Below are 57,671 nucleotides of genomic sequence, written 5' to 3'. Positions count from 1 at the left end.
CTATAAGTAACCGAGTGGAGTCGAAAATGACCAATTTAAACAAATCATTGCCATTACACAGCGTACTGTTTGTGGGACTAACCCTATTCGGCTTTGGCGGTGCTCAGGCGGAAAACGCCAATATTCAATTGAACTCGCAGCAGTGGCAAGCGATGGGTATTCAAACCGCGCAAGCGCAAGCGGTTTCGCAAGTGCCGAGTATGCCGATGCAGGCGATTGCGATGATGCCGATTCATAGCATGCAGAATTTCAATAGCCCGATTGACGGCCAAGTGGTCGAGTTACGCCGTGTGCACGGTGAAGTGGCCGAAGGTGAAGTGATTGCGGTATTGGACAGTGCGCAATTGGTGGTAATGCAGACCGAACTATTGGGCGTTGTGACCGAATTGCAAGTTGCCAATAAATCTTTGCAACGTAGCAAACAGCTGAATGCCAGTGGGGTGACATCAACCAAGCAGCTACAAGCGGCGCAAGCATTGGTGACGCAATTACGTTCGCAGCTGGCCGAGAAAAAAGAGACTTTGCGTCTGGCCGGTTTTGACCAAGCGCGGATGGATAAACTGCTGAAAACCAATAAAACTCAGGGCAGTAAGCTGAATATCAGCGCACCGGTTGCTGGGCAGTTGGATGAAATGCAGATTCGTCTAGGGCAGCGTCTTATCGCTAATCAGGCGTTATTCAGCATGGGCACCATTGACCCGATTGTGTTGGATGTTCGAGTGCCAGTCAGTATGCGCGCCCAACTTGAAGAAGGTATGACGGTTGCGGTCGATGGATTTAGCGAACAGGGCGAAATCCGTCATTTGGAAAACCAAATCGATGAGCTGACTCAGACCTTTGAAGTGCATGTGATTTTCTCGAATCCGCAGCGCAAGATTCTGCCGGGTCAGTCGGTCAGCGTACGTTTTTTGACTAAGCAAGCGCAGGCGTATCGTGCGCCGATTAATTCGGTGGCGCAGTTTGAGGGTGAGACGGTCGTGTTTACTCAGCCGAGTGCACAAAAAGTGGCAACCCAAGCCGTGCAAATTTTGCAAATGGATGCTGAAAATATGTATTTCACCGCTGACAAATTTGATGCGGCAACGCCTTTGATTACCGAAGGAACGACAGCAATTAAATTGGCGTTAAGCGCTTCAGAGGAAGAATAGGCCAGCTATGTTAAGTCGTTTTCTACAATTCTTTCTCGTTCAGCGCACTTTGGTGTTGCTGATTGTTCTCGTGCTGGTCGGCGCAGGCTGGCAAGCGTTCCAAAAAATTCCAATTGATGCTTTTCCGGATGTTTCGCCGACGCAGGTAAAGATGATTTTCAAAGCGCCAGGGATGACTCCGTCCGAAGTTGAACAGCGCGTGATTGCGCCGCTTGAACAGGAACTGCTCGGTTTGCCGAATCAAGAGGTTTTGCGTTCTTTGGCTAAGTACGCCTTGGCGGATATTACCATCGATTTCAAAGAAGGCACTGATATCTACTGGGCGCGTCAACAGGTTGCCGAGCGTCTCGGTAATGCAGATTTACCACCGGGAATCACCGGCGGTATGGCACCGTTATCAACGCCGTTAAGTGATGTGTTTATGTTCACCATTGAGGGCGATGCGCTCAATAATATGGAAAAACGCGACTTGTTGGACTGGGTGATTCGTCCTGCGCTCCGTTCGGTGCCGGGTGTTGCCGATGTCAACGTGCTTGGCGGTTTAGCACGCGTCTATGCGGTGAAACCGGATTACCAAAAACTGGCGACTTACCAAGTCGGTGTCGAGCAGTTGATTGAAGTGCTACAGCAAAACAACCGTAACGATGGTGCCGGTCGTTTGAACCAAGGTGAAGAAGTGCTGTTGGTTCGAACTCAAGGCAGTTTGGAATCGATTGAGCAGATTGAACAGTTGATTATCGCTTACCGTAATAGTGCGCCGATTTACCTGAAAGACGTTGCGAAGGTTGAAGTTGATTCGATTTATCGCAACGGTGCGGTCACGCAAAACGGCGAAGCGGAAGCGGTGCAAGGTTTGGTAATGGCGTTGCGAGGTGCCAATGCGCGTGAAGTGGTGACGGGCATTCGTGACCGTTTGGCGGAACTGGAACCGGCCTTTCCGAAAGGCATTGAAATCAGCGTCTTCTACGACCGTGGCGACTTGGTCAATACGGCGATTTTCGGGGTTTCCAAAGCACTGGCGGAAGCAGTGGTTTTGGTACTGCTGGTTCTATTGGTTTTTCTAGGAAATGTCCGCGCGGCTCTGGCGGTCGCCTTGATTCTACCGCTAGCGGCGTTAAGTACCTTTATCCTGATGCGTTGGTTCGGTCTGTCGGCTAACTTGATGTCGTTGGGTGGTTTGGCAATCGCTATCGGTATGTTGGTCGATGCCGCCGTGGTGGTGGTCGAGAATATCGTCTCGCATCAAGAAAAAGCCTTACAACAAGGGCAACGCCTGCCTAAGATGCACATTATTTTCCGTGCCTTGAAAGAGGTCTCGGTGCCGGTTATTTCCGGGATTCTGATTATTATGACGGTATTCTTGCCGCTGCTGACTCTGTCTGGGCTGGAAGGAAAACTGTTTGTGCCGGTGGCGATTACTATTATCTTCGCGCTGGGTGCGTCGTTGCTACTGTCGCTGACGGTGATTCCGACCTTGTCGTCGTTTATTCTAGGTAAGCCGCAGCACCAAGAGCCGTGGCTGATTCGTAAGATTTCTGCCGTTTATCAACCGATTCTAAAATGGGCCTTGGCGCATGATAAAACCGTGGTGTTGGCGGCGCTGTTTGGCTTGGCGGTAGCGGTGCTCGGGTTCACGCAGGTCGGTAAAACCTTTATTCCGCAAATGGATGAAGGCTATGTTATTTTGCAGATTGAAAAGAATCCGTCGGTCAGTTTGGATGCATCAACCAATCTGGATCGTCTTATCCAGAAGACCTTGATGCAAGAGGTGCCGGAAATTCAACGCATTGTGGCGCGTGTCGGCTCGGATGAAATCGGTATGGATCCGATGAGTTTGAATGATACCGACTCTTTCTTGGTTCTGAAGCCGAAACAAGAGTGGCGCATGGAAACCAAAGACGAATTGATTGAAGCGATTCGTCAGTCGTTGGAAGCTAATTTTCCGGGGGTGAATTACGCCTTTACTCAGCCGATTCAGATGCGTGTTGATGAGATGTTGACCGGTGCGCGTGGTGACGTGGCGATTAAGATTTTTGGAGATAATCCGCAAGAGCTGAACGAAGTCGCGAAGGAAATGGTAAAAATGGTGGAAGGCATCGACGGTGCGCAAGACGTCTTTACCCCGACCAACGATGGCCTGCGCTATCTACAACTGAATGTTGACCCGATTATGGCCGGTAAATTGGGCATGAGCGTCACGCAGGTTGAAGAGCTGTTGCGTGTGCAAATCAACGGTATGGAAGTTGGTTATCTATACCAAGGCGTGCGTCGTATTCCATTGATTGTGCGTGCTGGCGAAGCACAGAAGAGTTCGATTTTGGCGATGCTGCAACAGCCGATGACGATCAATAGCCCACTGGGTATGCATACGGTAATGTTGAATCAGCTAGTCAAAGCCGAAGAAGTTGAAGGTCCGGTCTCGATTCAACGTGAGCAGAGCAAACGTTTTGCGGTTGTGGTCTCGAATGTCTCCGGTCGCGACTTGGTTGGTTTTGTTGAAGAAGCCAAAGCTAAGGCGCGTGAACTGTCGATTCCGGCCGGTTACTACTTCGAGTGGGGCGGTCAGTTCGAGAATCAGCAACGTGCCGCACAGACATTAAGTATTGTGGTGCCGATTGCGCTGGGCTTAATCTTCTTGATTCTATTTAGTACCTTTAGCTCAATTCCGCAAGCGGTGATGGTGATGGCCAACGTACCGTTCGCGCTTATCGGTGGCGTCATGGCGCTGTGGATAACCGGTGAATATCTTTCGGTTCCAGCCTCGGTCGGCTTTATCGCCCTGCTCGGTATCGCGGTCTTGAACGGGGTGGTGATGATTAGTTACTTTAACCAATTGTTGTCACAAGGTATGGCCTTAGCGGATGTTGTGGTGCAAGGCGCTATGCGTCGTCTGCGTCCGGTATTGATGACGGCATCGATTGCCGCTTTAGGCTTGGTACCATTGGTGTTTGCCGAAGGTCCAGGCTCGGAAATCCAGCGCCCACTGGCGATTGTGGTAATTGGTGGCTTGATTAGTTCGACCTTACTGACGCTATTGATTTTGCCGATTATCTATCGTCGTTTTAATAAGGTGGCAACACCGCAAGCTGAATTAGCGGGGGAGAAATAAGATGAGTCTGCCACAACACTTTGAACAATGCATCTTCCGCTTGCAGTTCGACAGCGACATTTACGACGGGGTAACCGACGCCTTGTTAAGTTATGCACACCGTGAGTTGACGTTTGTCGCATTGCCGGTGCAGGCGCATACTTATCCACTGGAAAACATTACCGAGCAGGTGTCTGGTTATAAAGACAAGACGCTTTTGGAGGTGACTATTCAGTGTGACGAAGCGCAGGCAATCTATCAGCACCTGCGTTCTGAACTGCCAAGCGCAAACTTACAGTTGCAGTTAATGCCGTTGCTAACACCGCAATGGCTTTAAAGCTATTGCGAGAAGCAAATCCATTGTTAAAAATTTACTTCTTTCATAACGCTTTAAAAAACTGTTTATAAAAGCAAAAAAGGCGCTCAATGAGCGCCTTTCTTCGTTTGGGCTGAAGTACGATTATTTCAGCGCTGCACGGATAGCGGTTTCAACGTCATCAATAGCTTGAGTACCATCAATCGTGATGTATTTCAGGGTATCGATTTTGTCCGCTGCGTCTTTGTAGTAACCCACTAGCGGTGCTGTTTGGTCATGGTAAACGCGTAGACGGTCTAGAACCACTTCCGGTTTGTCGTCGTCACGTTGAACTAGGTCTTCGCCGGTAATGTCGTCTTTACCTTCAACCTTAGGTGGGTTGTATACCAAGTGATAAGTACGACCAGAAGCCAAGTGCGCACGACGACCAGACATACGTTCAACAATCACTTCGTCCGGTACGTCGATTTCGATAACTGCATCGATAGCAACGCCTGCATCTGCCAGAGCATCCGCTTGTGGAACGGTACGTGGGAAACCGTCTAGTAGGAAACCGTTTGCACAGTCGTCCAGCGCGATACGTTCTTTCACCATACCGATGATGATTTCGTCGGTTACCAGTTCACCAGCATCAATTGCTGCTTTCGCTTGCATACCTAGCTCAGTACCGGCTTTGATTGCCGCACGCAGCATGTCGCCAGTTGAGATTTGCGGAATTGAGAACTCTTTGGTTAGAAACTGAGCTTGCGTACCTTTACCGGCACCTGGAGCGCCTAATAGAATGCATTTCATGGTTGTTATCCTAAAAATTATGTAGTTTGAATTCGGAAATTGTCGCTATTATACGGAAGCTATTTGGCTTGCGCCAATAGTGTCTGAATCATATTGTCGGCTTGCTGCTGGTAATGGCCGCCAAACAGATTGAAATGATTAAGGAGGTGATACAGGTTATAGAGGTTTTTGCGTTTAGCGTAGCCTTTATCTAAGGGGAATACTTCTTTATAACCGTCATAGAAAGCATTGCTGAAACCGCCGAAAAGTTCGGTCATGGCGATATCGGTTTCGTGGTCGCCGTAGTAGCTGGCCGGATCGAAAATCATCGCATCGCCGTCGCTATTGAAAGCGCTATTTCCGCCCCATAGGTCACCATGTAGTAAGGACGCTTTTGGTTGATAATCCTGAAACCAGAAATCCAGTTTGTCGATCAGTTGATAACCTCGGTCAGCCGTTGACGATGATATGCCGCGTTCGCGTGCCATTTGAATTTGCGGCTTAAGACGCATTTGCCCGTAGAACTCAATCCAGTTACTGCACCAGTCATTGCGTTGCGGAGTCAGACCGATAAAGTTGTCTTCTTGCCAACCGAATGGCTTCGCGGAATCGTTTAGGTGATGATGCATTAACGCTAAATCGCGACCGCGTTGGAAATCATCGCCACGGCTGCTCATCTCGACAAAATCCAATAGCAACCATGCATGGTTCTTAAAAGTGCCGCTGGCAATCGCTTTAGGCACCAGAATACTGTTGCTATCGGCAATGGTTTGCAGGCCCAGCATTTCGCTACGGAACATATCGTAATGACTAACCAGATTGGTTTTCAGGAAAAAATTTCCCTGATTGGTATGTAACTTAAACGCCTGACTGATATCGCCACCGGCAATGTTTTTGGCAGTATAAATCTCTAGCTCTTGTTCGAGCTGGGCTGAGATTTTTACCGCCAGTTCAGTCCAGTTCATTAGTCAAATAATTCATCAGTTAAGGTTTCAATCTGACGGGTAGAAACTTTCGGAATTTCCGGCGCGCGTTCTTCGCGGAAAATTTCATACAGTGCGTCCGGATTATCTGGTGTGACAGCTAATCCGGTTTCTTTACTGACTGGAATTTGCACAATACCCGATGGCATTTGCAGCGGTTGGTTTGGTTGATTTTGCAATGCGAGTTGCATGTAATCCATCCAAATCGGTAGTGCAGCTCGACCGCCAACTTCATAACGACCTAGCGTCGATGGTTTATCGAAACCGAACCAAACGGTGGTAGTGATATTCGGGTTAAAGCCGGAGAACCATGCATCTTTCTGGTCGTTGGTGGTACCCGTCTTACCGGCGATGTCTTCACGTTTTAGCGCACGAGCACGTTTACCGGAACCGTAAGCAATAACGTCCTGCATAATGCTACTCATAATATATGCATTACGTTCTTCGATAACGCGCGGTGCATTGTTTTGACCTTGGCAACTGGCGCTCTTACAAACCTTTTTCGGATCGGCTTTATATAGCAAATCGCCGTTAAAATCGCGAACTTCATCAATTAAATACGGTTCAATTAGGTAACCGCCGTTAGAGAAGGTTGCATAACCGCGTGCCACTTGTTCAGGTGTTAATTCCACTGCACCAAGCGATAACGATAAATTTTTGTGCGCATTCAGTTCGCTTGCGGGGAAGCCGAAGTTTTTAAAGTAATCGACCGCGGTATTGATACTGATTCGTTGCATTAGGCGAATCGAAACTAAGTTACGTGACAGCGCCAAAGCCTTACGCAAACGCGTCGGGCCATAGTATTGGCCGGAGTAGTTTTCCGGGCGCCAGTAATCTTCTAAATTGCGGTCATGGAAAACCACTGGTGCATCATTGATGGTTGTCGCTGCCGTCATGCCTTCGTTTAGAGCAGCTGAATATAGGAATGGTTTGATATTCGAGCCGACTTGACGCTTTCCTTGAGTGGCGCGGTTGAACTTACTGCGGAAGTAATCATAACCGCCGACCAGTGCAAGGATGCGGCCGCTATTGCTGTCCATCGAGATTAATGCTGATTCCGCTAGCGGATCTTGTGCTAATTGCCAGCGTTTATCGAGTTTTTGTACATAGATAAGGTCACCGACTTTTAAGATGTCTTTGGCTGATTTTGGAGCATATTTTTTGCGGTTGACGCTGATGTATTCCGCCGCCCATTTCATGTCAGTAAATTGCAGTTGTGCAGTATCGCCGTTTTCGATCAGAATCTTTGGTTCGCCTTTATTGAAACCGGTTACTGCGGCCACCAATAAGTCACCATAATTAGTGGTGTCCTGCATTAATTGCAGAAGCATTTCGGTGTCATTTAACAATGCGGAATCGACATTTTGAATCGCACCGCGATAACCGTGGCGGCGTTCATAATCTTGCAAGCCTTCGCGTATGGAAGATGTAGCGCGTTTCTGTAAAGCACTATCCAAAGTGGTGACAATGGTTAGGCCATTTTGCAATGCTTCTTCTCCGAAACGTTCCAATACGAATGCACGCGCCTGTTCGGCAACATAGTCGGCTTCGACTTCGATAATCGGGCCATGCAACTCGGCATGAACGTCAACCGCCAGACCTTTTTGCATCTCTTCGTCAGTAATGAAATTCAATTCATTCATACGGCGTAGTACATAGTCACGACGCAGTTTGGCACGTGCGGCATTGCGAATCGGATTATAGGCCGACGGCGCTTTCGGTAGGCCGGCAATCATCGCGTATTCGTTGATATCCAATTCGCTTAGCTCTTTACCGTAGTAAGTTTGCGCGGCGGCAGCAACACCGTAGGAACGGTAGCCAAGGAAAATCTTGTTCAGATAGAGCGCCATGATTTCCTGCTTCGACAGCTCGTTCTCGATTTTGTAGGAAAGTACGATTTCATTTAGCTTGCGTAGATAGGTCTTCTCTTTAGTTAGGAAGAAGTTACGTGCCACCTGCATAGTGATGGTCGAACCACCGGATTTTTTCTCACCAGTGGTGACTAGATGGTAAACCGCACGCGCCAGACCTTTAAAATCAACGCCGCCATGCTCGAAGAAGTTCTCGTCTTCGGCGGCAATAATTGCTTGTGTCATGCGCTCCGGAATTTCGTGATATTCAAGTGGTACACGTTTCTTGGTACCGATTTCGGTAATCAACTTGTCGTCTTGGGTAACGATGCGTAACGGAACTTGGTAAGTCACTTCTTTTAGCTCGCTGACTTCCGGTAAGCTCGGATAAACAGTCAAATAATAAAAACTCGCGGCCGCTAAGGGTAAGGCGACAAAGAAACTGACGAAATTAAACCAGAAAAAGTATTTAAAGACGCGTTTGAAAAACGGCGGCTTTTGGGGCTTTTTCGATGGGCGGCCACGACGAGCTACAGGTTTTTTGGTAGCGGTACGTTTTTTAGATGCAGGTGCTTTTGCCGGTGCGCGTTTACGAGTGGTTTTGCTGGCAGTGGATTTGCGTGGTGTGTCGCCCATGATGTCCTTTGCTGAGCCAATTGACGGCATGTCGTTATCGTTAACAGATGGCTTATCGTTACTCATTGTCTACTCAGTTTAATCAATCGCTAAATGTCTGCTTTTCAAGCCCAAAGTACCTGAATATTGCGAAATATGACGAGAAGCCTCGACACTTTTTGAAAGCCGCGAGTAATATTGTCAAAGCATTTTAAGTGCTGATAATTATAGCGGTTTCTGCGTTTCGCTTGCGAGCTTTTGTTGTTGGATTTTCAACTTATCGATAAAGCGGCGTTTTCCAGATAAAGCGCTGTTTAGCGTCTCGTTGTGTAGAAAACAAAAAACCCGGCAGAGCCGGGTTTTAGGTAGTAAAACTTAAGTGTTGCTTAAGATTTCTTAGAGTAACGACCTGTTTTAATGTCGCTCCACATAAGTAAAAGGTTACCACCAACAATGTAAGCGATTGTCAAAACAACGCCTGCAAGACCGATCGCTACTTGTAGAGATTGCGGCAAAATATCTGCCCAAATACCAAGTAGTACGGCTAATGGAATTACTACTGTAATGACCAAAACCAGTAGCATTTTTGTTAAGTTACTCATAGTTCCTGCGCCTCAGTAAACAATTAGGATGTTTGTAACAGGCAAACTATACTGCGGTTATTGGCAAAATTCAATCTTCGCCCTTGATTTTGGGTAAGTTTGTCAGTAAGTGAGAAGTTTGCCCAAAGTGTATTGGTAAAGGCTTATAAAGCCAGTTTATTACTCACTCGATATTCTGCACCTGTTCTCTCATTTGTTCGATTAGGACTTTTAAATCGACGCTGGCTTGGCTGGTTCGTGAATCAACCGATTTAGAGCCTAGTGTATTGGCTTCGCGATTCAGTTCTTGCATTAGAAAATCCAATCTACGACCAATCGGTTCGCCACTCTGCAAAACATGACGTACTTCTTTCACTTGTACGGCTAAACGATCCAATTCTTCGGCGACGTCGATTTTTTGCGCCAATAATGCAATTTCTTGATGCAGACGCTGTTCTTCAACATTGGCTTGTAGATGTTCTAAACGTTGGCGAATCTTCATGACTTGGTTCTGCTGAATGTCGCTTAGAATCGGTTGTAGATTGGCCAGAATTTTTTCAATCGCCTCGCAACGCTGTTCAATCATCGTTTTCAATGCGTCACCTTCACGAGCGCGATGTGCTTTTAAATCGGCGATGGTTTGTTCTAATCCAGCCAATAAAGCGTGTTGCAAATCCTTCTCTTGTTCGGCGAAAGAGTCATCTTGCTCTTGCAAGACACCCGGCCATTGCAAAAGTTCCAACGGATTTAAAGCGGTCGCTTCTGGGAGTTGCTGCTGCACTTCGCAAATCGCCTCATTCAGCGCTTGCAAGGTGGCGGAATTGAGCTGTAAAGAGGCAGCATTACTCTGTTTAATGCTTAAGCTGACGTCAATCTTACCGCGTGCAAAATTGGCTTTCAGTTGCTCGCGAATCGGCATTTCCAGATAACGAAGATTATCGTTAATGCGGAAATTGATTTCCAAGTAGCGCTGATTGACCGAACGTAATTCCCAGCTGAATTGGGTCTGTGAATTTTCGTCTTGTAGTTGATGTTGACTGCGGGCGAAAGCGGTCATGCTGTATACAGGTTGCTTTGAATCCATTTTGTTTCCATTTAGGCAGCGACTATGGCTAAACCGAATCGTTTATAATGCCGTCATTCTATATGTTTCGAAGGATTAATAATGAGTAATAGCGAGAGTCTGCGCCCAAGTGGTCGAGCGGCAAACCAACTGCGCCAAGTCAAAATCACCAAGGATTTTACCAAGCACGCCGAAGGTTCGGTATTGATTGAGTTTGGTGATACGCAAGTAATTTGCAATGCCAGTGTCGAAGAGCGTGTACCGCCTTGGTTGCGTGGTCAAGGTCAAGGTTGGGTCACTTCTGAGTATGGCATGTTGCCGCGCTCGACAGGTTCGCGTATGCGTCGTGAAGCCACCGCTGGTAAACAGAGCGGTCGTACTCAGGAAATCCAGCGCCTGATTGGCCGTTCATTACGCGCGGCAGTGGATTTGAAAAAACTGGGCGAACGCACCATTCATGTCGATTGCGATGTGATTCAGGCCGACGGCGGAACTCGCACAGCATCGATCACCGGCGGTTATGTGGCCTTGTCGATGGCGATTGAAAAACTGTTGGCGGACGGTTTGTTGAGCGAATCGCCAATGGTACAGCAGGTGGCGTCAATTTCGGTTGGTGTTTATCAAGGTACGCCGGTTTTGGATTTGGATTACGCTGAAGACTCGACTGCTGAGACTGATATGAACCTAGTGATGACCGACAGCGGCCACTTTATTGAAGTTCAGGGTACGGCAGAAGGCGCGCCTTATTCGATGGATGAGTTGCAAGCAATGTTGGCGCTGGGTCAGAAAGGCATTGGTGAATTGACACAGATGCAACGTGACGCTTTGGGAGCTTGAAATGCAAAAGGTGGTTTTAGCCAGCGGCAATAAAGGAAAACTCAAAGAGATGAGCGAAATCCTTGCGCCATATGGCTTTGATATTGTGCCGCAGAGCGAGTTTTTTAGCGACGAAGCTGACGAAACCGGTTTAAGTTTTATCGAGAATGCGATTTTGAAAGCGCGTTTTGCTGCGGAAAAAAGCGGCCTGCCGGCGATTGCCGATGATTCGGGCATTGAGGTCAGCGCATTGAACGGCAAACCGGGCATCTATTCGGCGCGCTACTCGGAAGGTGAAGTGCAACAGGTTTCTGATGAAAGCAATTTGCAGAAACTGTTGACGGATATGCAAGATGTTGCTGATGATAAACGCCAAGCCAGCTATTACTGTGCGATGGTATATGTTGCGCATGCTGAAGATCCGACGCCGATTATTGGCCTAGGTCGTTGGTACGGTGAAATTTTGCGCGAAAAACGTGGTGACGGCGGTTTTGGCTATGATCCGGTTTTTTGGGTTGATGAGTTCGGCAAAGCGTCAGCAGAATTGAGCAAAGAACAGAAAAACCAAGTCAGTCATCGTGCTCAAGCGTTGAACGCTTTGCTAATGCAGCTTCACAGAGGAGCTTAACATGAGTATCCAGAAAACGGCTATTTCGCCATTATGGTTGATTACTGTAGTTGCGGTGGTCAGTATGTTGGCGCCGTTTTCAATTGATACTTATCTGCCGTCTTTTCCGGCAATTGAAGCTGAACTGGATGTTAGCCGTCATGTTTTAACTCAAAGTTTGGCGGTGTATCTAGGTTGCTTTGCTTTGGCGACCTTGATCTGGGGACCTTTAGCTGATCGTTTTGGACGGCGTAAAATCGTGCTGATTAGCTTACTCGGTTATCTCGGTGCTGCACTATTGTGCGCTTTGGCTCAAGATTACCAGCATCTGTTAATCGGACGTGCCCTTCAAGGTATTATGGCCGCAGGATCCTTGGTTGCCAGTCGCGCCATGATTCGCGATTATTTTTCGGGTGCTCGGGCGCAGAGCGCATTAGCTGTAGTGATGATGTTGTTTACGGTGGCACCGGCAATCGCTCCGATTATTGGTGGCTATTTAGAGGTACATTTCGGTTGGCGTTCGGTGTTTTATTTCTTAGCGTTTTATGCGTTGGTGTTGTGGCTGATGTTTGCCTGGCAGATTGCTGAAACTCAAGACCCAGAGCACGTGCAGTCGATTCATCCGAAACAGCTGCTGCGTTCTTACACTGATACCTTAAAACATCCATTGTTTCTGCGTTTAGCGCTATTGCAAGGTTTGTTGATTGGTGGCTTTTTTATCTATGTCGCCTCTTCGGCCAGCCTTATTTATGAGCATTTAGGCTGGCAGGAGCAAGATTTTTGGCGATTGTTTATCCCGATGGTCGGCGGAATTTTGCTGGGCTCGATGCTATCGCACCGTCTTGCTGAAAAAACGTTACCGATTAAATTGGTCTCGCAAGCTTTACTGATAGCATTTGTAGCGATTGCCATCAATAGCAGTATCCATTTAATTGGTGATACCAGTGCGTTTTGGGCAATTGCGCCGTTGAGTGTTTATGCGCTCGGTTTTGCACTGGCCAATCCCGGTTTAAGTGTGCTCGGTTTGGATTGTTTGCCGAACAAGCGCGGTATGGCGGCGTCGTTGCAAAGTTTGATGCAGATGGGTACTGCGGCTTTGGTTACCGCACTTGTCGTGCCTTGGGTAGAACACAGCTTATTGGCAATGGCTTTAGCACAAGCAGCCATGTTGGTGATTGCCGTACTCTTGTGGTGGAGTTTGCACCGCCGACCATCTTTTCAGCATTTAACTCATTCGCATTAACTATTTGGGAGCTCGAGTGCAATTTTCTCAACCTCTACCGCTCAGTCTATATGTGCACTATCCATGGTGCATTCAGAAGTGTCCCTATTGCGATTTTAATTCGCACACTCTGAAACAAGAATTGGACGAAAGCGCCTATATTGATGCCATGCTCAAGCAGTTGGAGCAGACCTTACCCCAGATTTGGGGGCGGCCAATTAAGAGCATTTTCTTTGGTGGCGGTACGCCCAGCTTGTTTTCCGAAGAGGGCATTAATCGTTTTCTATCGCAAGCACGTGCGCTACTCGGTTTTAATCCGCAAATTGAGATTACTTTGGAAGCCAATCCCGGTACGGTGGATTTTGAAAAATTCGCGATGTTCCGCAAAGCGGGTATTAACCGTTTGTCGATGGGAATTCAAAGCTTCGATGGCGAGAAACTCAAAGCGTTAGGACGGATTCACTCTTCTGGTGAAGCCAAACGCGCGATTCAAGCGGCGAAGGATGCCGGATTTGATAATTTCAACTTAGATCTGATGTTTGCTTTGCCGAACCAGTCGCTAGAAGAGGCCATTGCCGATGTCGAGCAAGCGCTTGAATTTTCACCGCCGCACCTATCGCATTATCAACTAACGTTAGAGCCGAACACGCCGTTCTTTAAGCAGCCGCCGCCTCTGCCGGATGACGATGCGGCTTGGGAAATGCAAGAAGCATGTCAGAAGGTTATCGCCGATGCAGGTTATCAGCATTATGAAGTTTCTGCCTATGCGCAAGAGAGCAAGCAGTGCCGTCATAACTTGAATTATTGGCAGTTTGGCGATTACATCGGTTTGGGTGCAGGCGCGCACGGCAAAATTACCATGGCTCCGGAAGGCCGAGTGCTGCGTACGCAAATGCCGGCCTCGCCGGGCGGTTATGTCAGCGGTATTCAAAACGGTCAGTTCGGGCGCACCACCGAAGTCGATGACAAAGAAATTTTGTTTGAATTTATGCTCAATGCATTGCGTCTGCAAGACGGTTTTGAGCTCTCATTATTTAAACAGCATACCGGTTTGGATATGGAGATGTTGGAGCCTTATCTGCATAAACTGTCACAACAAAACTGGATTTGTTTAGAGGAAGAGCATTTGTCGCTTACTAAACGCGGTAAAGTCTATTTAAATAACGTGGTCAGCGCTTTTTTGTAATGATATTGCTGTTAAAATTGCCGGCAGTTTCATAGCCATTGATAGGATAAAAATATGCACCCGACAAAGAAATGGATTAAACGCTTGGTTTTGGTTTTAGCGATTATTCCGCTACTGATTTTTTTGGCGTTTGTTGGGGCTGTCAGTTTTATCGATTTTAATGGCTATAAGCCGCAAATCGAGAAGGAGGTCACTGACTACACCGGTCGCGATTTTAAAATCGAAGGCAGTATTGATGTCTCGGTTCTGCCGTTTACCTTTTCGGTCGGCAAGTCGATCCTCTCACAGCCAAAAGGCTATGAAAATGAACCTCCGCAGCTGACTATTAAACAGGTTGAAATTGAACTGTCGATTTGGGAATTACTGCTGAATAAGCGCTTGCAGGTGAAAACCGTTGAGCTGGTTGAACCGCAATTGCAATTGGTAAAGAATGCTCAAGGGCAGGATAACTGGTCGGATTTGCCGCATATCAGTAAATTGCTGCCGATGTTGCCGCGTGCACAGCATGCCAATGGTTTATCGGTAAATATGCCTTTTGTTGCACAAGCACAAGCTAATCAAATTGAGTTGCCTTGGAGTTTACAGAGTTTAGTGGTGACTAATGCAAGTTTACAGCTTGATGACCAGCAGGAACATTATCAGGTTGAACTGCAAAAACTGAATCTGTTTGCTTTGGATATTCAACCGGATCAGGCTTTTGAACTACGTGGTGACTTTGCCTATCACCATAGTTTGTCGCCGCGTACCATTGTTTTTCGGATGACTACAGCGCTAGAAATAGACCCGAGCTTGCAGAATTTCCAATTTAATAATTGGCAGGGCTTGGTTAAAGTTGAATTGAAAGAAGAATATGCTACACCGGAAGTGCATTTGACCACCAAAGGGTCGGTGATGAAATTAAACTTGCGCAATAAGCGTATTCAGGTGGAACAGTTGCAGCTTTCCGGCTTGAATGGCGATGTGCAGACCAATTTCACCGGATATTTTGGTGCTGAGTTAAATCTGCAAGGTGAGATGACTGCCAGTAAGCTTGACTTGCCAAACTGGTCAAAACATTTGGCCTTACCAATGTTGCAGAAAGATGACCCTAAGTGGCAAATGGTAAATGGCGAATATCGTTGGCAATGGCAAAATGGTGCGATTGAAATCAAACCTTATAGCGCCGAAGAGTTATTAAAGCAAGACGGACAGTAGAAACTAACCGGCAAAGAAAAACCGCTTGGAAGTGACTTCTCAGGCGGTTTTACGAGTGTGAACGCTTAAACGCGTTCGAAAATTAAATCCCAAACGCCGTGTCCTAAGCGATGGCCACGCGCTTCGAACTTGGTTAGCGGGCGATAATCCGGGCGTGGGGTAAACTGTTGGTCGCCACTGATGTTTCGGTAGTTCGGCGCTGCGCTCATCACTTCCATCATATGCTCGGCGTAGTTTTCCCAGTCGGTCGCCATATGAAATTGGCCGCCGATTTTAAGATGTTGCGCGATGGTCGCGGCAAAAGCCGGTTGCAGAATACGACGTTTGTGGTGGCGCTTTTTATGCCAAGGGTCAGGGAAAAATAGATAAACCCCAGACAGTTCATTTTTAGGGATGCAGTCTTCTAAGACTTCAATCGCATCGTGATTAAAGACGCGCACATTGCTGAGGTTTTTCTCTTCAACTAACTTCAGTAGCGCACCGACACCCGGCTTGTGAACTTCAATGCCGATATAGTTGTTTTGCGGATTTGCTTCCGCCATTTCCGCCAAACTTTTCCCCATTCCGAAACCGATTTCAACAATGGTTGGTGCTTCACGTCCAAAGACCTCGGTTAAATTGAGCATTCCATTGTTTATTTCTAGCCCAAACGCATTCCAGTGATCTTCAAGAGCTTGCTCTTGAGCGTTGGTCAAACGTCCTTGACGACGGGCAAAGCTACGAATACGCTCGTTATACTTTTCTGGCTTGGCTTGTTCTTCCGTCGCAGCATTTTCTGTATTGACGGCTTCTAAATCGGTTGGCTTGTCGTGGCTGTGATCGCTCATGCTCAATTCCTAAGTAACGCTTTTGGGTACAATATCGATTTTTTAATTGGCGCATTATAGCCGAAATTGGAAATAGAGGATTGTCTGTGAGTTTGCAGCCAGAACAGTTTTATCAGCGTTTATTAGCGTGGTTTGATGATTACGGCCGTCATGACCTGCCGTGGCAGCAGGATATTAATCCTTACCGCGTATGGATTTCCGAGATTATGTTGCAGCAGACGCAGGTGACCACGGTGATTCCGTATTATCAAAAATTTATGCAATCGTTTCCGACCGTGCAGGATTTGGCCGCAGCCACACAAGAACAAGTTTTGGCGCATTGGGCGGGATTAGGCTATTACGCGCGCGGCCGTAATTTGCATAAAGCGGCGCAATTGATTGTTGAGCAATATGACGGAGAGTTTCCCGATACCTTAGATGAAGTGGTCGCCTTACCCGGAATTGGTCGCTCCACTGCCGGAGCGATTCTGTCGATTGCTTGTGGCAAGCGCCATCCGATTTTAGATGGTAATGTAAAGCGGGTGCTTGGGCGTTTTTATGCATTGGAAAAGTGGCCGGGCGAGAAGGCGGCAGAAAATTGGTTATGGGAAAGAGCGGCTCAACTGACGCCACCGCAACGTTATGCCGACTATACGCAAGCGATTATGGATTTGGGGGCGACTTTCTGTACACGCTCTAAACCGCAATGCGCTGATTGTCCGATCTCGGCCGGTTGCCAGGCCTTTGCGCAAGATCGAGTGGCCGATTTTCCATTTAAGAAACCGAAAAAAGACAAGCCGGTGCGCCAAGCTTATCTGTTGATTCTGCAACAAGCCGACGGCAGTTTATGGCTGGAAGAGCGTCCGCAAAAAGGCATTTGGGGGGGGCTTTGGTCGTTTCCGCAACTGGAAACTTGGCAAGCGTGTGAAGACAAAGTGCAAAGCCGGTTTAGTCCTTCGGTAAGTTTGTTAAAATGGCAGGAATTCAGACATACGTTTTCGCACTATCATCTGGATATTACGCCGGTCTTTTCTCAGCAATCTCAACTTATTGCCGAGCCAAGCGCAAATTATGCAGCTGACGAGAATGAGTCTGGTCGCTGGGTAAGCATGCAAGACTTGTTAGATGAAAAGCTGGGGATTCCGGCTCCAGTGCAAAAATTGGTTAAACAATTACAAGATTATTAATAGGAGGGCATTTGAATGTCTCGTAAAGTAATGTGTGCCAAATTAGGCGAAGAATTAGACGGTTTAGATTTTGCTCCATTCCCGGGTGAATTGGGCGAGAAAGTCTTTAATTCAATTTCTAAAGAAGCGTGGAAACAGTGGTTAGGTCAACAAACGATTCTAATCAATGAATACCGCCTATCAAGCCTTGACCCGAAAGCGCGTAGCTTTTTATTAGAAGAGATGCAGAAGTTCTTGTTTAATGATGAGGACATTGATATGCCGGAAGAATTCAAAGCTTTATAGCCAGGACGAGCTACTGCAAACCCCAAATACGGTGTTAAAAATTGACTCGCGCTTATAGTAAAACGGCCAGTAGAAACCAATCCATTGGGCGTTTTTTTATTTATGGCTTGTGTCTTTGTAATTGCCTTCAATGATCAGTGCTTGGCAGGTTTCCGGATTATAGGCAATTCGTTTCCAAGAAAGACGTTCTCCCGGTTTTAGTCGGATTTTGTTTTTGAATTCACAGTCGTTGTGATCCGTTTTTATCCCTTGATGAATAAAGCGTTTTGTTTCAATAAAGTTATTTGGATATTTAAGCTGAATAACTGCTTTGCCTTCAAGCGTTACAGGCTCAGCATAAACCGGAATATTCCATAATAACGGGATTGTCAGTAAGGCAATTTTGTTCATCTTTTGCGTCGTCGAAATATCAATCTAATCTTTTGATAGTAACAAAAAACGCCCAGTAGAAATCAATCTACTGGGCGTTTTTTCGTACATATCTTTTTAAGACAAACTGAAGTTGTTCCTATCAAGGCGGGTTAGGGCGAAGTTTAGTATCACTAAATGAGCCCTAGCCCCAACATAGAGAGGGGCAATTTCAGGCGTCTTAATCTTTAAGAGTGGTATTGGCCTGATAGCTCAGTCACCGCATTTATAAATGCCCCTGCATTTTCCGGTTTCACTTCTGGGTGAATGCCGTGGCCCAGGTTAAATACATGGCCTGAACCCTTGCCGTATTTCGCTAGAATTTGTGCTACTTCTTCGCGGATACGTTCTGGTGAAGCGTATAGCATTGAGGGATCCATATTGCCTTGTAGTGCAACTTTATCGCCAACGCGCGCACGAGCAACGTCGATATCAGTCGTCCAATCTAGGCCAAGCGCATCACAGCCTGTCGCCGCCATGTCTTCTAGCCATTGACCGCCGCCTTTGGTGAATAGAATCACCGGCACTTTACGACCATCGTTTTCACGTTTTAGACCGTCAACGATTTTGTGCATGTAGTTTAGCGAGAACTCTTTGTAGTCACGTGGAGTCAGTACGCCGCCCCAAGTGTCGAAAATCTGTACCGCTTGAGCACCGGCTTCGATTTGTGCATTTAGATATTGGATAACCGATTCCGCTAGTACATCTAGGATGTGGTGCAGGGTTTTTGGCTCATCGTACATCATCGCTTTGACTTTCGAGAAAGTCTTTGAAGAACCGCCTTCTACCATGTAAGTTGCGAGTGTCCACGGGCTACCAGAGAAGCCGATTAGCGGGACACGACCGTTTAGGTTTTTACGAATGGTGCTCACCGCATTCATCACGTACTGAAGGTCTGAGCCCATGTCTGGCACATACAGTTTTTTGGCATCTTCCATGGTGCGCACCGGCTTATCAAACACAGGCCCTTCGCCGGTTTCAAATCGCAGCCCTAGACCCATTGCATCTGGGATAGTCAGAATGTCTGAGAACAGGATTGCCGCATCCAGAGGGAAACGCTCTAGTGGCTGAAGAGTCACTTCACAAGCTAATTCCGCATTGCGGCAAAGATCCATAAAAGAACCGGCTTGCGCACGGGTTGCACGATATTCAGGCAGATAACGACCTGCTTGACGCATCATCCATACTGGCGTGCGGTCAACTGGTTCTCTTAATAGTGCGCGTAAGAAACGATCGTTTTGTAGTTCTGCCATGTTCAGGCCCTTCTTAGTATCGGTAAATTTTTAAACCGAGGTATTTTAGCCGATAGCAGAGTGTTTACAAAACTTTCGCCATGAAGGGAGGATTGAGATTATTTATCGTGTGCTTACTGTAGCTAATTGGTCACGCTTTAATTACTGTTATTGAGTGGATTAAAGACATTAAAGGCGTATGGATGTTCGACCACCATAAACATATTACCTTTGTAGAGATAGTTGTAACCACGCACTTCGATGATCTTGCCTTGCAGTGCTTGCAGTTTGGCGTAATCAAATTTATCCCAAGCTTTTTTCGGGATGCGAATGCCGGTGGTATCGAAGTTAATCAAATAGTAGGTACTGCTTTTCAGCACTTCTTTAACCTCGCCTTGCACAATGCGAAACCCTTGGTCTTCGGCGTAGACTTCGCTACTTTTTACTAGCGGGAAATGGCTCTGTGGATTTTTTTTCAGTTGATCCCATAGCTGATAGTTGTTATCGCGAGCTTCTTTTTCGGCAGCAAAGTAGCATTTGGAATAACGCACATTGTCGTTTTGCACGCGATTGATAGCAAAGCCGGAACGAATCATCTCGGCATTCAGGCTAGTACCATCTTCAAAAAAAGCATGTGCTTGCTGAACGCGGTTTTTATTCATTTTGGTTGTGTCGTAGACAATACCTATTTTCAAATCATGATTGGCAAGCAGAGTGTTTAGGTGGTTTTGCGATTGTTTGGCGAGTGGTTCGCCGGGAGTGTGGAATTTATAGGTACGTTCCTTTTGCGGCGCATACAGGCCGATAAGGTGGACACGTTGGTTTTGAATGACAATGGTCGAACCGTTTATTGCATATTGTGCTTCAACCCATAGGTCAGGTTGGAGATTATTGCAGCTTTGTTGTGCCGCAACGGCATTTTGTACAAGCAATAGAGAAACGAGAAAGGCAAAAAACGTTTTCATGGAAGACCTGAATTAGACGATATTGTCTTATTTAAGCAGGTTTTACGGTTTTTTCCAGCGTTGGAATCAAATTTTGGGCATAAAAAAACGCGGTATAAACCGCGTTTTAACAAAAATCGAATCGAGTCGTGAATTAACGACGACGACCGTATTTTTGTTTGAACTTCTCAACACGACCTTCTGTATCAACGATAGTTTGTTGACCAGTGTAGAATGGGTGAGAAGCGCTAGAAACTTCAATACGTACTAGCGGATATTCGTTACCGTCTAGAGTAATGGTTTCGCCAGAAGTTTTTTCAAGAGTCGAACGAGTAAGGAAAGTCTCACCAGTTGAGATGTCTTGGAAAACTACGTCTTTATATTCTGGATGAATGTCTGCTTTCATGATGACGGTCCATTAATAATTAGTTACTTTCGAAAGAAACGTGCATTATAGGGATTAAAGCTATAAATGCAAGCTTCTTTTTTTAATTTATTTGCAATTAATCAAGGGCTTAGCGCTTCATTGCGCCAAATAACTCTGCATTGGTTTTGGCAACTTTCATCTGATCGATCAAGGTTTCAATCGCTTCGACTTCGTTCATGCCGCCCATGAATCGACGAAGTACCCAAATATTTTGGTATTCTTCCTGATCCATAAGCAGCTCTTCTTTACGCGTCCCGGATTTAGTGATGTTAATCGCAGGGAAGGTACGTTTCTCGGCGATATTACGTGATAGATGAAGTTCCATGTTACCGGTACCTTTGAATTCCTCAAAGATAACCTCGTCCATTTTCGAGCCAGTTTCGATTAGTGCCGTTGCGATGATGGTCAAAGAACCACCTTCTTCAATATTACGTGCCGCACCGAAGAAACGTTTCGGACGGTGTAGTGCGTTAGCATCCACACCACCGGATAGAATTTTCCCGGATGCCGGAGTAACCGTGTTGTAAGCACGCGCCAGACGAGTAATCGAATCAAGCAGGATCACTACATCCGTTTTGTGTTCAACCAAACGCTTGGCTTTTTCGATTACCATTTCCGCAACCTGAACGTGGCGAGCAGCCGGTTCGTCGAAGGTCGAAGAAATCACTTCTCCCTTAACGGTACGTTGCATTTCCGTTACCTCTTCCGGGCGTTCGTCAATCAGTAGAACGATTAGGTAGCAGTCAGGATAGTTTTCAGCGATAGACTGAGCCATCTGTTGCAGGATAACCGTTTTACCGGATTTTGGCGGCGCTACGATTAGACCACGCTGACCCTTACCGAATGGAGATGCGATGTCGATAATACGTGACGTAATATCTTCTGTTGAACCGTTACCTAGTTCCATGCGTAAACGATCATTTGAGTGCAGTGGTGTTAGGTTTTCAAAAGCGATTTTCTTACGTGCGACTTCCGGGTCTTCAAAGTTGATTTTCTCAACTTTCAAAAGTGCGAAATAACGCTCGCTCTCTTTTGGTGGACGAATCTTACCTTGAATAGTGTCACCTTTGCGTAGGCCGAAACGGCGAATCTGGCTAGGTGAAACGTATAGGTCGTCAGGACCGGCAAGATAAGAACTGTCTTCGGTACGTAAGAAGCCAAAACCATCCGGTAGGATTTCTAGAACACCTTCACCGTAGATGTCCTCACCTTTTTTCGAGTGAGCTTTAAGGATAGCGAAAACCATGTCTTGCTTGCGCAAACGCGCCAAGTTTTCTAGGCCCATCGAGGTCGCTAAGTCAATTAATTCTGCCGCTGAGCGTTTTTTTAAATCTAATAAATGCATAGGTCTATTTTCGATTGAGTTAAGTGCATTAGCTGTGAGGAGCAGCCGTAGCTGAAGTTGATATAAATAGAAGAGTAAGTGAGAGGAAATTCACTTCTGGACACATTTAGTATGCCCAGAAGACGGAAAAAAATTAAAGGTTATCGTTTAAGAAGCTAACCAATTGGGACTTAGAAAGTGCACCAACTTGAGTTGCATCCACTTCGCCGCCTTTGAAAAGCATTAGCGTTGGGATACCACGAACACCGTATTTAGGTGGAGTCGTTGGGTTTTCATCAATGTTTAGTTTCGCAACCTTAACACGGCCGTCGAATTCAGCTGCAATTTCGTCTAGGATCGGTGCAATCATTTTACAAGGACCACACCACTCGGCCCAAAAGTCTACCAATACCGGTACGTCTGACTGTAGCACTTCCGCTTCAAAATTCGCGTCGCTTGTTGAAATCATGATTTCTCCTTCTCTTATGGAGCTCCTTGCGCAAGTACACCTGACCCACAAATTATGTTTTTGTTGGATTGGGGAAAAGTAATGCGGAGCTTTTGTCTGAATTGACTATTTCGGATTCAAAAACGAATGTTTTTGGGGTTTTTGAATCAATTGATTTTTTGAATCCGTTAATTATTACATTAATTTGTTTTAAATAGCAAGTACATCTGTTTATTTTTTATTGCCTGTAATAAAGGCCTGTTTTCGCTCAACATAACGCAGATTTGACTTCCTTTGATAATAAAGTCCGCGGCTTCCTAAGCCGCTTTACTGGTTTTTGATAACGCCTGAGCCCAGCAAAAAAAATTAAATTAGCGTAGGATATGCTCTATTATTTTTAGTCCAAGTTGATTTTGGTAACAAAAATTAAGCGCGCTCGGTAAAATGCCAAATCACGGTATTGTTTGTGATAAGCGTAATCAACTTTATACGGATCAAGGGTTTCATGGATATCTCACATATATTAGACGATTTGAATGACGCGCAACGGCAAGCGGTGACTTTGGATGAAAGTCACGGCTTAATTCTCGCAGGCGCCGGCAGTGGTAAAACACGCGTTTTGGTACACCGCATTGCTTGGCTGACCGAAGTGATGGGGTACTCTTCTTATAATGTGTTAGCGGTGACTTTTACTAATAAAGCGGCTAATGAGATGCGCGGCCGTATCGAGAATTTGATCGGCCATCAAGCAAACGGCTTGACCATGGGGACTTTTCACGGTATCGCTTATCGTATTTTGCGCCAACACCATCTGGATGCCGACTTGCCGAATAGTTTCCAAATTCTCGATGCTGATGACCAGAAACGCGTCGTTAAGCGTTTATTAAAATCGATGGAGCTAGACGAAAATCAATGGCCGGTTAAGCAGGTACAGTCCTTTATTAACGGTGAAAAAGAAGAAGGTCGTCGTCCGCATCATATTGACATCGGCCACAATCCTTATGTTGCTAAGTTGGTGGAAATCTATAAAGCCTATGAAGAAGTTTGTCAGCGCGGGGGGCTGGTTGATTTTGCCGAACTGTTACTGCGCGCACATGAATTGTGGCTGAAAAAGCCGCATATCTTGGCGCATTATCAAGCGCGCTATCGTCATATTTTGGTGGACGAATTCCAAGATACTAATAGTTTGCAATACGCTTGGTTAAGAGTTTTAGCTGGCGCCAGCGGTAAGCTTTTTGTGGTTGGTGACGATGATCAGTCGATTTATGGTTGGCGCGGTGCGAAGGTCGAAAATATCCGTCAATTTGATCAAGATTTTGCCAATACCCAAATGGTTCGTCTGGAGCAGAATTACCGCTCAACCGGAACGATTTTGAAAGCAGCCAATACCTTGATTGCCAATAACGACACGCGCATGGGTAAACAGTTGTGGAGCGCCGGCGATGAAGGCGATCCGATTCTTTTATATGAGGCGTTTAATGAATTTGACGAAGCGCGTTATGTGACCGCGCAGATTGAAAAGTGGGTTGAGCACGGCGGTAAACGCGATGAAGTGGCGGTGTTATACCGTTCTAATGCGCAATCGCGAATGATTGAACAGGCGTTGATGCAAGCGCAGATTCCGTATCGCGTTTATGGTGGCTTGCGATTCTATGACCGCGCCGAGGTAAAAGATGTGTTGGCGTATTTGCGTTTAGTGGTTAATCGCGATGACGATGCTGCCTTTGAACGTGTTTATAACCATCCGCCGCGTGGCATTGGTCAGAAAACCGCCGATGCGATTCGTGTGGTCGCACGCGATCAGCAAATTTCTTTGTGGAAAGCGAGCCAGTCGTTGCTGGATAATTCACTTAAAGCGCGTGCTAAAACCTCGGTACAAGGCTTTGTCGATTTAATTGAAAATTTAACCGATGCCTTGCATGAACAGGACTTGGAACAGCAGTTGGTCAAAACCATTTCACTGTCCGGCTTGCAGCAGCATTTTGAAAAAGATAAGTCCGAGCAGGGACAAGGTCGTCTGGAAAACTTGGATGAATTGATTAGTGCCGCGGCGCAGTTTGATAATCGCGCTAAGCAGCAACAAGCCAATGGCATTAGCTCCGAGCAATCGGTCATGGAAGCTGACGACAAGGCAGCGCAATATGACGGCACCATTAATCTTGAGCAACCGGAAGAAAATACTTTGGAAGCTTTCCTTGCGCAGTCCGCATTGGAAGCCGGTGAACAGCAGGCAGACGCTTGGGAATCTTGTGTGCAGCTAATGACCTTACATTCGGCTAAAGGTTTGGAATTCCCGCTGGTGTTTATGGTTGGGGTTGAAGAAGGGCTGTTCCCGTCACAACAATCGCAAGAAGACCGAGCGCGTCTTGAAGAAGAACGTCGTTTGGCTTACGTTGGCATCACTCGTGCCGAAAAGCAGTTAATCATTACCCATGCACAACGCCGTCGATTGCATGGTTCAGAGTTTTTTCCGATGATGTCACGCTTTATTAAGGAGATTCCGTCGGAATGTCTGCATGAAGTTCGTTTGAGCGGAAAGGTACAACAAACTTCGCAGATGGGACGTGATTCTGGTTTTAGCAGTAGTTCTAAGGTTAATGAAACCGGTTATGCCGTCGGTGATCGCGTTAGTCATGCCAAGTTTGGTGACGGCATTGTTCTCAACTACGAAGGCAGCGGTGAACATGCGCGAATTCAAGTGAACTTTACTGAATTCGGTTCCAAATGGTTAGTTATGGCATATGCCCGCTTAGAACGTCGTTAAAAGTTTTTGATGATTTCGACACTCTTTGTTACTCAATCGCTCGTTTAGATGAAACTAAACGTCGCTCTGAGTGCCGCGATTGTCAAAACCTCAAAAGCTTTTGGATTTTAACTGCGGCTTCAAATGCCTTGATTAGCAAAACTTCAGTTTGTTCTAAGCCCATTACATAAACAGGAATTGCAGATGTCTGCTTTATTACAGATAACGAATCTACAGGCTAAAGGCATGTCTAAACCGGTTTCTTGGCAGATAGAGGCCGAGCAGCTTTGGCTTTTGTATGGGCCTTCCGGGAGCGGTAAATCGCGTTTGTTAAAAGCGGTTGCGGATTTGATTGAGCATCAAGGTTCGGTCTCTTTACAGCAGCAGGATATGTACAGCATCAGTGCGCCGCAATGGCGGCGGCAAGTGATGTATTTCCCGGCGGAAACAGCGTGGTGGCTGGATACGGTTGCAGAACATTTTGAACAAGTGCCAACCGAGAACGATTTAGCAAAGGTCGGATTACAGCATAGTATTTTGCAGCAACATGTTGATCAACTTTCTAGTGGTGAGAAACAGCGTTTGGCATTATTACGAGGGTTACAATTTCAGCCAAAAGTTTTGTTACTGGATGAAACTAGTGCCAATCTTGACCCGACAAGTACCTTAAAAGTTGAAGCGCTTTTGCAAGATTATCTGCAACAAAACCAAGCTGCAGCAATCTGGATCAGTCATGATCAAGCGCAACGCGAGCGCCTTGCATGTCCGACGTACTGCTGCTCGATTGAAGAACTCTACGCGACGGAGAGCTAGGCATGCAGACGGAAATGATTTTAATTAGTTACTGGGACTTGGCGATGCTGTCGGTTTTGGTAATTTTAATGGGTGCCGTTTTGTGGTTGCAGGGTTTCAGTCACGTGCGTCAATATTACTGGGCGAATATCCGTACTGTCGTGCAATTGTCATTTATGGGAATCTGGCTGAGCTGGGTTTTTAATGCTGATAGCGCAATTTGGGTGACGTTGGTTGGCTTGATTATGCTGTTGGCTGCCGGTTATGAAATCGCTAAACGACAACAGTATCGTTTCCAAAAATACCGTAGTGTCTTAATTGGTCTGCTATCACTTTCCATGACTGCCTTGGTTCTGTTGGTGTTAGTTTTGACTCTTGTGGTTAAACCGGAACCTTGGTATCAACCACAGTATGCAATTCCGCTTTTGGGTATGTTGCTTGGCAATAGTATGACCGCGATTGGTGTCGGTTTGGATAATCTGACACGTAATGCTCGCCAGTTGAAAAGTAAAATTGAAGCGCAGTTGGCACTGGGTTATACGGCTAAAGAGTCGATGAAATTCATTAAACAACAAAGTCTGCATGCGGCAATGATTCCGGTGATTAATATGCTGGTGGCAGCGGGAATTATTTCCTTACCAGGGATGATGACGGGGCAAATTTTAGCCGGTGCTGACCCTCTGGAAGCGGTTAAATACCAGATTATGATTATGTTATTGATAGCGACTTCGACAGCAGCCGGTACTCTGATTGCCGTGGAGCTCGCTTCACGAAAATTGTTTGATGAGCGTCAACGACTACACCTTGATGTCTTGGTTAAGGCGAAAAAATAGATGCAACGATTATTCTCTAGAGTGTTTTTAGGCTTTATTTTCCTGCTTACGACTACCCAGGCTCAGGCTGTGCAATGGCAGGAATCGGTGCTTGAAGTCGGTGAAATGGAAATTCCTGTCTACACCGCCGTGCCGGAAGGAAAAGCGTATGCACAAGTGTTATGGCTTCCTTCGGAAAATGGGTTATTAGCAGAGGAGCGAGAGCTAGCACAACAGTTTGCCGAAAGGGGCATCGAAGTGACGCTACTCAACCCTTATGAGGCGCTGTTTCTTGCGCCGACAGTCAGTGCTTTTGAACAGATCTCGGTACAGTGGATTACGACGCTAATCGCTGACATGGCTCATGTCGATTTACCTATTTGGTTGATTGCGCCGAATAAAGCCGGGATTTTGGCATTAAAAGCGGCCGAAAAGATGCAATTAGAGCAGCCAATCCGTTTTATGGGAATGTTGCTACTTAACCCCAACCTTTATTTGAATACGCCTGAACCGGGTAAAAAAGCTGAATTTTGGCCGCAGGTGGAAAATGCCAATCTGCCGATTTCCATTGTGCAAGGGGAATTGACTTCGCTCCGTTGGCGTTTGCCGGAATTGCAAAGCGCGCTAGAGAAACAAGGCAGTGATGTCTTTGTGCAGCTGATTCCGGAAGTTCGCGACCGTTTTTATTTTCGCCCTGATGCGATGCCGGTCGAGAAGCAAATCTCCAAACAGTTTGCCGACTATTTAATTGAAGCGATGCGTTGGCAAGTGCCATATCTGCAGCAGTCAAGACGACTCAGTCATTCGAGCGACACAGCGCAATCGCAACAGACCCGTTCGTTGCAGTTAAAACCTTATCAAGGCAAGCAGAAACTGCCGTTGCAATTATTCGATACCGAAGGCCACTCGGTTAATTTACAGGCTATGCAGGGTAAAGTGGTGTTGGTTAATTTTTGGGCCAGCTGGTGTCCGCCGTGCGTGCATGAAATGCCGTCGATGGCGATGTTGAAACAGAGTTTGGATGGCAAGCTGTTTGAAATACTGGCGGTTAATTTGGGGGAGTCGAAAGAAGCGATTGCCGAATTTGAGAAGACCTTCACTTTGAATTTCCCGATACTACTTGACCCGCAAGGGCAAGCGGTTAAGGATTGGCAGGTTTTCGCCTATCCAAGCAGTTATTTAATCGACGCTCAAGGCCAGATTCGCTACGCCTTATTTGGCGGTACTGATTGGATGGAAGCACACCATCGTGAAAAAATTGCTGAGCTATTTGACGACTTGTATAAAATAACTGAACACAAATGATAATTTGAATTTATGAAACAGCCGACACATATCGCCGACAATCAGAATTTGTTGAGCTTAGCGCACTGGCTACAGCAGCGCCGAGTCGGTAATTTGCGTTTAAATTATGTGTCTTGGCTTGCTGTATTGACGCTGTTTTTGGTGGCGCAGACCATTTCGGTTTTGCACTCAAGCGTACACCCTTTTCATGAGCATACTCAGTTGTGTGATGCGGTTGAGAAAGCCGCTGACCCGCGCATTGATGCATCACCGTTTGTTGTTCAACTGCCTAAATTTCAACCGCCGATTTATCAACTGCCGGTATATCGTTTCACTCCTCCGCCTGCATTCTATTCTGCTTTTCAAAGTCGTGCGCCGCCATTCTTTTCTGTCTGAAAATTAATTAACCAGATTTAACATTTTTTGACTGTTTCGTAAGCCCTAGGGTTTGTGAAAGGTTTATTTTTTGGGAAACAGAAATAATGCGATTAAATAAATTAACGCTGGCATTGGCGATTGCAAGCGGTTCATTCGTTCCTGCTGTCTATGCAGAAGATGCGACGACTCTTAAAAATATTACGATTTCGGCTTCGCCGATTCACGAACACGAAGCCTTTGTGGTGCCGTCACAAATTGATAGTTTGAATGGCGATGAGAAAGCCGAGCTGGAAAGTGGTTCCTTAGGCGAAATGTTAGCAAACACGCCGGGTGTGAATAATTTATCGGCTGGCGCACAGTCCGGTAAACCGGTGATTCGCGGTATGACCGGCGAGCGCGTCAAGGTCTTATCGAATGGTGCCAGTACTGATTATCAAGCTTACGGAACGCGTCACTTACCGAATGTTGATCCATATCTGGCAGAGCGAATCGAAGTGGTTAGAGGCCCGCAAAGTGTGTTGTACGGTTCGGAAGCGCTTGGCGGTGTGGTGAATGTATTAGCGCCGGAGATGCCTTTCGGCCAAGAAGCTAGAGGTTCGGCGACCATTGAATACAACAGCAATAACAGCGAAATTCACCAAGGCGTGAAAATGGGCGCCGGTTCCGATAAGTTTGCAATAACAGTCGGAGCGTCGATTCGTAAGGGTGATAACTATCAAGTGCCGAATGCCGATACGGCGAACAATCCGGTTCCGGGAGCGCCTGCGGACAGTCGTCCGCTGTTTGTCGGTGAAGTGCCTTATACGAACTTTCAGAATCGTGCGGCTAATATCGGCTTAGGTTATCAAGAAGATTGGGGGCAAGTGACGCTCCGTCATAGTGTTTGGCACGCCAAGCAGAACTATCTAGGGATTCATTACGAAGGCGGCGATTCTTTTGAAGCGGTTGCGGCTGGGCAGATGTTAGAAAATCAGGAAACGCAATTAGCGGCGGAAGTTTTCCAAGGCGATTGGGTTATTAAACCGTCGTGGAGTTTTACTAAAAATACTCGCGAAGCTTCGCATGATTTGCCATATGAAAACATGGAGGAGGATAAGGGCACTGAGCATTATCTGGATCTACAAGTTGAGCGTCATGATTGGAAGCTAGCTGCTGAACACCCAAAAATCGGCGATTTTGAAGGGGAAATCGGTATTGAGGTTTCGCAAAAAGAACAGCGTTTATTAAGTGGTCACTTAACGCCAAGTGCCGATGTCGATAAAAAAGCAGTGTATCTATTTGAAGAAGCGGATTACGACCGTTGGCTGGTGCAGTTTGGAGCGCGTTACGATTGGCATGATGTTTATGCGCCGGCAAATGACAGTAACGAACACTTCATTGACGAAGGGATTTTCGATGAAAGCAATAACGAACGTGATTTTGCTGTTTGGTCAGGATCTCTTGGGGCAACTTATCGTTTGAATGACGATTGGAGTTTGGCAGGGAATATTGCACGTGGCTTTCGTGCGCCGAGCATTTTTGAACTCTATGCCGGCGGTGAGCATGGCGGCGTGCAAGCCTATCAAATCGGTAACCCGGATTTAGAAGCTGAAACCGCTTTGAATACAGACCTGTCATTACGTTGGGATAACGGTCAAACGCAGATGGTAGCAACGGTTTATCAAAATATGGTTGATAACTATATCTATCTGGAAAATGAAGTTAACCCAGACGGTAGCTATGTAACTACGACGTCCGAAGAGAGCGGTGCGACGCTACAGGTGATGAAAGCACAGCAGACCGATGCCGTGATTCGCGGGTTCGAGTTTAATATTGACCACCGCTGGAATCAGCAGTTTGCCACGGGTATGGCAATGGAAATTATTCAAGGCCGAGATCAGAACCAATCGCGTGATCTGCCTTTGATTCCTGCCAATAACCTGTTATTGAAAAATAGCTATTTCGCACCTGACTGGCAAGCATTACGTAAGCAGAAGTTGGCTTTGGAAACTAAGCTAGTTGCAGGCAAGGATGCAGCCGGCCAATATGAGCCTTTCTCGCAGTTTGACAGTATGCCTATCGGTACGGCCTCAACCAAAGGTTATGCGCTATGGAATTTGCGTTATAGTGCGCAAATTGCCACTCAAGGTAGAGAAAAAGTGTATCTGAATTTTGCTGTGGAGAACCTGTTTGATCGCGCTTATGTTGATTTCCTAGATACTTATAAGGGTTACATTTTGGCGCAAGGGCGTAATATCAAATTGAATATGCGTGTCGATTTTTAACGGCTAGCTATTTATTCATTCATAAAAACCCGCTAGTTTTGTCTTGCGGGTTTTTTTATGCCTGCTATTCGTGTTGTCCTAAGCACTGGTCAAGATTTGACGTACGTTATCAGCGGTGATGATTTGGTAGTCGAGAAAATTACTGTCTTTTTGGCGTAGCAGTGTATCTCCCATCTGTTGCAGGTAATCGCGATTTTGATGTGCCGTTTTAAACACGAGTCGGTGTTTGCCGTGGACAATTAAAATAAATGGTGTCTTCATCTGCATTCTTAATTCGGGAGCTCTCTTAACCTTAGCAATCATTGCTTGTTTGAGTTATGACAATTGTATTGCGTAATACTAAGGAAACGCAGAACAAGTCCAAATTCCTCGCTGAAGTCAATGAGTACTTATTCTGTGTTTCCCTAAGTAAATGCTTAGCGGTACTAATTTGGTGCGCTAGCAAGACGAAACGCGTGCAGCCTGTTGCGTAAAAAGCCTGTAAATCGGCTGTTTCGTGGATTTATCGGTTATAAAGCTTGAAAAGCAAGGAGCGCGCCTATATAAACGGCACAGGAAAAAGAATTTAGTAGGAATTGAATTGCATGAGCAAAGATTATTATCAAATATTAGGTGTGTCTCGGGCTGCCAGCGATAAGGAGATCAAAACCGCTTACCGCAAGCTTGCGGCAAAATATCATCCAGATAAAAAGACTGGTGACGAAGCCAAGTTTAAAGAAATTTCCGAAGCTTATGAAACGTTAAGTGATGCGGAAAAACGTAGCATGTACGACCAGTTTGGTTCCGATTATCAAAATGCCGGAGCGGGTGGTTTTGGCGGCGGCTTCGGTGGTGCAGACTTTGGTGACATTTTTGGCGATATGTTCGGCCAAGGTGGCTTCGGCGGAGGCGCTGGCGGTTTTGGCGGCGGACATCGCCAAGCGCGTCCACGCAAAGGTGAGGATCAGCATGTCAAAGTAATGCTAACCCTAGAAGAAGCGATTAACGGTGCTGAACGAACCATTAATGTCGAAGTTGGGCATAAAGATTCGCACAGCTATTCGTATGATACTAAGCCGATTAAGGTGCGCATTCCTGCCGGTGTTTTGCAGGATCAGAAAATTCGTGTCAAAGAAAAGGGTTACCAAGGCATGAACGGTGGTCCAAACGGTGATGTTATTATCGAAATCAATTTGCAAAAACATACCGATTTCCGTGTTGAAGACAAAGATGTCTATGTCGATTTGCCGATTACGCCTTGGGAAGCGGCGTTAGGTGCGAAAGTTGATATTCCGACTTTAAAAGGCACTGTACGTATGTCGATTGCAGCGGGTACTCAGTCTGGTTCAAAAATGCGCATTAAAGGCCGAGGTTTGGGGAAAGAACCGGGGAATCAGTATGTGGTCGTGCAGATTCATACGCCGCCGGCGGAAACACCTGACCAGATTGCTTTGTATGAGCAGATGGCTGAACAGATGGGGCAATACAACCCACGCGAAAAAAGCGAACCAGTTACTTAATTGATCGCTTTCGTCAAAATAAGAAGCCAGCTTTATGCTGGCTTTTTTGATCGTAAGGGGTTATTTCAAATGCTGTTGGATTTGAAAGCCGGAGACGGTTTCTTCTAGATCGGAGGCTTGTTGGTCAACATCGACTGCATGATCGCTGAGCACCTTGACCAGTTGAGCATTGTTCTGAGTCGTTGAATCCATATCGCTAATGGAGCGGTTGACCTGACTGATGCCCTCGGCTTGTTCGGCGGTGGCAATACTGATTTCCGCAACGATGTCGTTGACGGTCTGAATTGCTTGGTTAATTTCTTGTAAGGAAGTATTGGAGTTATTGACCAAGTTAGTGCCGTTTTCGATATGTTCAACGGTATTGTTAATCAATTGTTTTATTTGGTTGGCGGCATCTGCTGAGCGTCCGGCGAGATTACGCACTTCACCGGCAACGACGGCAAAACCTCGACCGGCTTCGCCAGCGCGCGCAGCTTCAACGGCGGCATTCAGAGCCAGTAGGTTGGTCTGGAAGGCAACGCTGTCAATTAGGCTGATAATCTCACTGATCTCTTTACTGGCGGCTTCGATGTCCTGCATGGCGTTCATCGTCTGTTGCATGACATCAACACCTTGCTGGGTTTTCAGTTTGGCGTCTTCTGCTAACTGTGACGCTCGGTTGGCGTTTTCCGAGTTGCTTTGTACCGAAGCGGTCATCTCTTCCATTGACGATGCAGTTTGCACGAGTGATTCACTCTGCTCTTGAGTACGTTGATTTAAATCTCGACTACCCGAAGAAATTTCGTTGGCGCCATGTGAAACGGTATTGGATGCCTGACGAATGGTCTGCACCATCTCTGAAAGGTGAACAATAGAACTGTTTAACGCCTGTTGTAGTTCTTGTAGTTCCCCCTCGTAGTTGCCGTTAATCATCTGTGTTAAATCGCCACGCGCCATTGCTTGCGCCGAGTCGGTAATTTCATCAATCGCGCTTTGAATCTCTTCAAGCGATTGATTGACCGAGGTTTTCAGTTTGACCATATCGCCTTTTAAATTTCCGGTCACGCGATGCGAGAATACGCCTTTAGCCGCATATTCCATAGCATCGGTAATGGTGTGTACGGCAATATCCATCTGCTGCATCGCTTGGTCGACCTGCTGTTTTAATTCGCCTTGCACACGCTCATCAAGGCGCACTGAGAAATCGCCATCAGCGATACCAAGCATTACGTTAGATAGTGCTTGCATCGTGGTGTCGACACTGGCTGCGGAGGCGTTAATATCTTGTTTTAGTTGTTCCAAGTCACCATGTAGTTCACTTTGGATGCGTAGCTGAAAGTTCCCTTCGCTTATAGCGTGCATTACCTGACGAATTTCTTTAAATGCGCTATCTAGACTTTGCAGTAGATGGTTGAAAGCTTGCGCAGCTTCAGCGATTTCATCCTTGCCGTTATTATGATGCCGAATACTGAAGTCACTGTTGTCTTGCACGTTTTTCATGCTGTCAACCAGTTGATGAATCGGGCGCGAGATACTGCGTGCAAAAGCAATGGCAATGGCGCTAATTAGCATTAGGGCGATAACAATCATCCATAGACCGAGTTGTTGTAGAGCGTTAGAACTGGCGAAGGCTTCTTCTTGAGACATTTCCGCAATTAACGCCCAATGGGTATCTTCAATTTCAATCGGAGTATAGGCACTGAGCATCTGTGAACCCTTGAAACTGCTACCGGTTTGGATGCCAGTCTGTTGTTGAATGGCTTGCTCAAAGGCATGGTGAGTGTCTTCTTGTTTAGCTTGATTAAATGAATAAAGTACCGAATGTTTAGGGTCTAGGCTAGAGTCGGTACGCATAAGCCCATCGGCACCGATAATAAAGGTATCACTGCTGGTGCTCATGCCGGAACGATCCGTCATAATTGCATTTAGTTGTTGGTAAGAAAACTCGACCGCTAACAGACCAATGGTTTTGCTTTCAAACACTACTGGCACTACCATAAATGCGACCGGCTGTTCTCCGGCTGGTAAGTAGTGGGCGAAGTCGATAAAAGCGGTTTGGTCGGCTTGCAGTTGTTGCCCCCTTTGCCAGGCTTTTTGCAGACTGCTGTCTCGCCACACTGTTTGTTGGAGTGACGCACCTAAATCAACTTTTTTATTGACTGAATACAGCACTCGACCGGAGTCTTTTTCAATTAAGTACAGATCCTTAAAAGCCGAGTTAGTGATAAATTTGTGCACGACCGGCTGCATTGAGGCGTGGATGGCATGGTAGGCGGATTGACTCTGGCCTTTCTGTAATTTCCATCGCTGTTCGCTGTTGTGAGGGTTGTTGACGATGTAGTCTTGCTGAATTAACAGGCCGGTATCGTCTAGACTTTGAATATAACTTTGCAGTTTTGATTTTTCGCCCGAGCTACTGAGTTCATCTTGCAGTTTTTGCAGGAGTTGTTGGCGAATGGTTTGTCGTTCGTTATCGGTTAAATTCTGTGCCAGTGTCTGATAGGTTTTGATTTGTGTTGGTAAATAAAACATTGCCTGCAGAATGACTTGAGTGTCGGCAAGCGTAATGACTTCACGTTTGACGGTATCGAAATAGCGTTCAATGGAGGCTTTTTTATTGTCTCGAATCGAGGAAAGTTGCTGTTCGGCAAGGGTTTTTAAACCTTGGTCGGCTTGTTGGATCGCAATGGCGGCGAAAATAAGAAGAGGAATGAGGCCAATCAGCAAAAAACTGATGGTCAGCTTAGGCAAAAGTCGCATGATCTGAATACCGTAAAACGTAGTTTTTGTAAGGAAATATTATAAAGAGCCACCGCTTAGCATGCAGTGCTACGCTTTCGCTATCGTTAAAAAAATTATTCGCGCTTAGTTTTTTGCTTAAAATGGGGCAGATATTTTTTTGAATACAAAGGAATTTTTAATGAAACGCAGAGAGCTTTTAGGCGCGATTGCAGGGGCAACGGCCGCTACCGCTTTGACGGCTTGTGGATCGAATGAAGAGAACACACAAGCGGCAGCAGCGATGCAACCGCAAAAAACCTACAAGTGGAAAATGGTCACCACTTGGCCGAAAAACTTCCCGGGCTTAGGCACCGGTGCCAATAATATCGCCAAACTGATTAATGAAATGTCCGGCGGGCGCATCGAAGTTAAAGTCTATGGTGCAGGTGAATTGGTCGGAGCTTTCGAAGTGTTTGATGCCGTTTCTCAAGGGAATGCACAGCTAGGTCACGCGGGTGCTTACTATTGGAAAGGTAAAATTCCTTCGGCGGCATTTTTCTCTTCGGTACCGTTTGGCTTAACCGCGCAAGAAATGAATGCGTGGTTATACTACGGTGGTGGTATGGAGCTTTGGGAAGAGGCTTATAAGCCGTTCGGTTTGATTCCGAATCCAGGCGGTAACTCCGGTACTCAGATGGGCGGCTGGTTCAATAAAGAGATTAATTCGGTTTCGGATTTGAAAGGTCTGAAAATGCGTATTCCCGGTCTAGGCGGCGAAGTGCTAAAACGTGCCGGTGGCATTCCGGTTACCTTGCCGGGTGGCGAATTGTTCCCGTCATTGCAGTCTGGCGCACTTGATGCCACCGAATGGGTCGGACCATATAACGATTTGGCGTTCGGTTTCTATAAAGTCGCTAAATACTACTACACGCCGGGCTGGCATGAACCGGGCACCACAATGGAATGTATGATCAACGAGAAAGCATTCAACGAGTTGCCGGCTGATTTGCAGAGTATTGTTCGTAATGCAATTAAAGTTGCGAACGCGGATATGTTGGCGGAATACACTGCGCGTAACCAGCAGGCGCTACAGACTTTGGTGAATGAACATAATGTTGAGTTACGTCATTTCCCAGATGACGTACTGAAAGAACTGAAAACAATTTCTGAGCAAGTTGTTGAAGAAGAAGCCAAGGCCGATGCGCTATCAGAAAAAGTTTGGGCATCGCAGAAAGCCTTTAAAGAACAGGTTTCTAAGTGGACGAATGTATCTGAGTTTGCTTTCTTGAAAGCACGTAATCTATAAAAAAACCGATTACTTAAAAACTTAAAGCCCCGTTTGGAGTGTTCCAATGGGGCTTTTTTGATTACTTAAAATCTTGTCTAAAGGCTTCAGAGCTTATTTTAATCTTACGCTGACACTATTACTGAAATCTGAACTTTCTTCATTGTTATAGGCTTGTACTTGGTAGCTGAAGCTGCCGACACCGGGGTTGTCGATAAATTCGGTGGCATTTGTTTCAACTTCGAAAGTTGCAACGCTTGTACTGCCACGTACTTTTTCGGAACGCTGGATAATAAAGCCGGTTTCGTTATCGCTGTTATCACTCCAATTTAAGGTGACTAACGTGCCGTTGGTACTCGCGGTTAAGTTGCTTGGTGCCAGCAAGGTTGCCGGAACTGGAGGCGGTTCAGGGGTTGGGTCGGTCGCTAAAATTTCCACTTTTACCAAAATTGCATCGGTGCTGGAACTGTCATACGCATTGCGCGCTGTGACTCGGTATTGATAAGTCCCTAACTCAAGGTTTTCATCTATGAAGCTGGTGCTGTCGGAAGGTTGTTCGGCAATGACCTCAAAAGTGTATTTACCGCGAACTTTCATTGCTCTTTCGATAACAAACGCGCTTTCATTATTACTATTGTCTTGCCATACAAGCGTTACCGTCTGTTCTGTAACCTCTGCTGATAAGTTGCTAGGCGCAATGATTTGATAGGGATCAATCACCTCTATGCTGAGGCTCGCCGAATTTTGTGCGCCACCATTATCGGTGACCGTTAAGGTTGCGAGATATTGACCAGCATTTTGATAGATATGGTTTGCACTGCTTCCGCTTGCAGTATTGCCGTCACCGAAGTCCCAGCTATAGTTTTCAATCGTACCATCGCTATCGGCTGTGCCATTTGAGGTGAAATTGACTTCAAGCGGAGCTAAACCGGATTGTGTTGAAGCTTGAATTTGTACACTTGGAATCTCGTTGGTGACTTGAACGATTACCGATGCAGAGTCACTGAGTCCGTCATTATCGGTAACGGTTAGATTGACTTGATAAGCGCCGGAAGTGGCGTAAGTATGCTCAACGGTAGCCGTTTCGGCGCTTGTGCCGTCCCCAAAACTCCATTGGTAGTCGACTATAGAACCATCCGTGTCAGTAGAATTTGCTGCGCTAAATTCAAAGGTAGAGCCGAATGGCAGCGAATCTTGGTTGGTGGTTATTACTGCTGTTGGAGGAAAAACAGTTGCAACATTCATTGCATATTGCACTGCACCGGAGGCATTGACCAAGCCATGACCATAGACATTATCATCACCGGCTACACCAAGATCAACGGCGCTAGAAAATAGACCTTGTTCGATTTCATTTGGCGTCAAGCTCGGGTTGGCAGCAACCATCAATGCAGCAACTCCTGCGGTTACTGGTGATGAGAAAGAAGTGCCCGAGTAGTAAATATATTCGCCGTTTAAATAAGTGGTCGCGATATCGACACCGGGCGCGGTGATATCAACATAATTTCCCCAGTCCGAGAAGTCGGCTTTGAGATTATTTTGGTCGGTCGCGCCGACGCCGACAAAACTGACATAGTCAGGATAGCTAGGGTATTCATTGCCGCTGTTGCCTGCGGACATAAATAATAAGCCGTTGCTGTCGCGTAGATATTGTGCGGCAGCATTGATGGTCGCGGATTCAATCCCGCCGTAACTTAGATTGACCACTCGGGCGCCCTTGTCTGCCGCGTACTCGATACAGGTTGCCATGGTGGAAATATAGGCTGAGCTATTGGAATCGCTGATAGCGATGCGCACCGGAATAATATCGACATCCCAATTAACGCCGGCAACACCAATCGAATTATTCCCGACGGCGCCAAGGGTTCCCGCAGTTCCGGTTCCGTGGCCGGCAACATCTTCTATATAAGTATTATTTTCTTGGGCGTTATAGGCTAAGTCGAGGCGTAGGTTGTTCTGCAAGTCAGGATGATCGGTATCGAAACCGGTGTCGCAAACTGCGACCAGAACGCTATTACTGCCCGTGGTCGCATCCCAAGCTAGAGGGCTATTGATGTTTTGATGATGCCATTGCAGATCGAAAAAGTTGTCATTCGGTTCAAGCGTTGGAGCAAAGGCGAAATCCGCTTCGGCAAATTCAACATAGCCACTGTGTTTGAGAATATTGGCGACCGCAATTTCTCGTCCGGGATGGTCAAATGTAGCGATGGTGATTCCAGAGCCGTCCAATGTCCGTTCTGATACTAATCCTTGACTATGTAATAAAGCATTAAAGGCTTTCAAATCCTTGGCATCCTGGCCTTCTAAAGTTTTATAAATCACGGTACCGGGCTGAACCGATTCGGCAAGTGCTGAAGTAGCGAACAGGCTAGTAATAAAAAAGATTGAGGCGAATATTTTTAACCAATAGTTGGCATTATGATCTGGCGTATACATTGGCATTACCTATCAGGTTGGCATTGTTAACTACTTTGATAATAACGCTCTGAATCACGCGTTTAAAGGTATGGAAATTTAACTCGATAATTTTGATTAAAAACAGTTGCTTAGGATTAATTTTCGGGATTTTAAATTGAATTTTTCAATGATGAGATAGCGTGTTTCGTTACACTGAAACGAATCTCGTTTTTTCGTTTGGAGCATCCTATGAAAGTCGTCTCCTTTAGCTGCAAAATTTATGATCGACAGCAGCTATGTCAAGTTCTTCCGTCTGAATGGGAGATCAATTATGTTGAACCTGTATTGGACGAGCATACGGTGGTATATGCACAAGGCGCAGATGCCATCACTGCTTTTGTTAATGACCAATTGAATGCAAAAATCTTGCAGCGTTTGGCTGATTATGGTGTTAAGTTAATCGCTCTGCGCTGTGCCGGATTTAATAATGTTGATTTGGCGGCGGCTGAGAGACTCGGTATTAAGGTGACTCGTGTGCCGGCCTATTCACCCTATGCCGTTGCCGAACATACTATTGGGTTGATGTTGGCGCTAAGCCGAAAACTCTACAAGGCTTATAACCGTGTAAGAGAAGGAAACTTTGCGCTTAATGGAATGCTTGGATTTGACTTTCATGGCAAAACCGTCGGAGTAATCGGTGCCGGAAAAATTGGCCGCTTAGTCGGTGAGCGAATGAAGGCGTTTGGTTGCGAAGTGTTGGTCTATGACCCTTTTTTATGTGAAGCATGTGATGAATTGGGGTTGCAACAAGTTCCATTACAAGATCTTTTCGAGCGCAGCGACATCATTACTTTACATTGCCCGTTAACGGATGAAACCAATCATATGATTGATGCCGAAAGCATCGCAAGCATGAAAAAAGGCGTGATGTTGATTAATACCGGACGCGGTGCTTTGATGGAACCCCAGTCTTTGGTGGATGGTTTAAAGTCAGGACAGATTGGTTACCTTGGCATGGATGTGTATGAAAAAGAGGGGGCGTTATTCTTTGAAGACCACTCCTGCGAAATTATCCAAGATGATGTGTTTGAACGTCTTCTGACTTTTCCGAATGTTCTGGTTACCGGTCACCAAGCCTACTTTACTGAAGAAGCGTTAAGACATATCTCCGAAACCACCCGCGACAATATTCAGATGTTTATCAACGGTCAAGAGCTAGTCAATCAGGTTAGTTGCTAACCGCAGGCACATAGCATTTTTTCGTTTTCTCTTTAGCATTGGCGAATTGTGCTTGGCGAGCTTGCATTTTATGGGCGTTATTACGGTAATCGACGGGTTGCGGGCTGACAAAATAGAGATAATCGCCAAGTTTTAGATCGTCATCTGTCCAGTTAATCCTCGCGCCAATATCAATGCGAACAGGTGTTATCACAGCAATTTTTAAATCTGCACGACGCTGTTTTAATAAAGCGACGGTTCCAAGTGAAGATTCGCTATGGAAGCTACCGTTGAGGTGGATTACTTGATGTTCAGGATAATCTTTCAGTGCTTTTAGAATCGACTCGGCCATGGTGTTGTCGCGTGCTAACTGAGCGGCGTAGCTATTGGCTTTGCGGTCTGCCGGTAGTGTCCGCATTGAATCCATAAAGTCGTAAAATTTCTGCTGATAGTTTTTGTCATTCAGATAAGGATCTTGCGCAATCCATTGGCGTTGGTTTTCCGGCAGTAAGGTTTCATAACCTTCTCCATAGCTACCGATACAGCGCACGATATCTGCACTGGCATTGGCGGCGATCACGGGGATAAAATGCTGTTTGGCGAACTCAATCATCGGTCTATAGGAAGCGGCATAGTTCGGCCAAGTCGGCGCTTGGTTAATTAGGTACTTTTCACCGATTTCATCATCCAGATAACGATTGAGAATCGTTTGTTGGTCACGATTAAACTGTTCCATGCTCAGTACTTGTTGCGGCTTTAAGTCATAAAGTGCCGCCTGTAACTGCATCTGTAGAAGATGCGAAGCCTGATTACCGTGATATTCGCCGATAAAAATAACATCGTTATCGGTAAGTTGTGTGGCGAGTTCGGAAATGGATAATGCCTTGATGCTATCAGTTTCGATGATTCTGAAGTCGTAAGCGTGTCTAAGGGTTGCGTTGGTTTCTGACTCTGTAATGACTTGCTGTGTTGTTGGCAAGCTTTGGCAACCGCTTAAGGCGAGTGTTGAGAGCACTAGGGTGAATATCAAGAGGCCGACGAATTTCGTTTTCTGCATAGTTTCTCTAAGGGTTAAAAATCTAACTGTTTGAATTATCAACTTATTGCCTGAACTCTGCCACTAGTAAAAATCTATCATTCTAATTTATAGGATTTATTGGCAATCCATATGAATTCCGATTAAGATTTGCAACGGATTGAATTTATTGACTATCAGTAATCGGGACAGTTCGCTTGAGTTGACGGATTTATTCGTTTGCAAGAGTGGCTTTCCTTTAATCAATCTTCGCTTAAACTTTAAAGCAGTATCTCGGGGCAAATCCTTGTCCTGGGTTATTGTTTTAAACCTTTCTTTGCCTCTTCTGTAAATTCTCGATTTTCTCTAGTTTCCGCCGTTAAAGAATTTAGCTATTAAGTCGTTTAACATTTTCAATTAGCGTCTTTCTACCCCAAATCGCTACTATAGAGGGGTTGTTAATTTGTTGTCGTGAAAAATACTTGTGTTGTCTGCAAGGGCTTGGAGAGAGAAAGGGGGATAAAGATGAAAAATTTAACTAAGAGTAAATCTTGGCTTAAATCGAATGTAAGAGTGTTCCCTTTTGCCAAACTCTGGCAAGTTTTCTGTGCTTCACAATGCCTAAATGGCAGTTAGGGTAACTCTGAACAAGCTCAAATAACTTTTTGCAGGCTGCCTTTGGGTGAGGCTTTCAAAAAGCAGCCTCGTTGTTAGGTTTTACTCTTTGTAACATCTCGCTACTGAGGATTTGTTCAGTGTTTTCTTAGTATTTTTTGATGACACCTTTGTCTTGTTTTTAACAATTTTGAGTTCCTGCTCATTGATTAGCCGCATTAGATTGATATGCGGCTTTTTTTTATTTCTGTGACCCGTCCTAAATAAGCGGGCCAACCGTCTAGCGAGTATTGGCTCCGTTGTTGATATCAATACAGATGCCATTGATATACTGCGGGCTGTCGGTAGCGAGCCAAAACAGGGTGTCTGCAACTTCTTGCGCGGTAGCAAAACGACCGGAAATAGTATTACGTAAAAATGCCTGCTGACGCTGTTCGGGAATATTATTGAGTAGTTCGGTTTCAGTTGGGCTTGGTGCCACGGCATTTACGATTATCTGATCCTGAAAAGCTTTAGAAAAGGCTTTGGTCGCGTTTATCAATCCTGCTTTAGCGATGCCGTACCAAATATCAGGATGCCCAATTTGACCAGCGATGGAGGCATTATTGACGACACGACCGATTTTGTTTGCTGACGAGAGTTTGCCAGCCAGAAGTTTGGTCAGCTCTACCGGTGCAATTAGATTAAGGTTTAAAGAGTAGTCACGGTTTTGTTCGGGATAGTCTGCATAGGTGAGCTGTTGCAGATAGCCGGCGTTGTTCACTAAAACGTCTACTTCGTCTATCTGCTCGGCCAATTTCGGCAGTTCGGCGATATTGCTCAAGTCGAATTCAATACAACGGACATGCGGGTGTTTTTGATAAATGAAAGTTTCCTGATTGCTGAAATCGCGTGCCACGATAGTAACAAAATCACCGTTATTGACGAACTTCTCACTGAGTGCCAAGCCGATACCTTTATTACCACCGGTTATAACAATTTTTCTCATTCCTGACGGTCTCTTATTTCGTTTTAATAGTTGTAACGCAATTGCTCTGCGTCGATATGCAATAAATGCTCCGGCTCGGTCATTTCTTCATTAGCATGTGTACTGATGTGGATTTCATAACTGGTGAAATCGGACTGCTGCACAGCCAATAATTCCTCGGCTATATGCTGTAAATACTCAATATCATCATGCCGCGCTTTAAACACCAATCCATGTTTACCGCAGACTTTCAAAATACAATTCTGGCGATTCAATATACTGTTTTTCATGATAATTCTCCTACTTGATATTCAAGTTATCGGCAAGAAAAATTAAGCATGTAGAGTGCCAGAAATTTACTTGTTATGCCTCTTGTATCGGCATGCTCGGTTTTTAGGTGCCCTAAGTTTATGAGGTATGTGTATTCTTAAGGAGCACCGGAAAAATGATATTTATTAATTAACGGTTTGCCCAAGACAGGAAAGTAACGCGTTAGTCTGTTAAGTTTTAGCTCTTGTTTTTCTCTTGTTTATCCAAATTATCCCAACGGCGTTTTAGGTTGTGGATATAGATGATTAGGATAAAGAAAGAGGTGGAAATCAGACCAAGAATCAATAATGTCCAATTCTCTTCCGGTATGGTTTCGAGCAAAATCAGTTTTCGAATAATTACAACAAAGGCGATTTCCAAAAAGGTCAAGGCGTAGGAAAAGCTGTCGTTGATAAACAAAGCCTTGACTATCGCCAGTACGATCAAGGTGAAAAGGGCATCAGTAAGTAAGATTTTCATAGAAAGAAAATCCAGAGCACCTTGTGCCATTATGAAGCTAAATAGTTTGTCTGTAATGCTAAACAGGCACACCATTAAATAGATGACCATAAAGACGATAAAGAATAAACGTAGTGCATTAACTAAGACAATTAAGCTACTTTCTGCTTGGTTTTGAAAAAGGTTTTGTAAGTGATCGGATACGCTAGGTTTGTGATCCATTTTTGTTTCTCTATTTGGATGGTTCGCTAAGAAGGGGTTCAAAAAATTAAATCATAGCTGCGATCAATTTGCTGAACTATTAAGGGGCAAGGTTGAAAGAAAAGATATGATTTGTCGCGTTTAATCTAGTTTTAGATAAAAAAAGCTAATTGGCAACTATGTAAGGCTTGCACCATAATGTGAAGCTTAAAATTTAGAAAACAACCAGTTAAGCTTAAATTTATTGGAGAATAGGATGCTGATTCATCGTTTTTTTGCCGCGCCGTTACAAATATTATTAGTTTTTTTATTGGGCTTTTTTTCTCAGCAGGTTTATGCAGAAAATTTAAACAACAAAGAAGCTATGAATGGTTTAAAAACCATGCATGTCATCTATGACATTAGAAAATCTAATCCAAAAGCCATGTTAGTTTATTTAAAAGGAATAGAATCCAATCGGCAAAATTTGATTAAAGAAGGTGTTGAACCGCATCAACGTATTATTTTTATTGCCAGCGCAGTCAAGTTTATTACAACTAAGCCTGCTGAAGACGTTGAGCTAGAATATGCCCCGGTTTTAAAAAATATCGCTGCACAAATTGAAAAACTGGTAAGTCTGGGGGTTAAGATGGAAGTTTGCTCAGCAGCTACCCGGGCTTTTAATGTTGATAATGATACCTTATTGCCAGGTATCAAAGCCGTTCGTTCAGGGTTTTTGTCGGTAATGGGCTGGCAAGCTCAAGGGTATCAGCTTGTTCCGGTGTATGACTGATTTTTACTTTAAAAAGTAAAGTTAATTTGCCACATCCTGAAAATGTGTTAGCGCTATTTAGGATGGGTCAATTCTAGTGAAAAAAGCCCAAGTGCATTTCTGCAACTTGGGCTTTTTCGTAAGGCTTGAGATTCCCGTGTCGAGGCCTGCTTCGCAGAATAAACACGAGAATGACAGAGAGAAAATTAAACTTCTAGGAAGTCTAGCATCCCTTCTGCGGCTTTACGGCCTTCTGCGATAGCGTGAACGACTAGAGACGAACCTCGAACCATATCTCCACCGGCAAACACTTTAGGGTTGCTGGTTTGGAATTGGTATAGGCTGTCTTCAGAAGCGACAACACCGTTCCAGTTGTTTAGCTCGATACCGAAGTCAGCAAACCATGCTGGTGGGTTTGGTTGGAAACCGAATGCTACGATAACTGCATCACATGGGATGATTTCTTCCGAACCTTCAACGATTTCAGCGCGACGACGACCGTTTTCGTCCGGCTCGCCCATCTTAGTTTGCACAACCTTGATGCCTTCAACTTTACCATCGCCAACCACTTCTACCGGAGATAGGTTGAATTTGAACTGCACGCCTTCTTCTTTGGCGTTTTTCACTTCCGCGCGAGAACCCGGCATGTTTTCTTCATCACGACGGTATACGCAGTACACTTCGTCCGCGCCTTGGCGAATAGAAGTACGGGTACAGTCCATCGTGGTATCACCACCACCAAGCACCACAACGCGCTTGCCTTCCATTGAAACGTAAGGCTCTGGCGTGTTTTCATAACCTAGGACGTTTTTGACGTTACCGATTAGGAAATCCAGTGCTTTATAAACACCTGGTAGGTCTTCACCCGGGAAACGGCCAGCCATTGGTTTGTAAGTTCCCATCCCTAGGAATACTGCATCATGCTTGTCGATAAGTTCTTGGAACTGAATGTCTTTACCCACTTCAACACCGCAGTGGAATTCGATCCCCATTGATTCAAGAATCTGACGACGTTTCTGCACCACTTCTTTGTCAAGTTTGAATTGTGGGATACCGAAAGTCAGTAGACCACCAATTTCAGGCTGCTTTTCGTAAACGACCGGCTTAACACCGTTACGGATTAGGATGTCCGCTGCGGCGATACCCGCAGGACCGGCACCAACGATAGCAACGGTTTTGTCTGTCATCACGACGTCAGATAGGTCTGGTTCCCAGCCCATGGCAAACGCGGTATCAGTGATGAATTTTTCAACCTGACCGATGGTAACCGCACCGAAGTTAGTATCTTCAAGGGTACAGGCTTGTTCACATAGACGGTCTTGCGGACAGATACGCCCACACATTTCCGGTAGCGAGTTTGATTTATGAGAAATCTCGGCCGCTTCCATAATGTTGCCTTCAGCAACCAGTTTCAACCAGTTAGGGATGTAGTTGTGAACCGGACATGCCCACTCACAGTATGGGTTGCCACAGTGCAGACAACGGTCTGCCTGTGCCATCGCATCTTTCATTTCAAACGGTGAGTAGATTTCCTTGAACTCAACCTTACGTTCTTGTGCCGGCTTCTTTTCAGGAAGCTGGCGGTTTAATTCTAAAAATTGTCTTACATTTGGCATTTTTAAATTCCTTCCAGTTCCTTAGTCAGCTTGTTTCGCGAATAGATCGAATAGATGTTCGATATCAATAGCTCGCGATTTAACTAGCCAGAAATCACGAATCATACGGCTGAAGTTATTTAGAACCTCTTGACCCCAAGCGCTGCCGGTTTTCTCGACATACTCTTCAATCAACTCACGCAAGTAATGACGGTAGGCTTCTGTCTGTTCGGTATCGATGCGGATTGCTTCAACCATTTCAGGGTTGATTTGATCCGGCAGTGTGCGCTCTTGATCAAGAATGAACGCCATACCACCTGACATACCGGCACCAAAGTTAACACCAACAGGGCCAAGCGATACTACCGTACCGCCAGTCATATATTCACAACCGTGATCACCAAGACCGGTTGTTACCGCTACTGCACCTGAGTTACGAACGCCGAAACGTTCACCACCGGTACCGTTTGCGAACAGCTTACCGCCGGTCGCACCGTATAAACAGGTATTACCAACGATTGGCGTAGTCTTAGGATCAAAAACCGAACCTGCTGGTGGGCGAACTACGATTTCACCACCGGCCATACCTTTACCAACGTAATCGTTGGCATCACCTTCTAGGTGAAGGTTTAGACCGTCAACGTTGAACACACCGAACGACTGACCGGCGATACCGGTTAGTTTTAGAGTAATCGGTGCATCTTTCATGCCGTTGTTACCGTATAGGTTAGCAATCTCACCGGCAACACGCGCACCGATTGAACGGCCTGTGTTCACTAGATCGAATGTGAAAGTACCACCAGTTTTGTTTTGGATAGCCGGTAGCGTTTCTTCGACCATGGTTTCAGCGATGAAGCCTTTATCCCATGGCATATTGCGCTCAACTTGAACAGTGTGTGGTTTATCAGCCGGAACGCCGCCGTCGGTCATGAATGCCGATAGGTCGATGTTTTTCTGTTTCTCGGTTAGCGGCTCGTCAATCATCTTAAGCAAATCAACACGTCCAACTAACTCGCCAAGAGTACGTACCCCTAGTTTTGCCAACCATTCACGGGTTTCTTCCGCTACGAACTTGAAGTAATTCATAACCATTTCAGGAAGACCGATGAAGTGTTCCTTACGTAGACGGCTGTCTTGTGTTGCCACACCTACCGCACACGTATTCAAGTGACAGATACGTAGGTATTTACAACCAAGTGCAATCATCGGTACGGTACCGAAACCGAATGATTCTGCACCTAGGATTGCCGCTTTGATTACGTCTAGACCGGTTTTCAGACCACCGTCCGCTTGAACGATAACCTGGCCACGTAGGTCGTTAGCACGCAGTACTTGGTGTGCTTCGGCTAGACCCATTTCGAATGGGTTACCAGCATACTTAACCGATGACATCGGTGATGCACCGGTACCACCATCGTAACCAGAGATGGTGATAAGGTCGGCGTAAGCTTTCGCAACACCGGCCGCGATGGTACCAACACCTGGCTCAGCAACCAGTTTCACAGAAACCAGTGCTTCAGGGTTAATTTGTTTCAAGTCGAAAATCAGCTGCGCCAAATCTTCGATTGAGTAGATATCGTGATGCGGCGGAGGTGAAATTAGCGTTACACCTGGAACCGAATGACGCAGCGTTGCGATCATCTGATTAACCTTGTGACCAGGTAGCTGACCACCTTCACCCGGTTTCGCACCTTGTGCTACTTTAATTTGTAGTACTTCAGCATTACGTAGGTAGTGCGCGGTTACACCGAAACGACCTGATGCGATCTGTTTGATCTTCGACATCTTTTCAGTGCCGTAGCGCGCTGGGTCTTCGGCACCTTCACCTGAGTTAGAGCGAGCGCCTAGACGGTTCATTGCGGTTGCTAGGGCTTCGTGTGCTTCCGGTGATAGGGCGCCTAAAGAGATACCCGCTGAGTCGAAACGTTTGAAGATTGACTCAATTGGCTCAACTTCAGAAATATCGATAGAAGCGATATCGTCTTTGAAAGTCAGTAGGTCACGAATCGTCATTGCCGGACGATTGTTTACTAGGTTCTTAAACTCGTCGTATTTCGCTTGGTTATCGGTTTGTACTGCGTCGCGAATGCTGTTTACAACATCTGGGTTGAAGGCGTGGTATTCGCCACCGTGTACAAACTTGAAGATACCGCCTTGTTTTAGTGCTTTACGCGGGTTGAATGCTTCCCACGCTAGACGACGTTGGTCTAGTTCTAGGTGGTTAAAATCCGAACCTTCGATACGCGATGGTGTACCGATGAAACAAAGGTCAACGATCCCCGTGCTTAGACCGACTGCTTCAAACAGTTGTGAGCCACGATAAGACGTGATGGTTGAAATCCCCATCTTCGACATGATCTTGAATAGACCTTTGTTAACGCCTTTACGGAAGTTAGCGATGTATTTCGCCATGCTCACTTCTGGGTCAAGCTCTTTAGTACGTTGTAGATCAGCGATTGCTTCATACGCTAGGTATGGGTAAACCGCAGTCGCACCGTAACCGAATAGTACTGCGAAGTGATGCGGATCACGTGCGGTACCGGTCTCAACAATAATATTCGCTTCGGTACGTAGGCCGACTTTAATTAGGTGGTGGTGAACCGCACCTGTCGCCATTAACGCAGGAATCGTAGTCAGACCGTTTTCGATGTTCTTATCACTTAGTACAAGCAGTGTTTTGCCGCTTGCAGTCGCTTTTTCTGCGGCTGTGCAAACATCTTTAACGGCTTGCTCAAGACCTTTCTCTTCATGGTTATAGTGCAGAGAAATAATTTCGTGCTGGTAGTCTTCGCTTTCTAGACTCATTAACTGCTGCATCATTGAAGGACTCAGTACCGGAGAGTTCACTTCAAGACGACGTGCATGCTCTGGACCTTCTTCGAACATGTTCAGTTCACGACCGAAACAGGTGTTCAAAGACATGACGATGTTTTCACGTAGCGGATCGATTGGCGGGTTGGTTACCTGCGCAAACATCTGACGGAAGTAGTCGTATAGGTTTCGGGTATTTTTTGAGAAAACAGGGAACGGCGCATCGTCACCCATAGAAACCGTCGGCTCTTGACCATCTTCGGCTAGTACACGGATAACAGCGTCACGCTCTTCAAACGTGACTTGGAAATATTTCTGATAAGTATCAGCAGTTTTCTCGTCCCAGTTTTCGGTTGGCTGGTCGGCATTCAGCTTCTCTTCAAGCTGCATGTAACCTTTATCCATCCACTCGCGATATGGTTTTTGGCTCTTCAACTGATCGTCGATGACTTCTGGTTTTAGTAGTTCACCGTTTTCAAGGTCAACCGCAATCATTTGGCCTGGCTTCAAGCGGCCTTTTTCAACCACGTCTTCCGGTGCGTAGTTGTAAACACCGATTTCTGAAGCGAAAGTGATGTGACGGTCTTTAGTAATAACGTAACGCGTTGGGCGCAGACCGTTACGGTCAACACCACAAATTGCGTATTTACCTGTGTTCAGTACCATACCTGCCGGGCCGTCCCAAGGTTCCATGTGCATGGAGTTGTACTCTAGGAATGCTTTTTTGTCTGGGTCCATATGCGGAATGTTCTGCCACGCAGGCGGAACCAGTAATCGCATCGCTTGGAAAATATGCATATCACCCATGGTCAAAACTTCGATCATGTTATCCAGTGAGTTCGAGTCAGAGCCGGTTTGTGCAACTAACGGTTTTAGTTCGCCTAGGTCAGGAATCAATGGCGTAGCGAATTTCTTTTGACGCGCCAATGCCCAGTTACGGTTACCTTTGATGGTGTTCAATTCACCATTGTGCGCCAAGAAGCGGAATGGCTGTGCCAAGCGCCACTGAGGCGTGGTGTTGGTCGAGAAACGCTGATGGTAAGAGATAACAGAAGAGGCAAATGCTTCGTTTTCTAGGTCGACGTAGAACTTTGGCAGTTCTCGAGGCATCACCAAGCCTTTGTAAGCCAGCAACTGAGAATTTAATGAAGCCACGTAAAAAGTCGCGTCTTGTGGCTCGATTTCCATCTCTGTTTTACGGCGTGCAGTGAATAGTAAACGGTTGAAATCGCCTTCGGCCATGCCTTCTGGAGCATTAACGAAAATCTGTTCGATAACCGGTTCCATGCCCGCTGCTTGTTCACCAAGAACTGCCGAGTTAACAGGAACTTTACGCCAACCGACAACATCAAGACCTTTGCTTGTTAGAAAACCTTCTAAAGTAGAACGGGCTGTCTCTGCTTTCGCTTGGTCTTGGTTTAGGAAAATCATCCCTGCTGCATACAGAGCATTTAGCTGGAAGCCTTGTTCTTCGGCAACCGCGCTCAAGAAGGCTTGAGGTTTTTTGATTAGAAGTCCACAACCGTCACCGGTACAACAGTCCGCGGCAACACCACCACGGTGAGTCATATTGGCCAGAGATTCGATAGCAGTTTGAACTACCCAGTGGCTTGGTTTGTCGTCCATATTGGCGATCAAACCAAAACCACAGTTCTCTTTTTCAAACTCTGGCGAGTAGAGGCCTTTCAGATTCAGGCCTGCGTGCGATTGTAGTGGATTCATAATCAGTTCCTGTTTGTCATCTGCTTACCGGAATGCCGCTTAGTGCATTGATTTGTAAGCGATTTATTTATTTTGACGCGTTTAAAAATAAAATTTGGGCGCGAGATTATACTTTGGATGCACAATAAAAGGCAATTGTATCGATTGCGTTAATGAATTTCCATAAGCAAGTGCTAATGGAATAGAGTTTAGTGTGCGATCTATAAAAACGCAAAAAGACCAGTGCGGATTTGTGCCCGCAGTGGTCTTACAAAAGGCATTAATTGGAAGTTATTTCGCAATTAAGCTTACGCCGTCCATTTCTTCTGGTTGAGGGATTTCCATCAAGTCCAGTAAGGTTGGCATAACATCGGGTAGTCGACCTCCGTCACGTAGTGCCACTTTTTTCGGCCCGAAGTATGCAAGTGGAACCGGGAAAGTAGTGTGCGAAGTGAATGGCTCGCCAGTTTCAGGGTCTTGCAACATTTCGATATTGCCGTGGTCAGCGGTGATAATGCATTGGCCGCCGGCTTTTTCGATGGCGTCTAGAATTTTGCCTAGCGCTTCGTCAACCGCTTCCACTGCTTTGATACAAGCTTCAAGAATACCGCTGTGTCCGACCATATCCGGGTTAGCGATATTACAAACGAAAGTGTCGTAAGTTCCTGAACCAATCGCTTCAACCAATTTTTCGGTCAGTTCAGGTACCGACATTTCCGGTTGCAGATCGTAGGTGCGAACTTTTGGCGAAGGAATCAGAATACGATCTTCACCACGGTATGGTGCTTCAACGCCGCCGTTTAGGAAGAAAGTGACATGCGCGTATTTTTCGGTTTCGGCAATACGTAGTTGACGTAGCTTGTAGTTGGCGATGACTTCGCCAAAAGTGTTTTTCAAGTTGGTTGGACGATATGCAATAGTCGCGCCGAAATTCTCGAAGTTTTTATGGTATTCGGTTAGGGTCACAAATGCAGAAAGTAACGGTGTTGCACAACGGTGGAATTCGGCAAAGTCGCTTAAGATAAAGGCACGAGTCAATTGACGAGCACGATCAGAGCGGAAATTCATGAAAATAACGGAATCACCGTCCTTGACTTTACTCTTCTTGCCTTTCTTGTTTAGGATTGACGTCGGTTGAATAAATTCATCGGTTTCGCCGCGCGCATAAGCTAAGTCAATTGCTTCCTGTGCCGACTCTACTTTAAATTCCGATTTGCCGCAGGCAATCAGACTATAAGCCGCTTCAGTTCGGTCCCAGCGAGTATCGCGATCCATCGCATAGAAACGGCCGATAATTGAGCCGATGCTAACATCGCCTTTAAGTTCGGCAATAAATGCTTCGATTTCGGCAATGTATTTAGGGGCGCTTTGTGGTGCAGTATCACGGCCGTCAGCAAAAATATGCAGAACAGTTTTTGCGCCTTGCTCGGAAGAAAGTTTTAGTGCAGCTTTAATATGCGCGATGTGCGAGTGTACACCGCCGTCTGATAGCAAGCCGATGATGTGTACTACTCGGTCTCGTTGAATTGCTTTATCAACCGCATTGTGCAACGCGTTGTTATTATAAAAACGGCCATCATCAATATCTTTCTGAATGCGGGTTAGTTCCTGATAAACCACTCGGCCGGCACCTAGGTTGGTATGACCCACTTCTGAGTTACCCATTTGGCCGCTCGGTAAACCAACATCCATGCCTGAAGTACTGATCAAGGTGTTTGGGTTGTTCGCCATTAATTTATCGAAGTTTGGCGTATTGGCTTGCGCGATAGCATTGTGTTCGCGTTCCTCACGATGTCCCCAACCATCCAAGATGATCAGCCCTGTCGGGCGCTGTTTGATTTTGATTTTTGGCTTCAGTTCTTGACCCATTTTTTCGGTACCATTTAATTTTTCTATAAATTCCATTTATTGTAGCGATTTACACTGTTAAAATCACGTGGTTTGATTCCACTCTAGCAAGGGAAAGTGAATGTTTAGTGAATTTGTGCAAGAACAGTACTTGCTGTTTATTGCTTTAATCGTTGTAATTGCGATGTTGGTTTATAGCTATGTTGGCGATAAATTAGCTGGATTTAAGACAATCGGCGCCGATGAAGCGATCCGTTTGTATAATGATGATGCCTTTGTTTTGGACGTGCGTTCATCTGGCGAGTACCGCGACGGTTATATTGGCAATGCGACCAATATTTCGGTTGGTGATCTAGCTGGCAAGGTGAATCAACTTCCGCAAGATAAGGATGCGCCGATTTTGGTTTATTGTCTCAGCGGAGGACGTTCTTCTCGCGCAGCGATGACGTTGGTGAAAAACGGTTACACCGCGGTGAATAACTTACGCGGCGGTATTACTGCATGGAAAGCAGCCGGTTTACCTGTTGGTAAAGAGCGTTCAAAAAAAAACAAAAAAAAGCAAAGCAGCTAAAAAGTTCGGTTGCGACAAAGGAGCAGAATATGCCTCAAGTAACGATTTATCTAACCCGAAGCTGCCCGTTTTGTAATATGGCAAAGCGCCTTTTAGATGGTAAAGGTGTACAGTACGAAACTATCGACATCGGTAATGACCGTGATGCATGGGCGGCAATGGAAGCCAAAACGGGTCGTAACACTGTGCCGCAGATATATATCGGTGAAACACATGTTGGCGGTTTTGACGATCTGTCTGCTGCAGATAAGAGTGGTCAGCTTGATCAGCTACTTAACGGCTAAGATCATAAGTAACCGTTTATTGAATTTTAAGGCAAGCTTTAACGCTTGCCTTTGTGCTTTGTAGCGAAGCGAAATTTTTATGTGCCTGCAAAGGTGAAAATTTAATTTTTTAGGAACCATTATGTCTGAACAAGAACAAGCGTTTTCGATTCAAAAAATTTATACCAAAGACATCTCTTTCGAGTCTCCGAATACTCCAGAACTTTTTACCACTGATTTTCAGCCACAGTTGTCGGTTGATTTGAATGTTGAAAGTTCAAAGTTAGGTGATGATGTCTACCATGTTGTCGTTCGTGTAACGGCAACCACTAAGGTAGAAGATAAAACTGCTTTCCTTTGCGAAGTTGAGCAAGCAGGTATTTTTACCATTAAAGGTTTTGAAGATGCGGAAGTGGGGTATTTGCTGGGTGCCGGTTGTCCGAACACACTATTCCCTTACGCACGTGAAGTGGTTTCCGATCTGGTGCAGCGTGGTGGTTTCCCGCAGCTATTGCTTGAGCCGGTTAACTTTGATGCGATGTACCATAGCCATCTGCAAAGCCAGCAAGGTGAACAACCGACTGCTCAATAAGGTTTCACGCGCTCAATGAATCAAACCATGCAAAAGATTGCGGTCTTGGGTGCCGGTGCTTGGGGAACCGCTTTGGCGATTCACCTAGCGCGTGTTGGTCATTCGGTCACGCTTTGGAGTCATTCCGAGGCGAGTGCCAAGCAATTACGCACTGCCCGTGAAAACGCGCGTTACTTGAAAGGGTGTCCGTTTCCGGAAAGCTTGCAGGTTACTGCTGATTTAGCCAAGTCGGTTTCTGAAGTCGATGGCGTTTTATTGGTGGTGCCGAGTCATGTCTTTCGTGAAGTGCTGCAACAGTTGGAACCGTTGCTTGCTGTCCAACGTCCGCATATTGCTTGGGCAACCAAAGGTTTTGAGCCGGATTCGCTTCTGCTGTTGCATAAAGTGGCGAAAGAGGTTTTGGGACAAGATACACCTTTAGCGGTTTTGTCCGGCCCGACATTTGCCGAAGAAGTGGCGCATGGTTTGCCGACTGCGATGGTCAGCGCATCCAAAAGCAGCGATGAAGCGGATTTTTGGGCGCAAGCGTTTCACTATGATAATTTTCGTATCTACACTCAGGACGATGTGGTTGGTGTTGAAGTGGGTGGCGCTTATAAGAATATTATGGCGATTGCCACCGGTGTTTCGGACGGCTTAGGCTTAGGCGCAAATGCCCGTGCCGCTTTAATCTCACGTGGTATGGCGGAAATGATGCGTCTAAGTCAGGCGCTTGGCGGTAACACTGAAACCATGATGGGTTTGGCTGGTTTAGGCGATTTGGTTTTGACCTGCACCGATGATTTATCGCGTAATCGTCGTTTCGGTTATCAACTGGCGCAAGCCGGTGCGCAAGTCGACGCGGTGATTGAAAATATCGGTCAGGTTGTCGAAGGGGTCAAAGCGGTTCGTGCGGTACATCAGTTGTCGGAAAAATTGGAACTAGACTTGCCGATTATGCAGCAGGTATATCGTCTAATTGAAGGTGATATTAGCCCTCAGCAAGCGGCACAAGCTTTATTGGCGCGAGATGGTAAAGCGGAAGCCGAATAACTTTTATAAATCGGTTTTGAGTGCTTAGACTTTTGTATTTGGGATGAAAAACTTTCTCAATCAAGGCGCAAAGAGTGATGTTTAGTTTGTCTAAATGAACGATTTGCAACACAGAGTGAGGACGTTTTTCGCCCAAACTTAATTTAGGCTCATATTAAAGTCGAGCTGTCGCCATGCTTCATAGGCCATTACTGATACTGCATTCGCTAGGTTAAGGCTACGACCGCCCGGCACCATTGGAATAGTCAGGCGCTGTTCAAATGGTAGGCTTTCGATAACTTCTTTCGGAAGTCCACGGCTTTCCGGCCCGAATAAAAACGCATCGCCGTCGACAAATTTTTCATCGGTATAATAACGAGTGGTTTTTGTGGTGAGGGCGAAAACCCGATTCGGTTGAATGGCATCAAGGCAAGCCTGTAGATTGGCGTGTTCATGAACATTGGCCAGTTCACCGTAATCAAGGCCGGCACGGCGTACTTTCTTTTCACTTAAATCGAACATGATTGGGTGGATTAGATGTAAATGCGCGCCCATATTGGCACTTAGGCGGATTAAAGCGCCAGTGTTTTGTGGGATCTCCGGCTCATAAAGAATAATATGCAACATAATTAGGAAGTCATCTGTATGGATTTGTCAGTCAATATTTGCGGCATGCAATGCCAATCACCTGTGGCCATGGCCTCGGGTAACGCAGGATACGGCATAGAATACCCGTCTGTCTATGGCTTTTCCAATAAGGATGTCGGTGCGGTGTTTTTAAAAGGCACTACGCTTGAGCCAAAATTGGGCAATAAGCCGGAACGAGTGATGGAATCGCCGAGCGGTTTATTGAACTCTGTTGGCTTACAAAACCCGGGTGCGCGCGAAGTGATTGAGAAATATCTGCCGCAACTGAATATGAGCGATACGCAATATATCATTAACGTTTCCGGTTCTTCGATTGAAGAATATGCCGAAGTGGTTCGTCTATTTGATCAAACTGCACTGCCGGCAATGGAGATTAATATCTCTTGTCCAAACGTTAAAAAAGGTGGTGCCGCTTTTGGTAATGATCCTGAGATGGCTGCCCGCGTGGTTGAGGCCTGTCGTGCTAATACGACTAAACCGCTGATTGTGAAGCTATCGCCTAACCAAACCGATATTGCCGAAGGTGCGCGCCGAGTGATTGATGCCGGAGCGGACGCGCTTTCTGCGATTAATACCTTAATGGGCATGCAGATTGATGTGCATTCACGCAAGCCGACTTTAGGGAATAACCAAGGTGGTTTGTCTGGGCCGGCGATTAAACCGGTTGCGTTATTAAAAGTGCATCAGGTTTATCAGGTTGCAAAACAGCATAATGTTCCGATTATCGGTTTAGGCGGGATTGCATCAGCCGAAGATGCAATTGAGTTTTTCCTTGCCGGCGCGTCGATGGTGGCGATCGGTACTGCGGTGGCGAAAGATCCTTTGATTGTAAAAAAGGTGAATAAAGGCATTGCCAAATATATGCAGCAGCATGGTTACAATTCAGTTGCGGAAATGACAGGCAAGTTGCAACTAAATACAGATACCGTGTTGTGCGGTTAGCAAAGTCTTTTTGGGCAATCTCTGTGTTGTTGGATTTTTCTCGCAGCGCGGTATAGGTTTACAGAATTTTAAAAAAACTAAATTTGATTTGAATAGAAATGAAAACAGTACAAGAACAATTAGCCATTATTAAGCGTGGCGCAGAAGAGATTCTGGTTGAAAAAGAATTAATCGAAAAATTAGAAAGCGGCAAGCCGTTACGAGTGAAAGCCGGCTTTGATCCTACAGCACCGGATTTGCACTTAGGTCACACCGTTCTAATTAATAAGTTGAAGCAGTTCCAAGATTTAGGGCATGAAATATTGTTCTTAATCGGTGATTTTACGGCAATGATTGGTGACCCAACCGGTAAAAGTGCGACGCGTCCACCATTGTCAGCGGAAGATATTGAAAAGAATGCCGAGACTTATAAGGAGCAGGTCTTCAAAATTCTTGATCCGGAAAAAACCACGGTCATGTTTAACTCAGAGTGGATGGGTGAAATGTCTGCGGCGGATATGATCAAGCTGGCGGCGACACAAACCGTTGCTCGTATGCTGGAGCGTAACGATTTTGAAGATCGTTATAAGTCTGGTACGCCAATTGCGATTCATGAATTCCTATATCCATTGGTTCAAGGTTACGATTCCGTCGCGATGGATGCCGATATTGAATTAGGTGGTACTGACCAGAAGTTCAATCTATTAATGGGGCGAACTCTGCAATCGCACTACGGTAAAAAACCGCAATGTACTTTAACCATGCCAATTCTTGAAGGTTTGGATGGTGTGCAGAAGATGTCTAAGTCACTAGGTAACTACATCGGTATTAAAGATGAACCGAATGATATGTTCGGTAAAGTCATGTCGGTTTCTGATGAATTAATGTGGCGTTACTATGAATTACTGTCTTTTGAATCAATGGAAACGATTGAAGGTTTAAAGCAAGCTGTAGCCGATGGTGAAAACCCGCGTAACGTTAAAGTCAAACTAGCAATGGAATTGATTGCGCGTTTCCATAATAAAGAAGCGGCTGAATCTGCACTAAAAGATTTTGAAACCAAATTCTCTAAAAATGCTATTCCAGATGATATGCCTGAAGTAACCCTTGAAGGTGAGTTGCCGTTAGCGAACTTACTTAAAGAATCCGGTTTGGTGCAAACCACTTCTGAAGCACACCGTATGACTAAGCAGGGTGCAGTACGAATCAATGGAGAAAAAGTTGATGACTCGCGTCAAGTTATTCCTGCTAATACCACTTCGGTATACCAAGTTGGGAAGCGTAAATTTGCCCGTGTAACGATTAGTTAACAGCTAAATCATCGCTCTCTGTATAAAAGCCGCTATGAATAAGCGGCTTTTTGCATTTCTGGGTTAGAGAATGTGTGAGTGAAAGGGTAGGTATGAGTTAGTTTTGTGGAAAACTCTGTGGATAAGGTGTGAGTTTGTGGGTATAAAGGACGGGTTGGCACTGTTTTTGAATTTTTTTGTTATTTTTGCGAAAAAAGTGAAAAAAAGGGT

General features: G+C 45.8%; 50 protein-coding genes (1 of these 50 running past the window's edge). 27 read left to right on the top strand and 23 right to left on the bottom strand.

Features of this window, described 5'->3' with window-relative positions; genetic code table 11:
- The 4 genes in view from J3998_RS06940 to J3998_RS06925 are tightly spaced (at most 16 nt apart) and all read left to right on the top strand, a layout consistent with a single transcriptional unit that may run on beyond the window.
- A protein-coding gene (locus J3998_RS06940) for a TolC family protein (RefSeq protein ID WP_208149154.1) crosses the window boundary here: on the top strand, nt 1-10 show its 3' portion. 1,226 nt of this gene lie to the left of the window's left edge; the window shows 10 of its 1,236 coding nt (coding positions 1,227-1,236); the start codon falls outside the window, past its left edge; its stop codon occupies nt 8-10.
- Nucleotides 11-26: 16 nt separating this feature from the next.
- Nucleotides 27-1,148 (top strand): efflux RND transporter periplasmic adaptor subunit, encoded by a 1,122-nt coding sequence (locus J3998_RS06935; protein WP_208149152.1) that lies wholly within the window; start codon nt 27-29, stop codon nt 1,146-1,148.
- A gap of 7 nt (nt 1,149-1,155) precedes the next feature.
- A complete protein-coding gene (locus J3998_RS06930) occupies nt 1,156-4,257 on the top strand; it encodes an efflux RND transporter permease subunit (protein ID WP_208149150.1) in 3,102 nt (1,033 codons plus the stop codon).
- A gap of 1 nt (nt 4,258) precedes the next feature.
- Complete coding sequence (locus tag J3998_RS06925) at nt 4,259-4,573, top strand: DUF3240 family protein (protein ID WP_208149148.1); 315 nt, start codon at nt 4,259-4,261, stop codon at nt 4,571-4,573.
- Between the two features lie 123 nt (nt 4,574-4,696).
- Here J3998_RS06925 and adk read toward each other — a convergent pair whose 3' ends face one another.
- The 5 genes from adk to J3998_RS06900 form a co-directional block, all read right to left on the bottom strand.
- Nucleotides 4,697-5,344 (bottom strand): adenylate kinase, encoded by a 648-nt coding sequence (adk, locus tag J3998_RS06920; protein WP_208149146.1) that lies wholly within the window; start codon nt 5,342-5,344, stop codon nt 4,697-4,699.
- Between the two features lie 59 nt (nt 5,345-5,403).
- Nucleotides 5,404-6,288 (bottom strand): fructosamine kinase family protein, encoded by an 885-nt coding sequence (locus J3998_RS06915; protein ID WP_208149144.1) that lies wholly within the window; start codon nt 6,286-6,288, stop codon nt 5,404-5,406.
- Nucleotides 6,288-8,858 (bottom strand): penicillin-binding protein 1A, encoded by a 2,571-nt coding sequence (locus tag J3998_RS06910; RefSeq protein WP_243750644.1) that lies wholly within the window; start codon nt 8,856-8,858, stop codon nt 6,288-6,290. The genes J3998_RS06915 and J3998_RS06910 overlap by 1 nt, the downstream gene beginning before the upstream one ends.
- Nucleotides 8,859-9,157: 299 nt before the next feature.
- The gene (locus tag J3998_RS06905; protein WP_208149142.1) at nt 9,158-9,373 is read right to left on the bottom strand and encodes a hypothetical protein; all 216 of its coding nucleotides are present in this window, start codon (nt 9,371-9,373) and stop codon (nt 9,158-9,160) included.
- A 163-nt stretch (nt 9,374-9,536) separates the two neighbouring features.
- The gene (locus J3998_RS06900) at nt 9,537-10,436 is read right to left on the bottom strand and encodes a YicC/YloC family endoribonuclease (protein WP_243750643.1); all 900 of its coding nucleotides are present in this window, start codon (nt 10,434-10,436) and stop codon (nt 9,537-9,539) included.
- Between the two features lie 99 nt (nt 10,437-10,535).
- Here J3998_RS06900 and rph point away from each other — a divergent pair, with 99 nt between their 5' ends.
- Genes rph through J3998_RS06875 form a run of 5 tightly spaced genes read left to right on the top strand, consistent with a single transcriptional unit; the run spans nt 10,536 to nt 15,440 of the window.
- Nucleotides 10,536-11,252, top strand: coding sequence for a ribonuclease PH (gene rph / locus J3998_RS06895; protein WP_243750646.1), 717 nt, complete (start codon nt 10,536-10,538; stop codon nt 11,250-11,252).
- A 1-nt stretch (nt 11,253) separates the two neighbouring features.
- Nucleotides 11,254-11,859, top strand: a complete 606-nt coding sequence (gene rdgB / locus J3998_RS06890; protein ID WP_208149138.1) for an RdgB/HAM1 family non-canonical purine NTP pyrophosphatase — start codon at nt 11,254-11,256, stop codon at nt 11,857-11,859.
- A 1-nt stretch (nt 11,860) separates the two neighbouring features.
- Nucleotides 11,861-13,081 carry a multidrug effflux MFS transporter gene (locus J3998_RS06885; protein WP_208149127.1) on the top strand — a complete coding sequence of 407 codons (1,221 nt, stop codon included), beginning with the start codon at nt 11,861-11,863 and terminating at the stop codon, nt 13,079-13,081.
- A gap of 16 nt (nt 13,082-13,097) precedes the next feature.
- On the top strand, nt 13,098-14,246 hold the full coding sequence (gene hemW / locus J3998_RS06880) for a radical SAM family heme chaperone HemW (protein WP_208149125.1): 1,149 nt from the start codon (nt 13,098-13,100) through the stop codon (nt 14,244-14,246).
- 54 nt (nt 14,247-14,300) lie between these two features.
- Nucleotides 14,301-15,440, top strand: coding sequence for an AsmA family protein (locus J3998_RS06875; RefSeq protein ID WP_208149113.1), 1,140 nt, complete (start codon nt 14,301-14,303; stop codon nt 15,438-15,440).
- A gap of 65 nt (nt 15,441-15,505) precedes the next feature.
- Here the strand turns inward: J3998_RS06875 and trmB are convergent, their stop codons facing one another.
- Nucleotides 15,506-16,267: a tRNA (guanosine(46)-N7)-methyltransferase TrmB gene (gene trmB, locus J3998_RS06870; protein ID WP_208149110.1), complete on the bottom strand. Its 762-nt coding sequence runs from the start codon at nt 16,265-16,267 to the stop codon at nt 15,506-15,508.
- Nucleotides 16,268-16,353: 86 nt separating this feature from the next.
- Between trmB and mutY the strand changes: the two genes are divergently transcribed.
- Nucleotides 16,354-17,433, top strand: a complete 1,080-nt coding sequence (gene mutY / locus J3998_RS06865; protein ID WP_341829254.1) for an A/G-specific adenine glycosylase — start codon at nt 16,354-16,356, stop codon at nt 17,431-17,433.
- Nucleotides 17,434-17,448: 15 nt separating this feature from the next.
- A complete protein-coding gene (locus tag J3998_RS06860) occupies nt 17,449-17,718 on the top strand; it encodes an oxidative damage protection protein (protein ID WP_208149108.1) in 270 nt (89 codons plus the stop codon).
- Between the two features lie 96 nt (nt 17,719-17,814).
- Here the strand turns inward: J3998_RS06860 and J3998_RS06855 are convergent, their stop codons facing one another.
- The 6 genes from J3998_RS06855 to trxA form a co-directional block, all read right to left on the bottom strand.
- Nucleotides 17,815-18,108 (bottom strand): hypothetical protein, encoded by a 294-nt coding sequence (locus tag J3998_RS06855; protein ID WP_208149097.1) that lies wholly within the window; start codon nt 18,106-18,108, stop codon nt 17,815-17,817.
- A 206-nt stretch (nt 18,109-18,314) separates the two neighbouring features.
- Nucleotides 18,315-19,379 carry a uroporphyrinogen decarboxylase gene (hemE, locus tag J3998_RS06850; protein WP_208149094.1) on the bottom strand — a complete coding sequence of 355 codons (1,065 nt, stop codon included), beginning with the start codon at nt 19,377-19,379 and terminating at the stop codon, nt 18,315-18,317.
- 137 nt (nt 19,380-19,516) lie between these two features.
- Nucleotides 19,517-20,323 (bottom strand): thermonuclease family protein, encoded by an 807-nt coding sequence (locus J3998_RS06845; protein WP_208149092.1) that lies wholly within the window; start codon nt 20,321-20,323, stop codon nt 19,517-19,519.
- A 133-nt stretch (nt 20,324-20,456) separates the two neighbouring features.
- The gene (locus J3998_RS06840) at nt 20,457-20,708 is read right to left on the bottom strand and encodes a type B 50S ribosomal protein L31 (protein WP_208149082.1); all 252 of its coding nucleotides are present in this window, start codon (nt 20,706-20,708) and stop codon (nt 20,457-20,459) included.
- Between the two features lie 109 nt (nt 20,709-20,817).
- Complete coding sequence (gene rho / locus J3998_RS06835) at nt 20,818-22,074, bottom strand: transcription termination factor Rho (protein ID WP_208149071.1); 1,257 nt, start codon at nt 22,072-22,074, stop codon at nt 20,818-20,820.
- 133 nt (nt 22,075-22,207) lie between these two features.
- Nucleotides 22,208-22,522: a thioredoxin TrxA gene (gene trxA / locus J3998_RS06830; protein ID WP_208149069.1), complete on the bottom strand. Its 315-nt coding sequence runs from the start codon at nt 22,520-22,522 to the stop codon at nt 22,208-22,210.
- Nucleotides 22,523-23,006: 484 nt separating this feature from the next.
- Here trxA and uvrD point away from each other — a divergent pair, with 484 nt between their 5' ends.
- The 6 genes from uvrD to J3998_RS06800 all read left to right on the top strand — a co-directional run bounded on the left by uvrD (nt 23,007) and on the right by J3998_RS06800 (nt 30,774).
- Nucleotides 23,007-25,265 (top strand): DNA helicase II, encoded by a 2,259-nt coding sequence (gene uvrD / locus J3998_RS06825; RefSeq protein ID WP_208149067.1) that lies wholly within the window; start codon nt 23,007-23,009, stop codon nt 25,263-25,265.
- A gap of 183 nt (nt 25,266-25,448) precedes the next feature.
- The gene (locus tag J3998_RS06820) at nt 25,449-26,057 is read left to right on the top strand and encodes an ABC transporter ATP-binding protein (protein ID WP_243750641.1); all 609 of its coding nucleotides are present in this window, start codon (nt 25,449-25,451) and stop codon (nt 26,055-26,057) included.
- Nucleotides 26,058-26,059: 2 nt separating this feature from the next.
- Nucleotides 26,060-26,869 carry an ABC transporter permease gene (locus J3998_RS06815; protein WP_243750640.1) on the top strand — a complete coding sequence of 270 codons (810 nt, stop codon included), beginning with the start codon at nt 26,060-26,062 and terminating at the stop codon, nt 26,867-26,869.
- Entirely contained in the window at nt 26,870-28,153 is a 1,284-nt protein-coding gene (locus J3998_RS06810) for a TlpA disulfide reductase family protein (RefSeq protein WP_208149065.1), read from the top strand.
- Between the two features lie 12 nt (nt 28,154-28,165).
- Nucleotides 28,166-28,528 carry a hypothetical protein gene (locus J3998_RS06805; protein WP_208149055.1) on the top strand — a complete coding sequence of 121 codons (363 nt, stop codon included), beginning with the start codon at nt 28,166-28,168 and terminating at the stop codon, nt 28,526-28,528.
- Nucleotides 28,529-28,614: 86 nt separating this feature from the next.
- Nucleotides 28,615-30,774 carry a TonB-dependent receptor plug domain-containing protein gene (locus tag J3998_RS06800; RefSeq protein WP_208149046.1) on the top strand — a complete coding sequence of 720 codons (2,160 nt, stop codon included), beginning with the start codon at nt 28,615-28,617 and terminating at the stop codon, nt 30,772-30,774.
- 78 nt (nt 30,775-30,852) lie between these two features.
- On the opposite strand, the gene J3998_RS06795 is transcribed toward J3998_RS06800, so the two are convergent.
- The gene (locus tag J3998_RS06795; RefSeq protein WP_208149044.1) at nt 30,853-31,035 is read right to left on the bottom strand and encodes a hypothetical protein; all 183 of its coding nucleotides are present in this window, start codon (nt 31,033-31,035) and stop codon (nt 30,853-30,855) included.
- A 323-nt stretch (nt 31,036-31,358) separates the two neighbouring features.
- Here J3998_RS06795 and J3998_RS06790 point away from each other — a divergent pair, with 323 nt between their 5' ends.
- On the top strand, nt 31,359-32,273 hold the full coding sequence (locus J3998_RS06790) for a DnaJ C-terminal domain-containing protein (RefSeq protein ID WP_208149042.1): 915 nt from the start codon (nt 31,359-31,361) through the stop codon (nt 32,271-32,273).
- A 60-nt stretch (nt 32,274-32,333) separates the two neighbouring features.
- Here the strand turns inward: J3998_RS06790 and J3998_RS06785 are convergent, their stop codons facing one another.
- A complete protein-coding gene (locus J3998_RS06785; protein ID WP_208149034.1) occupies nt 32,334-35,012 on the bottom strand; it encodes a methyl-accepting chemotaxis protein in 2,679 nt (892 codons plus the stop codon).
- Nucleotides 35,013-35,172: 160 nt separating this feature from the next.
- Here J3998_RS06785 and J3998_RS06780 point away from each other — a divergent pair, with 160 nt between their 5' ends.
- Nucleotides 35,173-36,279: a TRAP transporter substrate-binding protein gene (locus J3998_RS06780; protein ID WP_208149032.1), complete on the top strand. Its 1,107-nt coding sequence runs from the start codon at nt 35,173-35,175 to the stop codon at nt 36,277-36,279.
- A 93-nt stretch (nt 36,280-36,372) separates the two neighbouring features.
- On the opposite strand, the gene J3998_RS06775 is transcribed toward J3998_RS06780, so the two are convergent.
- Nucleotides 36,373-38,694, bottom strand: a complete 2,322-nt coding sequence (locus tag J3998_RS06775; RefSeq protein ID WP_208149030.1) for a S8 family serine peptidase — start codon at nt 38,692-38,694, stop codon at nt 36,373-36,375.
- A 210-nt stretch (nt 38,695-38,904) separates the two neighbouring features.
- On the opposite strand from J3998_RS06775, the gene J3998_RS06770 reads away from it, so the two are divergent.
- Nucleotides 38,905-39,894: a 2-hydroxyacid dehydrogenase gene (locus J3998_RS06770; RefSeq protein ID WP_208149028.1), complete on the top strand. Its 990-nt coding sequence runs from the start codon at nt 38,905-38,907 to the stop codon at nt 39,892-39,894.
- Here J3998_RS06770 and J3998_RS06765 read toward each other — a convergent pair.
- The 4 genes from J3998_RS06765 to J3998_RS06750 form a co-directional block, all read right to left on the bottom strand.
- Complete coding sequence (locus J3998_RS06765; RefSeq protein ID WP_208149026.1) at nt 39,884-40,930, bottom strand: ChaN family lipoprotein; 1,047 nt, start codon at nt 40,928-40,930, stop codon at nt 39,884-39,886. The two genes, J3998_RS06770 and J3998_RS06765, sit on opposite strands and share 11 nt — an antisense overlap.
- An 853-nt stretch (nt 40,931-41,783) precedes the next feature.
- Nucleotides 41,784-42,491 (bottom strand): SDR family NAD(P)-dependent oxidoreductase, encoded by a 708-nt coding sequence (locus J3998_RS06760; protein WP_208149024.1) that lies wholly within the window; start codon nt 42,489-42,491, stop codon nt 41,784-41,786.
- A 23-nt stretch (nt 42,492-42,514) separates the two neighbouring features.
- Nucleotides 42,515-42,760, bottom strand: a complete 246-nt coding sequence (locus J3998_RS06755) for a hypothetical protein (RefSeq protein WP_208149022.1) — start codon at nt 42,758-42,760, stop codon at nt 42,515-42,517.
- A gap of 217 nt (nt 42,761-42,977) precedes the next feature.
- On the bottom strand, nt 42,978-43,460 hold the full coding sequence (locus J3998_RS06750) for a hypothetical protein (protein WP_208149020.1): 483 nt from the start codon (nt 43,458-43,460) through the stop codon (nt 42,978-42,980).
- A gap of 235 nt (nt 43,461-43,695) precedes the next feature.
- Between J3998_RS06750 and J3998_RS06745 the strand changes: the two genes are divergently transcribed.
- Nucleotides 43,696-44,211 (top strand): DsrE family protein, encoded by a 516-nt coding sequence (locus tag J3998_RS06745; RefSeq protein WP_208149018.1) that lies wholly within the window; start codon nt 43,696-43,698, stop codon nt 44,209-44,211.
- A gap of 185 nt (nt 44,212-44,396) precedes the next feature.
- On the opposite strand, the gene J3998_RS06740 is transcribed toward J3998_RS06745, so the two are convergent.
- The 3 genes from J3998_RS06740 to gpmI form a co-directional block, all read right to left on the bottom strand.
- Nucleotides 44,397-45,806 carry an FAD-dependent oxidoreductase gene (locus tag J3998_RS06740; protein WP_208149016.1) on the bottom strand — a complete coding sequence of 470 codons (1,410 nt, stop codon included), beginning with the start codon at nt 45,804-45,806 and terminating at the stop codon, nt 44,397-44,399.
- 21 nt (nt 45,807-45,827) lie between these two features.
- Complete coding sequence (gene gltB, locus J3998_RS06735) at nt 45,828-50,318, bottom strand: glutamate synthase large subunit (protein WP_208149014.1); 4,491 nt, start codon at nt 50,316-50,318, stop codon at nt 45,828-45,830.
- Between the two features lie 270 nt (nt 50,319-50,588).
- Nucleotides 50,589-52,166 (bottom strand): 2,3-bisphosphoglycerate-independent phosphoglycerate mutase, encoded by a 1,578-nt coding sequence (gene gpmI, locus J3998_RS06730; RefSeq protein WP_243750639.1) that lies wholly within the window; start codon nt 52,164-52,166, stop codon nt 50,589-50,591.
- 100 nt (nt 52,167-52,266) lie between these two features.
- On the opposite strand from gpmI, the gene J3998_RS06725 reads away from it, so the two are divergent.
- The 4 genes from J3998_RS06725 (at nt 52,267) to J3998_RS06710 (ending at nt 54,603) form a co-directional block, all read left to right on the top strand.
- Nucleotides 52,267-52,716, top strand: a complete 450-nt coding sequence (locus J3998_RS06725; protein ID WP_208149012.1) for a rhodanese-like domain-containing protein — start codon at nt 52,267-52,269, stop codon at nt 52,714-52,716.
- Between the two features lie 29 nt (nt 52,717-52,745).
- The gene (grxC, locus tag J3998_RS06720) at nt 52,746-53,000 is read left to right on the top strand and encodes a glutaredoxin 3 (RefSeq protein ID WP_208149009.1); all 255 of its coding nucleotides are present in this window, start codon (nt 52,746-52,748) and stop codon (nt 52,998-53,000) included.
- A gap of 121 nt (nt 53,001-53,121) precedes the next feature.
- The gene (secB, locus tag J3998_RS06715; protein ID WP_208148999.1) at nt 53,122-53,571 is read left to right on the top strand and encodes a protein-export chaperone SecB; all 450 of its coding nucleotides are present in this window, start codon (nt 53,122-53,124) and stop codon (nt 53,569-53,571) included.
- A gap of 27 nt (nt 53,572-53,598) precedes the next feature.
- On the top strand, nt 53,599-54,603 hold the full coding sequence (locus J3998_RS06710; protein WP_208148997.1) for an NAD(P)H-dependent glycerol-3-phosphate dehydrogenase: 1,005 nt from the start codon (nt 53,599-53,601) through the stop codon (nt 54,601-54,603).
- 138 nt (nt 54,604-54,741) lie between these two features.
- On the opposite strand, the gene J3998_RS06705 is transcribed toward J3998_RS06710, so the two are convergent.
- On the bottom strand, nt 54,742-55,209 hold the full coding sequence (locus J3998_RS06705; RefSeq protein WP_208148995.1) for a tRNA (cytidine(34)-2'-O)-methyltransferase: 468 nt from the start codon (nt 55,207-55,209) through the stop codon (nt 54,742-54,744).
- Between the two features lie 18 nt (nt 55,210-55,227).
- On the opposite strand from J3998_RS06705, the gene J3998_RS06700 reads away from it, so the two are divergent.
- Together J3998_RS06700 and tyrS are read left to right on the top strand one after the other, a co-directional pair.
- Nucleotides 55,228-56,172, top strand: coding sequence for a dihydroorotate dehydrogenase (locus tag J3998_RS06700; protein WP_208148993.1), 945 nt, complete (start codon nt 55,228-55,230; stop codon nt 56,170-56,172).
- A gap of 98 nt (nt 56,173-56,270) precedes the next feature.
- A complete protein-coding gene (tyrS, locus tag J3998_RS06695) occupies nt 56,271-57,461 on the top strand; it encodes a tyrosine--tRNA ligase (protein WP_208148981.1) in 1,191 nt (396 codons plus the stop codon).
- The last annotated feature ends 210 nt before the right edge of the window (nt 57,462-57,671 follow it).

This window comes from Thiomicrorhabdus marina (assembly GCF_017571465.1).
GTDB lineage: Bacteria > Pseudomonadota > Gammaproteobacteria > Thiomicrospirales > Thiomicrospiraceae > Thiomicrorhabdus > Thiomicrorhabdus marina.
The sequence above is the reverse complement of the archived record's forward strand: the minus strand, read 5'-3'. Positions and strand labels throughout refer to the sequence as shown.

Bases quoted from the DNA above. Each gene is read 5' to 3' on its own strand.
- J3998_RS06800 (WP_208149046.1), top strand. From the start codon at position 28,615: ATGCGATTAAATAAATTAACGCTGGCATTGGCGATTGCAAGCGGTTCA.
- trmB (WP_208149110.1), bottom strand. From the start codon at position 16,267: ATGAGCGATCACAGCCACGACAAGCCAACCGATTTAGAAGCCGTCAAT.
- J3998_RS06795 (WP_208149044.1), bottom strand. From the start codon at position 31,035: ATGAAGACACCATTTATTTTAATTGTCCACGGCAAACACCGACTCGTG.
- gltB (WP_208149014.1), bottom strand. From the start codon at position 50,318: ATGAATCCACTACAATCGCACGCAGGCCTGAATCTGAAAGGCCTCTAC.
- J3998_RS06775 (WP_208149030.1), bottom strand. From the start codon at position 38,694: ATGTATACGCCAGATCATAATGCCAACTATTGGTTAAAAATATTCGCC.
- J3998_RS06855 (WP_208149097.1), bottom strand. From the start codon at position 18,108: ATGAACAAAATTGCCTTACTGACAATCCCGTTATTATGGAATATTCCG.
- J3998_RS06740 (WP_208149016.1), bottom strand. From the start codon at position 45,806: ATGCCAAATGTAAGACAATTTTTAGAATTAAACCGCCAGCTTCCTGAA.
- J3998_RS06900 (WP_243750643.1), bottom strand. From the start codon at position 10,436: ATGGATTCAAAGCAACCTGTATACAGCATGACCGCTTTCGCCCGCAGT.
- secB (WP_208148999.1), top strand. From the start codon at position 53,122: ATGTCTGAACAAGAACAAGCGTTTTCGATTCAAAAAATTTATACCAAA.
- J3998_RS06875 (WP_208149113.1), top strand. From the start codon at position 14,301: ATGCACCCGACAAAGAAATGGATTAAACGCTTGGTTTTGGTTTTAGCG.
- J3998_RS06905 (WP_208149142.1), bottom strand. From the start codon at position 9,373: ATGAGTAACTTAACAAAAATGCTACTGGTTTTGGTCATTACAGTAGTA.
- J3998_RS06785 (WP_208149034.1), bottom strand. From the start codon at position 35,012: ATGCGACTTTTGCCTAAGCTGACCATCAGTTTTTTGCTGATTGGCCTC.
- J3998_RS06840 (WP_208149082.1), bottom strand. From the start codon at position 20,708: ATGAAAGCAGACATTCATCCAGAATATAAAGACGTAGTTTTCCAAGAC.
- J3998_RS06710 (WP_208148997.1), top strand. From the start codon at position 53,599: ATGCAAAAGATTGCGGTCTTGGGTGCCGGTGCTTGGGGAACCGCTTTG.
- J3998_RS06770 (WP_208149028.1), top strand. From the start codon at position 38,905: ATGAAAGTCGTCTCCTTTAGCTGCAAAATTTATGATCGACAGCAGCTA.
- gpmI (WP_243750639.1), bottom strand. From the start codon at position 52,166: ATGGGTCAAGAACTGAAGCCAAAAATCAAAATCAAACAGCGCCCGACA.
- J3998_RS06750 (WP_208149020.1), bottom strand. From the start codon at position 43,460: ATGGATCACAAACCTAGCGTATCCGATCACTTACAAAACCTTTTTCAA.
- tyrS (WP_208148981.1), top strand. From the start codon at position 56,271: ATGAAAACAGTACAAGAACAATTAGCCATTATTAAGCGTGGCGCAGAA.
- rdgB (WP_208149138.1), top strand. From the start codon at position 11,254: ATGCAAAAGGTGGTTTTAGCCAGCGGCAATAAAGGAAAACTCAAAGAG.
- uvrD (WP_208149067.1), top strand. From the start codon at position 23,007: ATGGATATCTCACATATATTAGACGATTTGAATGACGCGCAACGGCAA.
- J3998_RS06705 (WP_208148995.1), bottom strand. From the start codon at position 55,209: ATGTTGCATATTATTCTTTATGAGCCGGAGATCCCACAAAACACTGGC.
- J3998_RS06930 (WP_208149150.1), top strand. From the start codon at position 1,156: ATGTTAAGTCGTTTTCTACAATTCTTTCTCGTTCAGCGCACTTTGGTG.
- J3998_RS06925 (WP_208149148.1), top strand. From the start codon at position 4,259: ATGAGTCTGCCACAACACTTTGAACAATGCATCTTCCGCTTGCAGTTC.
- adk (WP_208149146.1), bottom strand. From the start codon at position 5,344: ATGAAATGCATTCTATTAGGCGCTCCAGGTGCCGGTAAAGGTACGCAA.
- J3998_RS06760 (WP_208149024.1), bottom strand. From the start codon at position 42,491: ATGAGAAAAATTGTTATAACCGGTGGTAATAAAGGTATCGGCTTGGCA.
- J3998_RS06755 (WP_208149022.1), bottom strand. From the start codon at position 42,760: ATGAAAAACAGTATATTGAATCGCCAGAATTGTATTTTGAAAGTCTGC.
- grxC (WP_208149009.1), top strand. From the start codon at position 52,746: ATGCCTCAAGTAACGATTTATCTAACCCGAAGCTGCCCGTTTTGTAAT.
- J3998_RS06935 (WP_208149152.1), top strand. From the start codon at position 27: ATGACCAATTTAAACAAATCATTGCCATTACACAGCGTACTGTTTGTG.
- J3998_RS06860 (WP_208149108.1), top strand. From the start codon at position 17,449: ATGTCTCGTAAAGTAATGTGTGCCAAATTAGGCGAAGAATTAGACGGT.
- J3998_RS06815 (WP_243750640.1), top strand. From the start codon at position 26,060: ATGCAGACGGAAATGATTTTAATTAGTTACTGGGACTTGGCGATGCTG.
- J3998_RS06765 (WP_208149026.1), bottom strand. From the start codon at position 40,930: ATGCAGAAAACGAAATTCGTCGGCCTCTTGATATTCACCCTAGTGCTC.
- J3998_RS06820 (WP_243750641.1), top strand. From the start codon at position 25,449: ATGTCTGCTTTATTACAGATAACGAATCTACAGGCTAAAGGCATGTCT.
- J3998_RS06790 (WP_208149042.1), top strand. From the start codon at position 31,359: ATGAGCAAAGATTATTATCAAATATTAGGTGTGTCTCGGGCTGCCAGC.
- J3998_RS06805 (WP_208149055.1), top strand. From the start codon at position 28,166: ATGAAACAGCCGACACATATCGCCGACAATCAGAATTTGTTGAGCTTA.
- J3998_RS06915 (WP_208149144.1), bottom strand. From the start codon at position 6,288: ATGAACTGGACTGAACTGGCGGTAAAAATCTCAGCCCAGCTCGAACAA.
- J3998_RS06725 (WP_208149012.1), top strand. From the start codon at position 52,267: ATGTTTAGTGAATTTGTGCAAGAACAGTACTTGCTGTTTATTGCTTTA.
- trxA (WP_208149069.1), bottom strand. From the start codon at position 22,522: ATGATTTCAACAAGCGACGCGAATTTTGAAGCGGAAGTGCTACAGTCA.
- hemE (WP_208149094.1), bottom strand. From the start codon at position 19,379: ATGGCAGAACTACAAAACGATCGTTTCTTACGCGCACTATTAAGAGAA.
- J3998_RS06885 (WP_208149127.1), top strand. From the start codon at position 11,861: ATGAGTATCCAGAAAACGGCTATTTCGCCATTATGGTTGATTACTGTA.
- J3998_RS06810 (WP_208149065.1), top strand. From the start codon at position 26,870: ATGCAACGATTATTCTCTAGAGTGTTTTTAGGCTTTATTTTCCTGCTT.
- J3998_RS06700 (WP_208148993.1), top strand. From the start codon at position 55,228: ATGGATTTGTCAGTCAATATTTGCGGCATGCAATGCCAATCACCTGTG.
- J3998_RS06910 (WP_243750644.1), bottom strand. From the start codon at position 8,858: ATGAGTAACGATAAGCCATCTGTTAACGATAACGACATGCCGTCAATT.
- J3998_RS06745 (WP_208149018.1), top strand. From the start codon at position 43,696: ATGCTGATTCATCGTTTTTTTGCCGCGCCGTTACAAATATTATTAGTT.
- J3998_RS06845 (WP_208149092.1), bottom strand. From the start codon at position 20,323: ATGAAAACGTTTTTTGCCTTTCTCGTTTCTCTATTGCTTGTACAAAAT.
- J3998_RS06780 (WP_208149032.1), top strand. From the start codon at position 35,173: ATGAAACGCAGAGAGCTTTTAGGCGCGATTGCAGGGGCAACGGCCGCT.
- rho (WP_208149071.1), bottom strand. From the start codon at position 22,074: ATGCATTTATTAGATTTAAAAAAACGCTCAGCGGCAGAATTAATTGAC.